Genomic DNA, 57,061 nt, shown 5'->3' on the forward strand with positions numbered 1-57,061 from the left:
CGGGGCAGGTTAAACCCTTGAACGGGAAGGCCTGCTATCCGCCATCCTTGTTGGCCACGCTTATGTGCGAAATGACCAACCATCCAGTGACCGACCAGAGATACAAAGATCCTGAGCGAACATCCCCAGAAAACCCAAGCTATTCCTCCAAGTCCGAAGAGAGCAAGGGCAAGAGGAACTTGCTGAAGCATCCAAGTTCTCTCCATGACTGAGTACATTCTGCTAAAGTGGACACGGTCCTCCAAGATAAACTGTGGAGGTCTTTCAAGTTTGAATTCACAGCACAGTTGCCACCATGCATCCCTAATAAAATGCGTGTCATGAGAGGGGTGCGGAGGACAATCCTTTTGCCGTTGGTGCCAGTCCCGCATGTCATGGGTTTTTATCATGCCTATCGGGCCAGCCATGCCGACCAAAGTTCCTAGCCATACTAGCAAAAATTCGATTGCTTTAGTGGTTTCGAAGCTGCGGTGTATAAGCAAACGATGCATGCCAACAGAATGTCCGGCGCAAATTGTCACTGCTGTGAGGATTAAGAAAACAGTAAACGCGTCAATTGCGGGGAAGAAGACCATGCCCGTAAGGCCCAAAACACCGTGAAACAATAGCCAGACTGCTTTGCTCGGAACAACGTGGATCTTACCGCAAGTTGCAGACGTGACACTTGAAGACAGATACCGTTCAGTTGAAACCAGCGAGTTCATAGTGCGCAAACTTCTCCATTGCGTGTAAGCCCTGATAACGCTCTCCCTTGGCGTGCTATCGCAGTGCGACCGAAAGCAAAATCGGAAAGAGCTGTTGCCAAAGAAAAAGGGGCGCCCGCAGGCACCCCTCCGTAACGTGAATTTGGGATAGGCTTAGCCCAGCAGCTCTTTTACCTTGGCCACTGTGCCCTCAGCCGTGATGCCGAAGCGTTCGAACAGCTCGCCTGCTGGTGCAGACGCACCGAAGCGGTCCATGCCGACGAAACCGGCTTTCTTCTCCTGGCCGCGCTCGCCCAGCAGCCAGCGGTCCCAGCCGCCGGCGCGCATGGCGGCCTCAATACCCACACGCACCGGGCCTGCGGGCAGGACCTTGCGGCGGTAGGCTTCGTCCTGCTGCGCAAACAGCTCCATGCAGGGCATGGAGACGACGCGGGTGCCGATGCCTTCCGCTTCCAGCTTGGCCTTGGCTTCCATCGCGACGGATACCTCGGAGCCGGTGGCGATCAGGATTACCTGACGCTTACCCTCGGCCTCGGCCAGCACATAGGCGCCTTTTTCGACCATGTTGGTCAGCTTGTGTTCGGTCCGCACGGTCGGCAGGTTCTGACGGGTGAGCGTCATCACCGACGGGGTGTCCTTGGACGTCAGGGCGATTTCCCAGGCCTCGGCGGTTTCCACGGTGTCGGCGGGGCGGAACACATAGGTGTTCGGGGTCGCGCGGCAGATTGCCAAATGCTCCACCGGCTGGTGGGTCGGGCCGTCTTCGCCGACGCCGATCGAGTCGTGGGTCATCACAAACACGGTTGGGATCTTCGACAGAGCGGCCAGACGCATCGCCGGGCGGGCATAGTCGGTGAAGCAGAAGAAGGTGCCGCCGTAAGCCCGCACGCCGCCGTGCAGCACCATGCCGTTCATCGCCGCAGCCATGCCGTGCTCGCGGATGCCCCAATAGACATAGCGGCCCTTGCGGTTGTCGGTGTCAAAGGTGCCGAGATCACCGGTCTTGGTGTTGTTGGAACCGGTGAGGTCAGCCGAGCCGCCCACGGTTTCCGGCATCAAGGGGTTGATGACGGCCAGCGCCATTTCCGAGGACTTGCGGGTGGCAACCGATGGCTGCTCTTCGCTCACCTGCTTTTTCAGCGCCTTGATGGCGGCGGACAGTTTCTTGGGCGCGTCCAGCGCATAGGCGCGGTTGAAACGGTCCTGCTTTTGCGACGACAGCTCAGCAAAACGGGTTTCCCAGGCTTCACGCTCGGATTTGCCGCGCGCACCGATTTCTTCCCACTGGGACTTAATCTCGCTCGGCACCTCAAACGCGCCGCCGGTCCATCCATAGGCGTCTTTTGCCGCCTTCAACTGGTCCGCGTCGGTCAGGGCACCGTGGCCCTTGGAGGTGTCCTGCGCGGCGTGGCCTAAGGCGATATGGGTCTTGCAGGCGATCATCGACGGTTTCTTGGACTTCTTGGCGGCCTCGATGGCCTCGTTGATGGCCTTGGGGTCGTGGCCGTCGATTTCCAGCACCTGCCAGCCCGAGGCCTTGAAGCGCTGCACCTGGTTGGTACGGTCGCTGAGTTCAACAGTGCCGTCGATGGTGATGTTGTTGTTGTCCCAGAACACAATCAGCTTGCCCAACTGGTGGCGGCCGGCAAGGCCGATGGCCTCCTGGCTGATACCTTCCATCAGGCAGCCGTCGCCGGCGATGACATAGGTGTGGTGATCCACGACCTTCTTGCCGTAATGTGCGCGCTGCATTTCTTCTGCCATGGCAAAGCCGACGGCGTTGGAGATGCCTTGGCCCAACGGGCCGGTGGTGGTTTCAACCGCGTCCAGCAGGAAGTTTTCCGGATGGCCCGCAGTCAGCGCGCCGGTCTGGCGGAAATTCTTGATCTGATCCAGGGTCACCTGGCGGTCGCCGGTAAGATACAGCAGCGAATAGATCAGCATCGAGCCGTGGCCCGCCGACAGGATGAACCGGTCGCGGTCCGGCCACTGCGGGTTGGATGCATCGAATTTGAGGTGCTTTTCGAACAGCACGGTCGCTACATCGGCCATGCCGATCGGCATTCCGGTGTGGCCGGAATTGGCGGCGGCGACGGCGTCCAGTGCCAGCGCGCGAATGGCGGCGGCCTTGTTCCAATGGTCGGGATTGGCGGTGCGCAGGGCTGTCAGGTCCACTTGGATCGTCCTTTGGCGTTAACAGGCAATTGCTGCGCTCAATAACAGCGATGCCGCAAAGATCAAGCATGGTTGCGCCTATGTCTGCTATGTTGCGCGAAGTTGGCGCGGCAAGTGGTTGAAAGACAAGGGGGGGTGTTTTATCCCTGAAAGGGAAGAACTGGCCCATGTCGGCGGCAGATGCGCGATTCGCGCGGGCGCCGGAATGAATATGGCACTGATGTGGACGGGTGAGGGACAGGCATGAACCAGATTGAAGAATTGCAAGGCCGCATCCAGGCGGCGCTGGAACGTATCGGCACCGGCACGGCTGCGCTGCAAGAGGCGCGCGAAGCGGATAAGGTCAAGGCCGCAGAGGTTGCTGCCGAGGCCGCTAAGGCGGCGGAAGCGGCTGCTGCCGGGGCTGCGACGGCTGAGATTGAACAGGCGCTGGAAGAAGAAAAGCTCGCCAATGCCCAGCTTGAAGAGCGGGTGAAGGTGCTGCGCGCACGGCTGCAGGAAGCCGGAAACCAGGCTCCCGCCGCAAATGAAGATATTGCGGCGATGGAAGCCGAGCTGCAGTTGTTGCGCAACGAAGCTGGCGATCCGGCGGAAAAGGAAGCCCTGCGCGGTGAAGTTGCGCGCCTTAAGGGCGAGCTGGAGGCCGCGGCAAATACCGCCGCCAGTGACAAGGAAGCGCTGGAAGACCAGCTGTCTGAGGCCCAGGCTGCCAATGACAGCCTGAAGGCCCAGCTGGAGGAGGCGTCGGCTGCTGCGGCAGCACCGGCGGAAGCGGCCCCGGCCCAGGACAGGGGCGCCGAGATTGAACGCCAGAATGACACCCTGCTGCGGCTTGATACCGAACTGCAGCAGTTGCGCCAGGCCAACGAGGAACTGCGGGCCTCCAACACCGCGCTGCGCGATGCAAATGCCCAAAGCCTGGGCGATGCCGGGTTGATCAACACCGCCATGGAAGCCGAGATCGTGGGCTTGCGCGCGGCGCAAGCCAGCGACCAGGCCCAGGTTAACGCGGTGCTGGCCAAGCTGGAACCGCTCTTGGCCAATGCCCGCAACCTGCCGGAAGGGGAGGAAGTCTGATGCCCGAAGTAACGATAATGATCGGCGGCCGCGGCTTTGAGGTGTCCTGCCAGGAGGGTGAGGAAAGCTATCTGCATTCTGCTGCCAAGATGCTGGACGACGAGGCGCAGGTGCTGTCGGACCAGATCGGCCGGATGCCCGAGGCGCGGATGCTGCTGATGGCCGGGTTGATGCTGGCCGACAAAACGGCGGCGGTTGAGGACCGGATCAAGGAAGTCGAGGCCGTCCTGGCTGAGCGTGACCAGGAGCTGGCGGATCTTCGCGCCATGCCTGCACCGGAACCGGAGCGGATCGAAGTCCCGATCGTGCCGCCGCAGGTCGCCGAGAGCCTGGCCGAACTGGCCGCCCGGACCGAAGCGCTGGCACAGGAAATCGAAGAAAAAGCCCAACCGGCAGGCTAAGAGCCCGCAGGCTGGGAACCGGCAGGCCAGGAACTGGCGCGCGCCTGTGCAGAGGCGGAGGAAAGCGGCAAAATATTGTTCGTTTTCCGGCCTTTGCCGGACCCGCCGGAAACACTGTTTTTCATGTAATCAGGCCGCCCGATGCTCGTCTGCGGCGGGTGTTTGCGGTAGCTTCACCGCAGGGGAAGAAGTCCTGACGCAGTGGAGCAGCACAGAATGTACGAAGCATTGATCCTGGGAGTCTTGTTGCTGGCCGGCGCCTCGGCAAGTGCTTATGACTTTGACCTGCCGCTGCCGGAAGAAGAGCAGCCCGATACAGAACCCACGGAAAATTCCGACCGCCTGCAGCTTGGCGATGAGGCGGACAGCATTGATGCCGGCAGCGGCAATGACCAGGTGCGTGCCGGTGGCGGCGATGATACGGTCTCCGGCGGCCTGGGGCTGGACATCCTGCAAGGTGAGGGCGGCGCAGATCTTCTGTCTGGTGGCGAATTCCACGACATTCTGCTGGGCGGTGCGGGCGCGGATGTGCTGGACGGCGAAGGCGGCAAGGATATCCTGTTCGGCGGCACCGGCGACGACACGCTGATCGGCGGGGATTGGGATGATGTGCTGGCAGGCGGGGAAGGTTCGGACGACTTGTCCGGCGGGCGTGGCAACGACAATCTCTTTGGCGTCAGTGTTGACCCGGAGCCGGACGCCGGGACGCTGAAATCCCTGCGCGACGGCAAGGTGCTGGCAGAGAATATTTTTGCCCTGTCCGCGGATGATGAGGCTGACACGCTGGACGGCGGAGATGGCAACGACTTCCTGGCCTTGGGGGCAGGGGATACCGCCATTGGCGGCAGCGGCAAGGATGTGTTTGAGCTGCACCGTGATCCGGATGCAAACGGCGTAATCACGATTAAGGACTTTGAGGCCGGCACCGATACCGTTCGGGTCGCTGGCGGCAATACCGGCGGTTTCAGCATCCAGCGGGAGGAAGACAGCGGCGATGCGCTTGTCCTGGAGAACGGCAAACTGGTTGCAAGGCTGCTGGGGGCCGGCGACAGTTTTGCCTTGGAAAACCTGGGCTTTTTGGGCAATGCATCCGCGAATGCAGGCTGACCCGGCCTGAATAGCCACCGGTTTCGCGGCTGTGATTGCAGACCTGATTTCACTGTTTCTCTATGGGGAACAAACCGTTTACGGCAATTTTTAGGCAAAATAACAACAAAATCTGGACCAATTTGAAGAATTCCCGTAGCTGAGTTGTGATGTATTTCTGCTTTCTACTTTTGGGGGACTAAATGATTGGCGCACTTGTTCTAAGCACATTGGCAGTTGCCGGCCTGGCGATCAGCTTTGATGACGGCGATGATAACGCGCCCGAGCCGGATCCCATTGACGAAAACCCTGAACCTGTTCTGCCGGGGACCCTTCCTACGGATGGGCCGGACGATCTGATCCTGGGGGATGAAGACGATGTTCTGGACGCAGGAACCGGGGCCGACCGGGTGCAGTCCGGGGGCGGCAATGATCAGATCTCGGGCGGCGAGGGCAAAGACACAGTTCTGGCAGGCGACGGCAGCGACACGGTGTCCGGCGGCGCGTTTCATGATCTGATCTACGGTGGCAACGGCAATGACCTCCTGTCCGGCGACGGCGGCCTCGACACGATTTTCGGTGAAGGCGGCAACGATACGCTGGACGGCGGCGACTGGAACGACTCGCTGGTTGGCGGCCTGGGCTATGACAGTCTGACAGGCGGCATCGGAAACGACGTGCTGATTGCCGGCGCCGGAAAAGACGTGGCCTATGGCGGCGAAGGCAATGACACCATCTCCGGCGGCGAATTTCACGACATTGCCTACGGCGGTGCCGGAAATGACTCGATTTCCGGCGATGGCGGCATCGACGTTCTGTTCGGCGACGGCGGCGACGATACGCTGGACGGCGGTACCTGGGATGACGACCTGATCGGCGGCGACGGCGCGGATGTTTTGAATGGCGGCGCCGGCAATGATGCCTTGAGCGGGGTAAACCTGACGCGGGACCTGACACCGGAAGAGATTGCCAGCCTGCGCGACCAGGATGAGGGTGCAACGCTTGAGGGCGTCGGCTTCTCCAACGCGGCAGATGGCGCGGATACGCTGGATGGCGGTGCCGGCAATGACTTCCTGCTGATGGGCGCCGGCGATACCGGAACCGGCGGCGAAGGTCAGGATAACTTCGGCCTGTATATGTCGCAGGACGCAACCGGTGTCATCACCATCACCGATTACACGCCGGGCGAAGACGTGGTCCAGCTGGTTTTTGACAATGGCAGCGAAACCGTGAATGCCGACGACTACAGCGTTGAAAACGATGCGGAAACAGGCGATGCGCTAATCCTGCAGCAGGGCGAGATTGTGGCCCGGTTGCAGGGGGCCGGCGATACCTTTACCGCCGATGACCTGGTGCTGATCGACGCAGCGTAAAACCCCGCATCCGTCACGAAACAAAAAAGGCCTGCCGCAACAGAATGCGGCAGGCCTTTGTGATGAAAAGAGCCTTCAGCTTTTAACCGTTGGCTTCGCGGATCTTGTCGGCAGCATCCTTGTCAAAAGCGATGCTGTTCTGTTCGAACATGCCATCCAGCTCGCCTGACAGGGTCATCTCGGTGATGATGTCGCAACCGCCGACGAATTCGCCCTTGATGTAAAGCTGCGGAATGGTCGGCCAGTCGGAGTATTCCTTGATGCCGGAGCGGATGTCCTCATCCGCCAGCACGTTCACATCGGTGTAGTCAACGCCGATGTAGTTCAGAACCCCAGCCACGCGAGAGGAGAAGCCGCACTGGGGCATTTCCTTGGTGCCCTTCATGAACAGCACCACGTCGCTGGCTTTGACGGTTTCGTCGATGCGGTTTTTTACGTCGGTCATTGGTTCATGTCCTTTTCGTCGTGCCGTCGTGGGTGGACCGGCAGAAAGTCGTTGAGCGCGAGATATGCCACAATTGGCAGCAATAAAAGGGCCGCGGCCGGAGAAACTTGATTTCCCGCAAATTCAAGCAGCCAGCCCAGGCGGATTACTCTGGTGCTTTTGTCGTCAGGGCCAGGGCGTGCAACTCACCATCGGGGCCGTCCATCTTGCCTTTCAGCGCGGCATAGACGGCGCGCTGCTGCTGGACGCGGTTCTTGCCGCGGAAGCTTTCGTCGACGACCATGGCGGACATATGCACCCCGTCGGTGCCGGCCACTTGGATTTCAGCGTCGGGGAAGCTCTCGCGCAGCAGTTCTTCGATTTCATGGGCTTGCATGGGCATCCGGGGAAGTCCTTTGTCTTGTTTGGTAAAAATGTAGGTTGGTGCCGGGGGCTGTGCAAGCGGGATTAACCGCGGTCTTGTGCAAAGGGCGCGATTGTCTCGACGAATTCCGGCACTGCCGCCAGGGCGTCCTGTACGGCCTCTTCCTCAAATTCCCAGATGGAGGAAGCCTCATCCGGGCACATTGCGGCAGTCAGTTCGTTGCAACGGTTGCGCAAGTCCTGGGGCAGCAGCAGCGCAGCGGCCTCCTGCAGCACCAGAAGCGCTTCGTGGATGGGCCGCAGCACCCGCAGGGCGTGGGTCATATGGGTCAGCAGGTCCGGGTCATCCTGCCAGGTTTCGCCGTCAAACAGCACTTGCGTAACCCTCTGGCCGGCCCCGGCGCAAGAATAGGCGACGCAGCCGCCAAAGCCGCAGGCAGCCAGGCTGGAGTGAATGCTGCATCGGAAATCCGGAGCGAGGTTGGGGCAGGGGGTATCTGTCTGTTTCAGCAGGCCAAAGTCCTCATGCGCCTCAAACGGATAGGCCACACAGCACAGACCTGCGCAGCGGCTGCAATCCTCTGTCAGCTCAGGAAGGGTCATGGGCCGGTCCCCGGTTCAAAACAAAGGGCGGGACGGCTGTGCCACCCCACCCTAAGCATCAGTCTGCTGCGGCGCCGGATCAAAGGCGCCGCGTGTTTCCATCAGGCGACAGCAGCGGCAAAGCTGGAGCGGAAGATGTCCTTCAGCTCGGCCAGCGGCGCCTCGGATCCGCCGATCTTGACCATGTCGCCGCCGAACTTGCCGACAGTAACCAATGGCACACCGGCCTGGCCGGCGGCCAGCATCAGCGCCTCGGCCTGATCAAAGTTGCAGGCGATCAGGTAGCGCGCCTGGTCTTCGCCGAAGACAGTCTGGGTGTCGCCCGCGTCAATCTGCACGCCGACGCCGGCTTCCTCGGCCAACTCGAACGCCGCCAGCGCCAAGCCGCCGTCGCCAAGGTCGGTGCAGGCTTTGATGAAATCGCGATTGGCGCGGATGAACTCGCCGTTGCGCTTCTCAGCCTCCAGATCTACCGCCGGGGCGTCGCCGTCCTCGCGGTTAAAGACCTCGGCCAGCAGCGCCGACTGGCCCAGGTGGCCAATGGTTTCCCCCACCAGCAGGGCGACATGGCCGTCGCGCGCTTCGCCGGTGATCGGCTCTTCGCCCGCGGCAATCAGGCCGACGGCGCCGATGGTTGGGGTCGGCAGGATGCCCTTGCCGTCGGTCTCATTGTACAGCGACACGTTGCCGGAGACGATCGGCATATCGAGCGCCGCAACCGCCTCGCCGATGCCTTTGATGGCGCCGACAAACTGGCCCATGATCTCGGGCTTTTCGGGGTTGCCGAAGTTGAGGTTATCCGTTGTTGCCAAGGGCTTGGCGCCCACAGCTGTCAGGTTGCGATAGGCCTCGGCCACCGCCTGTTTGCCGCCCTCATAGGGGTTCGCCATCACGTAGCGCGGGGTCACGTCCGAGGTGAAGGCCAGCTTCTTATCCGTGCCATGCACCCGGACAATGCCGGAACCGGCGCCGGGCCGGCGGGCGGTATCGCCCATCACGGTGGTGTCGTATTGTTCGTAGACCCACTGCTTGCCCGCGTAGTTGGGCGAGTTGAGCAGCGCCTTGAGGCCATCAATCGGGTCAATGGTGGGAACGTCGGCGTCGGCCAGCGGTTCAGCCGCCGGGGTCGGGACCCAGGGGCGGTCGTATTCCGGCGCGGTGGAGGCCAGTTTGGACAGTACCAGATCCGCCTTCACGTCACCGTTGTGCAGGATCAGGAAACGGTCTTCTGCAATGGTCTCGCCGACGATGGCAAAGTCCAGGTCCCATTTCTCGAACACCGCACGCGCTTCGGCTTCCAGCGACGGCTTCAGCACCATCAGCATGCGTTCCTGAGATTCCGACAGCATCATCTCATAGGCTGTCATGTTCTCTTCGCGCTGCGGCACGTCTTCCAGGTTCAGTTTGACGCCCAGCTTGCCCTTGTCGCCCATTTCCACGGCCGAGCAGGTGAGGCCCGCCGCACCCATGTCCTGAATCGAGATCACCGCGCCGGTCTGCATCAGCTCCAGCGTGGCCTCCATCAGGCGCTTTTCAGTGAACGGGTCGCCAACCTGAACGGTAGGGCGTTTTTCCTCGATGGTGTCGTCGAATTCTGCCGAGGCCATGGTGGCACCGCCGACGCCGTCACGGCCGGTCTTGGCGCCCAGGTACACAACCGGCATGCCAACACCCGACGCGGCGGAGTAGAAGATGGCGTCGGTCTTCGCCAGGCCCGCAGCAAAGGCGTTCACCAGGCAGTTGCCGTTATAGGCGGGGTGAAAGCGGACCTCACCGCCCGCGCAAGGCACCCCAAAGCAGTTGCCATAGCCGCCGATGCCCTCAACCACGCCGTTGACCAGCTGACGGGTCTTGTGGTGGGACGGCTCGCCAAAGGACAGCGAGTTCATCGAGGCGATGGGCCGCGCGCCCATGGTGAAGACGTCGCGCAAGATGCCGCCAACCCCGGTTGCCGCGCCCTGATAGGGTTCGATGTAGGAGGGGTGGTTGTGGCTTTCCATCTTGAAAACAACGGCATCGCCGTCGCCGATATCGACGATGCCGGCGTTCTCGCCGGGGCCGCAGATCACTTGCGGGCCGTCGGTCGGCAGGGTGCGCAGCCATTTCTTGGAAGACTTGTAAGAGCAGTGCTCGTTCCACATCGCCGAGAAGATGCCCAGCTCGGTGAACGTCGGCTCGCGCCCGATGATTTCCAGGATCAGATCGTATTCGTCGGGCTTCAGCCCGTGATTGGCAATCAGTTCAGGCGTGATGGCGGGTTCCTGCATCCGTAAACGTCCCCAATGGCTGCGATTGCGCGCCTTTTAGGGCAAGGAGGGGCGCGGGGGAAGCGGAATTAGACGAATTCCGGCCAGATGCCGGCCAAGGCGTCTTTGCGCCGCAGCGGCTGGCCTGCTGAACAGGGTTAAGCTTTAGTCTTTTCAAAGCGGTAGAATTGCGGGCGCGGAGCCGGACGGGCGCTGAAATTACAAGCATGACGAAAGTCCGCACTGGTTGGAAAAAGAAAGGAAAAGACTTTGTTTTTTTCGTGCTGCTATCCAAGGGCATGTCCGGACCCAATGGCGGGCCGCCGCAAGCTGTCAGGATCAGGGCACGCTTATCCAGACCGCCTGTCGATCAATACCCCTTTGGGACCAATGTGTTACGGCCAAAAAAAAGGCCGAGCACTAAGCTCGGCCGAAGTCCAACAGGGAGGTATGAAGGGGGGCGAAGCCGCCGCCTCCATGAGCTTCATTTAGGGCGCCGGGCCTGCCCCTTCAAGGGGATTAATGCCAAAGATGGGTCAATGCTGGTATGCGGAAATTGCATGGCTTGGGGTGCTGCACCGGTTCAAACAATTCAAAACGGGCCACGCCGCTGCATTGCAGCGCGAATTTAGCCCGTTGATGCGCTGGCGCGGTTCAGAGTTTGCCCAGCTCTTTCATGTGTTTCCGGTGCGCCATGATTTCGGATTGCACAAAGTCGCGGAACGCGCCGACCCGCTGCGAATGGCGCAGTTCTTCGGGATAGGCGAGGTAGACCGGAACGCTGTGCTGATCCTCTTCCGGCAGCACCTCGACCAGTTGCGGGAATTCCTCGGTCACATAATCCGGCAGGATACCAACACCCAGATTGTGCAGCACGCCCTGCAGCACGCCGAAGTAATTGTTCACCGTCAGCAGCGATCCCGGGTTATGCGCCATCAGCATTTTGCCCAGCACCGCGGCTGAGCCCACTTGGGCGGACCGCTGGTTCTGGCAGATCAGCCGGTGCTGGGAAATATCTTCAACGGTTTCCAAGGTGCCGCGCTGTTCCAGATAAGACGGCGAGGCATAAAGCCCCATCCGCACCGTCATCAGCCGTTTGCGCACCAGATCTGCCTGGCTCGGCTCCTTCATGCGGATGGCCACATCAGCCTCGCGCATCGGCAGGTCCAGCACACGTTCCTCCAGCATCAGGTCGATCTTCAGATTGGGGTATTGTTCATACAGTTTGGTCAGCCGCGGCGCCAGCCACAGGGTACCGAACCCGACAGTTGTAGTGACACGCAGTTCGCCGAACACTTCCTCCTCGCTGTCGCGGATGCGGGCAGAGGCGGCTTCAAGCCGGGTGGACATGGATTGGGTGGCGTCAAACAGCAGCTCACCCTGTTCGGTAAGAATCAGTCCGCGCGCATGGCGGTGGAAAAGCGTCGCATTCAGGCTTTCCTCCAGTGCCCGGATCTGGCGGCTGACCGCCGATTGCGACAGATTCAGCCTGTCACCGGCATGGGTCAGGCTGCCCGCATCGGCCACCGCGTGAAATATTCTGAGCTTATCCCAATCCATATGCGTTACTTTCTGTGCGTTTGGGGCCGACTGTATGAAATCTTAGTTATGTATCAGTTTCGCTGACGCAAGCGAGCAAAAACGAAAAAAAAGCAGCTATTCAGGTCAGTAATTATGACCTATTCTTGGGGTCAGAAAGTGCAAGCTAATCCCGGTTGAGGAGGCCACGATGAGCACGCCGAAAATCTCACTTAATGACAAATACGACCTGACGAAATCGCCGGTGCTGCTGAATGGCACCCAGGCGCTGGTGCGGCTGATGCTGATGCAAAAGCACCGCGACCAGGCGGCAGGTCTCAATACCGCCGGGCTTGTCACCGGCTACCGCGGTTCGCCCTTGGGGGCGGTCGATTTGCAAATGAGCAAGGCCGAAAAGCATCTGAAGGCAGCGGATGTCACCTTTCAGTACGGGCTGAACGAAGACCTGGCCGTGACCGCCCTGTGGGGTTCGCAGCAGGCCGAGGTCCGCGGCGAAGGCAAATACGACGGTGTCTTTGGCCTGTGGTACGGCAAGGGGCCGGGTGTTGACCGCTCGGGCGATGCGATCCGCCATGCCAATATGGCCGGCTCGTCAAAACACGGCGGCGTGCTGTTGGCGATGGGCGATGACCACACCGGCGAAAGCTCCACCGTGCTGCACCAGTCGGAATGGTCGCTGCTGGACTGCTACCTGCCGATCGTCAGCCCGGCGGGTGTTCAGGAAATCCTGGACTACGGCATCTATGGCTATGCGTTGTCGCGATTCTCGGGCCTGTGGACCGGCCTCAAAACCATGAAAGACACGATTGAGGTCACCTCGGTTGTGGATGCAAACCCGGACCGGATGCAGCTGGTCACGCCGGAATTCGATATGCCGGCCGACGGGCTGAACATCCGCCTGGACGACGACCGCTTCCGCCAGGAAGACCGGATTATCGACTACAAGCGCTTTGCGGCAGAGGCCTTCAGCCACGCCAACAAGATGGACAAGCGCATGTGGGGCAAGCCCGGCGCCAAGATCGGCTTTGTGGCCGCCGGCAAGAACTGGCTTGATCTGGTGCATGCGCTGAAGCTGCTGAACATCGACGAAAACATGGCCGAACGGCTGGGGCTGACCACCTATAAGGTGGGTCAAACCTGGCCGATGGACATGAAGGGTTTCCACGATTGGGCCGAAGGGCTGGATCTGATCGTTGTGGTCGAGGAAAAGCGCAAGCTGATCGAGATCCAGATCAAGGAAGCGATCTTTGACGACCGCCAGGGCCGCCGGGTCTATGGCTGGTACAAGGGCGGCGCCGGCAGCATGCACCGCGAGGAGCTGTTCCCGACCCGCTATGCGCTGGATCCGATCATGATCGCCGAAAAACTGGGCGGCATCCTGATTGAGGAAGGCCGCGAGACCGAGGCCATCCGTGCCGGCCTCGAAAACCTGTCAGAGGCCCGCCGCGCCGACAACGCCGAGGAAATCGCAACCCGCTTGCCCTACTTCTGTTCCGGCTGCCCGCATAACTCGTCAACCAAACTGCCGGACGGTTCCCGCGCCTATGCTGGCATCGGCTGCCACTTTATGGTGCAGTGGATGGACCGCGAGACCACCGGTTTCACCCATATGGGCGGCGAAGGTGTCAACTGGGTGGGCGAGGCGCCGTTCTCCAACCGCAAGCATGTGTTTCAGAACCTGGGCGACGGCACCTATAACCACTCCGGCGTACAGGCGATCCGGGCCGCATTGGCCGAAGGCACCAACATCACCTACAAGATCCTCTATAATGACGCGGTGGCGATGACCGGTGGCCAGCAGGCCGAAGGCGGGCTGACCGCGCAGCAGATCGCGCATGAGCTGACCGCGATGGGCGTCAAGACCATCGCGGTGGTCTATGACGAAAAAGAGGATGTGGACGCGTCCCTGTTCCCGGCGGGCATGCGGATGCATGAACGCGCCGAAATGATGAAGATCCAGCGCGAGTTCGAACAGGTCGAGGGCGTTTCCGCCATCATCTACATCCAGACCTGCGCCGCCGAAAAACGCCGCCGCCGCAAGAAGGGCCAGTTCCCGGACCCGGACCAGCGGGTGTTTATCAACACCGACGTCTGCGAAGGCTGCGGCGATTGCGGGGTGCAGTCGAACTGCGTCTCCATCGTGCCCAAGGACACCGAACTGGGCCGCAAACGGGCGATTGACCAGTCGTCGTGCAACAAGGACTTCTCCTGCGTCAACGGCTTCTGCCCGTCCTTCGTGACAGTCGAGGGCGCTAAGATCCGCAAGGAGGCGACGGCCGACATCGACCTGCCGCATCTGCCAAAGCCGGAACTGCCGGCCATTGACGGCACCCACAACGTGGTAATCACCGGCGTCGGCGGAACTGGCGTTGTGACCATCGGCGCCATTCTGGCGCAAGCCGCACAGATTGACGGCAAGGGTGCCGGGCTGATGGAAATGGCCGGCCTAGCCCAAAAAGGCGGCGCAGTGCATATCCACTGCCGGATTGCCAATTCACCCGATGATATCTCGGCGATCCGCGTCGCCACCGGCGAGGCGCATGCGCTGATCGGCGGTGACCTGGTGGTGAGTGCGGGGGCCAAGACCCTTGGCCTAACCTCTACCGGCCGGACCGGCGCAGTGGTGAACAGCCATGAAATCATCACCGGCGAGTTCACCAAGAACACCGAGTTCAAGGTGCCTTCGGACCGGTTGGAAGTGGCGCTGCAGGCCCGCCTGCGCGACCGGGTCGATTTGTTCGACGCGTCCGAACTGGCCCGCGCCACCATGGGGGATTCGATCTTCTCCAACATGATGGTGTTCGGCGGTGCCTGGCAGCGCGGCCTGGTGCCTGTCAGCCATGAAGCGGTCGAGCAGGCCATCACGCTGAACGGCGCTGCTGTTGAGCGCAACCTGCGCGCCTTTGACATCGGCCGCTGGGCGGTGCTGCACCCTGAAGACGCAGCCCGTCTGAGCCAGCCGGACGCATCAGAAAAGCCGAAAACCCTCGAGGAGAAGATCGCTTTCCGTGCCGATCATCTGGTCGCATATCAGGGCAAAGGTCTGGCCAAGCGTTATGCCAAGCTTCTGGAGGGCGTCAACGATCCCGCGCTGAAAGAGGCGGTGGCAAAGGGCTATCACAAGCTGTTGTCCTATAAGGACGAATACGAAGTCGCCCGCCTGCTGCTCGACAGCCGCGCCAAGGCGGAGGCGGAGTTTGAAGGCGATCTCAAGCTGTCCTATCACCTGGCACCGCCGATGCTGGGCGGCACCGATGCGGACGGGCGTCCGAAAAAGCGCAAGTTCAGTGCAAGCATGGAGCACGGGTTCCGCCTGCTGGCCAAGCTGAGATCCTTGCGCGGCACACCGCTCGACATCTTCGGCTACACCGAGGAACGCAAGATGGAGCGCGCCCTGATCAAGCAATATGAAGCGGACATGATGGAGTGGCTGCCGAAAGCGGCGCCGGACATCATGGAGCCTCTGCTGGCATTGGCTGAATTGCCGCTCTCGATTCGCGGTTTTGGTCCGGTGAAGATGGCAAATGAGCAGAAAGCCGCGAAGCGCCGTGAGGAGCTGCTGGCAGCCCTGCGCCAGGGCGGCGTGCCGCTGAAACAGGCGGCAGAGTAACCAGGGGCAGGGCGGGGACACTCCCGCCCGCTCCGGACCATCCGCAGGATGGTCCTTCCCGGTTGGGCCCGGCGCCGCGCTGACGCGCGGCGTTTGCCGTTCCGCCGCTTCTTTCTGGTCCTGAATACCCCGGGGTCCGGGGCAGCGCCCCGGTCTGGCTTTGCAGCAACGATACTTGCGGCGTTCTGGCGCCAATGGCCAAAGACACAAAAGCACTTATGGATTTCTTTCGCAAAGCGACGTATGAGCTTTCTTCAGTACCGCTCAAATCCTACGGGTACGGGGTTGAGTTCGAAGAGAAACACCACGCGTGAGAAGGCGACATGGCTGTAGGCATCTTTGATTCAGGACTGGGCGGGCTGACCGTCCTTGACGCCGTGCAGAAACGTCTGCCGGATTTGGATTTCCTTTATTACGGCGACAACGCCCGCGCGCCCTACGGTGTGCGCGATGCCGAGGATGTCTATCAGCTGACCAGGGCTGCGGTCGAAGATATGTGGAGCAAAGGCTGCGATCTGGTGATCCTGGCCTGCAACACGGCCTCTGCGGCGGCGCTGCGCCGGATGCAGGAGGGCGGGCTGCCCAAGGGTAAACGGGTGCTGGGGGTTTTTGTCCCTCTCATTGAAGCGCTGACAGAGCGGCAGTGGGGCGACAACTCGCCACCGCGCGAAGTCGAAGTGAAACACGTTGCGCTGTTTGCCACGCCTGCAACTGTCGCCAGCCGCGCCTTCCAGCGGGAATTGGCGTTCCGCGCCATCGGCGTCGATGTCGAGGCCCAGGCCTGCGGTGGTGTGGTGGACGCAATCGAGGACGGCGACATGATCCTCGCCGAGGCCCTGGTGCGCTCCCATGTGGATGCCCTGAAACGTAAAATGCCGCATCCGCAAGCTGCCATTCTGGGCTGCACCCATTACCCGCTGATGGAGCAGACTTTCCAGGCGGCATTGGGGCCGGGGGTCAAAGTGTTCAGCCAGGGCAATCTGGTTGCGGACAGTCTGGCGGATTACCTGGCACGGCATCCCGACATGCACGGTACTGGTGCCGGCGGTTTCTTCACCACCGGAAACCCGGGCCGTGTCAGCGACCGGGCGACCCAGTTTCTCCGACGGGAAATCACCTTTCAGGCCGCCTGAGACCAGACCGTTCGGAACCTTGTTCCAGGTCAAAGTGCACGGGCGCATTTCCACCTAATTCTCTCCGCAGATGGCTGCGGAACGGCATATCACATCGAAAGACGAGGTCTGACATGACCCATAAAGTGGCTATTCTTGGCGCTTCCGGCTACACTGGCGCCGAACTGGTGCGGCTGATCGCCCAGCATCCGAACATCGAAATTGCGGCGCTCTCTGCCGACCGCAAGGCCGGCATGACGATGGCGGAAGTTTTCCCGCATCTGCGCCATTTGAAACTGCCGGTACTGTGCAAGATCGGCGAGATTGACTTCTCCGGCATAGATCTGTGCTTCTGCGCTCTGCCGCATAAGACCAGCCAGGAAGTGATTGCGGCACTGCCCGCAAACCTGAAGATCGTGGATCTGTCGGCTGACTTCCGGCTACGTGATCCAGCGGAGTATGAGAAATGGTACGGTAATCCCCATTCCGCGTTGGAACAGCAGAAAGAGGCTGTCTATGGCCTGACCGAGTTCTACCGGGATGAGATCAAGTCCGCGCGTCTGGTGGCCGGCACCGGCTGCAACGCAGCCACCGGTCAGTTTGCCCTGCGCCCGTTGATTTCGGCTGGGGTCATTGATCTGGACGACATTATTCTGGATCTGAAATGCGCCGTCTCAGGCGCCGGCCGGTCGCTTAAGGAAAATCTGCTGCACGCAGAGCTGAGCGAGGGCTATAACGCCTATGCCATCGGCAGCACCCACCGGCATCTGGGCGAATTCGATCAGGAGTTCAGCAAGATCGCGGGCCGCCCCGTAAAGGTGCAATTCACCCCGCATCTGCTGCCGGTCAACCGGGGCATTCTGGCGACCGTCTATGTAAAAGGTGACGCGCGGACGATCCATGAGACCTTTGCCAAGGCTTACGCAGATGAGCCCTTTATCGAACTGCTGCCCTTTGGCGAGGCCCCCAGCACCCACCATGTGCGCGGCTCCAACTTCTGCCATATCGGTGTGGCACAGGACCGGATCGAAGGCCGGACCATTGTGATCGCCACACTGGATAACCTGACAAAAGGTAGCAGCGGCCAAGCCTTGCAGAACGCAAACCTGATGTTAGGTGAGACTGAGACCGAAGGTCTGATGATGGCGCCGCTGTTCCCCTGATCCGGGGGGCGGCGCAGGCAGGGACCTTGAAATGAGGACACCATGAAGAACCTGAAGAAACAGCGCCGGATCCAGGTCATTGCCGTTGCCGCAGTGGCTTTGGTGGTTGCAACCGCCCTGATCGGCTATGCCATGCGTGACGGGATCAACTATTTCCGCTCGCCCAGCCAGGTGGCCGAGGCGCCGCCGAAACCCTCCGAAGTGTTCCGCATCGGCGGGCTGGTTGAGGAAGGCACGCTGCAGCGCGGCCAGGGTGAAACCGTGCGCTTTGCGGTCACTGATGGCGGCGCGACGGTGCAGGTCGCCTATACCGGTGTGCTGCCGGATCTGTTTGAAGAGAACCAGGGCATGGTCGGCACCGGGCGTTACGTGAATGGCGTCTTTGAAGCCTCTGAGATTCTGGCGAAACATGACGAGACCTATATGCCCAAGGAAGTCATGGATGCGCTGAAGGCGCAGGGGGTCTATCAGGAGCCTGAAACCTGAGACCGGTCTCTGACCAAATGGCTCCCGCCCCAAATGCGCCTCCCTTCGGGGAGGCGTTTTGCGTTGGGCCGGGCGCCGCTCGGTGCGCGGCGCGGCAGCGTTCCTGAGGCGGTGTTGCGCAGTATGCGTACGCCGCTGTCAGGAGTTCTTTTCGTATTTTCACGATGATTGCCTCACCAGAAAAGGGTGAGGTTCGATGCAGAGTGTAAAGGAAATCGCCGCTGAGATTGTGGCGCGGGAAGGCGGCTTTGTGAATGATCCGGATGACCCCGGCGGCGTCACCAAATACGGTGTGACCATTGGAACCCTGCGGCGGCTGGGGCTGGATGTGACCGGCGACGGGGATGTGGACGCCGGGGATGTGAAGGCGCTGACCCGCGCGCAGGCCGTGGCCATTTTCATCCGCCACTATTTCGAAGCGCCCCGTATCGCCAGCCTGCCGGAGTGCCTCCAGGCCACGGTCTTTGATATGTATGTGAATGCCGGCAGCAACGCGGTGCGCATCCTGCAGCGATTGCTGCGCGATATGGGGTACAGGGTTGCGGTGGACGGCACAATCGGACCGCAGACGGCAGGCGCCGCCGCTGATGCTGCCACCGTTGATGCGACGGGCCTGCGCGACGCCTATGGCATCGCGAGGCGCAATTATTATTTCCGTCTAGCGGACCGTCGGCCGGCCAGCCGGAAATATGCCCGCACCCGTGCCGGCGGCAAAGGCGGCTGGATCAAACGGGCCGAGGAATTCATCTCGCCGAACTACCATCTGAACCAGCAGGCCTTTCAGGAAAGGATCGCGGCATGGGGATGATCTCAGACATTCTGGGGCTTGTTTTTGGCAGCCAGCGTAATGTCTTGCGGGAAACTGCCGAAGTCTTTCGCGAAAACGCCGAAGCCGGCGCCGGTCGCGCACATGAGGTGCAGATTGCAGCGCTTGGCCAGTTTGGCACCGAATTTCAGCAGCCCGCGAAAGGCTGGTTTGACCGCCTTATGGATGGGGTGAACCGGTTGCCGCGCCCTCTGCTGGCGCTGGGGACGCTGGCGCTGATGGTGTCTGCGCTGAGCGACCCGGTGTGGTTCGCCGCCCGGATGCAGGGGCTCGCGCTGGTGCCGGAACCGTTGTGGTGGCTGCTGGGCGTTATTGTCTCCTTTTATTTCGGGGCGCGGCATCAGGTGAAGGCACAGGAGTTTCAGCACGGTCTGGCGGCCAGCATGGCCCGGGTTCCCCAGGCCGTCGAAAACATCGCCGCGCTGAACAGGCTGCGGGCCGCTTCACCCGCGGCGGCCTCCACCGGAACTGACGCCGCAGCGCGGCTTCAGGCCACGGGCGCAGAGGAGAATCCGGCGCTGGAAGCCTGGAAAGCCCGTCGCGGCTGATCACATTTTAGCGGCTGCGGCGGCATGGCGCGGCGAATGCCATTGGCGCCCGCAACAGACAGGCGTATAGGAAAATACATGATTACAGAGCTTGGCCACTTCGCCCTTATCCTCGCCTTCATGATTGCCATCGTGCAGGCCGTTATCCCCTTGATCGGCGCGCATAAGCGCTGGCCCGGCTGGATGGCCGTGGCGGAACCAGCGGCACAGGCGCAGTTCCTGTTCACCGCCTTTGCCTTTGGGGCGCTGACCTGGGCGTTCATCACCTCTGATTTCTCGCTGAAGCTGGTGACGCTGAACAGCCATTCGGCCAAGCCGATGCTGTACAAGATCTCCGGCACTTGGGGAAACCACGAGGGATCGATGCTGCTGTGGGTGCTGATCGTTGCCCTGTTCGGGGCCATGGCCTCGGTGTTCGGCGGCGGGCTGCCGCCGACGCTGAAGGCGCGGGTTCTGGCGGTGCAGGCAGCGATTGGCGTGGCGTTTTATGCCTTTATCCTGTTCACGTCGAACCCGTTCCTGCGACTGGCGGTGCCGCCGTTTGACGGGCAGGATCTGAACCCGCTGCTGCAGGATCCGGGCCTCGCCTTCCATCCACCGTTTCTCTACCTTGGCTATGTCGGGCTGAGCATGGCGTTTTCCTTTGCCGTGGCCGCCCTGATCGAAGGCCGCATTGATGCCGCCTGGGGCCGCTGGGTGCGGCCCTGGACGCTGGCGGCCTGGATCTTCCTGACCATCGGTATCGGGCTGGGCTCCTGGTGGGCCTATTACGAGCTGGGCTGGGGCGGCTTCTGGTTCTGGGACCCGGTTGAGAATGCCTCGTTCATGCCCTGGCTGCTGGCGGCTGCGCTGCTGCATTCCGCCATCGTGGTGGAGAAACGAGAGGCACTGAAGAGTTGGACCATCCTGCTGGCAATCCTGGCCTTTGGGTTCTCGCTGATCGGGACATTTATCGTGCGCTCGGGTATCATCACCAGCGTGCACGCCTTTGCCAATGACCCGGAACGCGGCGTCTTCATTCTGTTCATCCTGGCCTTTTTCACCGGCGGCGCGCTGACGCTGTTTGCGGCCCGCGCACAGGCGATGGAGGCCAAGGGCGTCTTTGGCATGGTCAGCCGCGAAAGCGCGCTGGTGGCCAATAACATCCTGCTGGCGGTCAGCTGCTTTGTGGTCTTCTTCGGCACTGTCTGGCCGATCCTCGCGGATATGCTGCTGGACCGCAAGCTGAGCGTCGGCCCGCCGTTCTTCAATTCTGCCTTCACCCCCTTCATGATCGCGCTGGGGCTGATCATGCCGGTTGGCGCCATGCTGCCGTGGAAACGCGGCCGGATCGGGCGCACCGCTTCGCAGCTGCGCTATGTTTTTGTTCTTGCGGTGTCGCTGGGCGTGCTGGCCTGGGCGATGCAGACAGGCAAGTCCGCGCTGGGGCCGGTCGGGCTGTTCCTCGGATCCTGGATGGTGTTCGGGGCGCTGGCCGACCTGTGGCTGCGCAGTGGCAAATCGGGCCGACTGCAACGGATGCTGCGGCTGCCGCGCGCCGATTGGGGCAAGGCCGTGGCCCATGGCGGGCTGGGCATTACAATCTTTGCCATCGCCGGCCTGACGGCCTGGGAGCAGGAGGATATCCGCGTGGCCCGCATCGGCGAACCCTTTGACGTCGGTGCCTTTACCCTGATGCTGACGGATGTCAGCCGCGAACAGGGGCCGAACTATTTCACAACCAAAGGCCGGGTCGAGGTGACGCGCAACGGCCAGCCCGAAGCGGTGATGTTCCCGGAAAAGCGCGACTATCCGGTCAGCCGGATGCCAACCACCGAGGCTGCGATTGATTACCGTGTCACCCGTGACCTTTATGTGGTGCTGGGCGATCAGCAGGCCGATGGCAGCTGGACCATGCGCACCTATATCAAACCCCTTGCCAACTGGATCTGGGGCGGCTCGATCCTGATGGCGCTTGGCGGGCTGCTGAGCCTTAGCGACCGGCGCTTCCGCGTCGCCGCCGGTGCGCGCAAATCACCCGGAGCAGGAGTGCCGGCAGAATGATGCTGCGAATAATGATCCTGGCCGTGGCCGCGTTGCTGACCGTCTCGGTGCTTGCACCGGCGCCTGCACTGGCGGTGGAGCCGGATGAGGTCCTGTCAGACCCAGCGCTGGAAAGCCGTGCGCGGGAGCTGTCCAAGGACCTGCGTTGTCTGGTTTGCCGCAATGAAAGCATTGATGAATCCAATGCCGAACTGGCCCGTGATCTGCGTGTCCTTGTACGCGAGCGGCTGGTGGCGGGTGACAGCGACGACGAGGCGATGAGTTTTATCGTCGACCGTTATGGCGAGTATGTGCTGCTGCGCCCCACCACCGGCGGCGCCAACTGGCTGTTGTGGGCTGCTGGCCCGCTGATGCTGCTGGCCGCCCTTGTGATCGCCGTCTTTTATGTGCGGGGACGCGCCCGCGCGCCCAAGGCCGCCGAGCAGGGGCTGAGCGCTGACGAGCAGGAGCGGCTGCGGAAAATCCTGAAGGATTGACGCCGGGTCCGGCTTTCCGGCAGGCGGGCTTTCCGTCACCATACCGGCAAACGGCCAGGCACACGCGTTTCTGGCCCCTGAACGCAAGTTACGTGAGGCACTCCGATGGACTATAAGGAAATCCTGTTTTCTCTGCAGGACGGGTTGGCGGTTGTCACCCTGAACCGCGAAGCGCGCAAGAACGCGCTTAACAGCCGGATGCGGTCAGAGATCACCCATGCGATGCGCATGGCGTCTTCCGAGGCCCGCGCTGTGGTGCTGACCGGGGCAGGCGATGCGTTCTGCTCGGGCCAGGATCTGAGCGACGCAGGCAGCAATGGCGGCCAGTTGGATCTGGAGCGCACGCTGCGCGACGAATACCTGCCGATGCTGCAGGCGATTTATGACTGCCCGGTGCCGGTTGTGGCAGCCGTCAATGGCGCCGCTGCCGGGGCGGGCGCCAATCTGGCGCTGGCCGCGGATGTGGTGATCGCCACTGAAAGCGCGTTTTTCATGCAGGCTTTCAGCAAGATAGGCCTGATCCCCGATGCCGGCGGCACCTGGTTTCTGCCGCGGCAGATCGGCCTGGCAAAATCGATGGGGGCAGCGCTGTTTGCCGACCGCGTCAGCGCCCGGCAGGCCTGCGACTGGGGGATGATCTGGGAAGCGGTGCCGGACGCCGAGTTCGATGCCCATTGGCGCGCCCGCGCGGATTATCTGGCCAGCGGCCCCAGCAAAGCCTTTGCCGCCACCAAATCCGCCCTGCGCGAAAGTTTTGGGCGCACTTTGGCAGAGCAGCTGTCGGAAGAAGCGCATCTGCAGGGCCAATGCGGCAAGACCCGGGATTTCCTGGAAGGGGTGACTGCCTTCATGGAAAAACGCCCCGCGAAATTCGAGGGGCGCTGAAGGGGCTGGGGGACCTGGGGCGTTCGGCCCCGGTCCGCTCCTTACTCGATTATCCGAACCTGGACTGAATTCTCTGAAACCAGCCCGCCAGCACCTTGCAGCCGGGCAAAAACCTCGCCATTGGCCAGCAACAGCGCGTCCTGCGTGTCGCTGGTTTCGTCCTGTTCGGATGCAACGGTGATTTCGGGCGCTGGTCCAACCCCATCGTGATAGTAGACGATCATGTCGTGATCGCGGTCATAGTCGGTCAAAACCACAGGCTCATCCCCGGCTTCGATCCAATCACCCAGGGCCAGATCATCATAACCTTCGCCCAGGGTTACGGTATCGCCTCTGCCTGCGACAACGTTGTCGTCGCCGAACCCAGCCCGGATAACATCGGGGGCCTCGTCTATATCCTGGCTGACGTCGTATTCCAGTATGATGCGGGCGTCCGGGTCGTCGTTGGCGGCCCATTCTCTGCCGGCTTCCAATACATTGTCCGGATCAAAGGCGCTGGTCGACACAATGAAGTCGTTGCCTGCATCCCCAATCAAGGTGTCGCTGCCCTTGCCGTCAATGATCGTGTCATGGTCGGAGCCACCCCGCAGGAAGTCGTCGCCTTCACCGCCAACCAGCAGATCCTGTCCGTCCTGGCCGAATAGCCGGTCATCCCCGCCATTGCCAGCCAGAATGTCGTGACCGTCTTTGGCAAAGATCGTGTCATCCTTGGATGCACCGGAAAGGTCGTCGTTGCCCTTGGTTGCATCTGCGGACGTGTCGGCGGCAGGTTCTGAATCGTCATCCGAGTCCAGAACTGCAAATGTGCCCGCGGCTAGGGACAAGCCAAGCAAAACCAGTAGTTCCATTCCGTGAATCCCGTTTTTCTTTAGCGCGCAGCCTGGAGCATTCCGCTTGCATGCCATTCCGCCAAAGCGTGAAATTTGTTAAAAATAAATATTTAATTGAGGATTATTAGTCAATATTTTCAGGGTATTGTGCGATTTATGCAAAAAATTGGGCAGAATCTCCAGCATTGTCGCCCCTCACGGAAGAATTCTACTGACAAGCAGGCGGTGCCAGGCCGGGATCAAACCTTGTCAGCCGCCAGTTCAGAAACAGTTCAGAAAAAACGCCCCGCAAAATGCGGGGCGTTTGGACGTTCATTGCAACTGGCGGTCAGCGCTTTTCGATGTCAATGTAATCGCGCATGGTCTCGCCCAGGTACAGCTGGCGCGGGCGGCCGATCTTGTTCTGAGGGTCAGCGATCATCTCTTTCCACTGCGAGATCCAGCCGACAGTGCGCGACAGCGCAAAGATCGGGGTGAACATCGACGTCGGGAAGCCCATCGCCTCAAGAATGATACCCGAGTAGAAATCGACGTTGGGGAACAGTTTCTTCTCGATGAAGTAGGGGTCGTTCAGCGCGGTCTGCTCCAGCTCTTTGGCAACCTGCAGCAGCGGGTTGTCCTCGACGCCGAGCAGATCCAGAACCTCGTCCGCGGATTGCTTCAGCACGGTCGCACGCGGGTCGGTGTTCTTATAGACGCGGTGGCCGAAACCCATCAGGCGGAACGGATCGTTCTTGTCCTTGGCGCGTGCGATATATTCAGGGATACGGTCGACCGAGCCGATTTCCTTGAGCATTTCCAGGCAGGCCTGGTTGGCGCCGCCGTGGGCCGGGCCCCAGAGGCAGGCAATGCCGGCCGCGATACAGGCAAACGGGTTTGCGCCCGAGGAAGAGGCCAGACGCACAGTGGAGGTTGAAGCGTTCTGTTCGTGATCCGCGTGCAGGGTCAGGATGCGGTCCATCGCCCGGCTCAGAATCGGGTTCACATGGTATTCCTCAGCCGGAACCGAGAAGCACATGTGCAGGAAGTTGGCTGCGTAATCCAGATCGTTCTTCGGATACACAAACGGCTGGCCGATCGAGTATTTATAGGCCATCGCGGCAATGGTCGGCAGTTTGGCGATCAGACGCACGGCGGCAACTTCGCGCTGCCACGGATCGGTGACGTCCAGTGAGTCGTGGTAGAAGGCCGACATCGCGCCGACCACGCCAACCAGCGTCGCCATCGGATGCGCATCGCGGCGGAAGCCTCGGAAGAAGTTGTGCATCTGCTCATGCACCATGGTGTGACGGGTCACACGGGTCTCGAAATCCTCCAGCTGGGTGACGGTCGGCAGTTCGCCGTAAAGCAGCAGATAGCAAACCTCCAGATAATGGGATTTCGATGCCAGCTGGTCGATCGGGTAGCCGCGGTGCAGCAGTTCGCCCTTGTCGCCGTCAATATAGGTGATGGTGCTGTCGCAGCTGGCGGTCGAGGTGAAGCCCGGGTCATAGGTGAACACACCTGCCTTCGCGTAGAGCTTGCGGATGTCGAGAACATCGGGCCCGGCCGTTGGCGAGAAAATGGGCAGCTCGTAGGTTTCGCCATTCAGGCTGAGCGTGGCAGATTTCTGTGTCTCGGTCATGGATGTCCCTTCCTGTTACAGGCACGAGAGCGGCCGTGCAGGCGTCTTCATGCGGGGCAGCGCCTGCGCGGAGTCGCGCAGGGGTTGTGTTATCAAAACAGGCTTACCCGGGAGTTAAGGACCGGTCTCAGCCTGTTGCGTCTTGGAGCCGGGCAATGGTTTCATCGCGGCCCAGAATCAGCATCATATCGAACACCGAAGGCGTTACCGCCCGGCCCGCCAGTGCTGCCCGCAAAGGGCCTGCCAGCTTGCCGAACTTGGTATCATGGGCTTCTGCAAATGCGTTCAGAAGCGCCTCCAGATCGTCACGGACCCAGCTAGCATTTTGCAGCTGCGGCGTCAATTCACCCAGTATACCATCGGATACAGAAGATAGCGCCTTTTCCGCCTTCGCATCCCGGTCAATTGGCCGTGAGGTAAGGATAAAATGCGCTTTTTCAAGCAGTTCAGGGAAGGTACGCGCCCGGTCCTTGAGGCAATACATCGCAGCCTCCAAACCCTGTGACTGCGCGTCATTCAGGGCAGTTTCTCCGGCTGCGTCCAGATAAGCGCTGATTTCATGCCGCAGTGCGGCGTCGTCGCTAACGGCGATATGCTGACCGCTGAGATTCTCCAGCTTCTTGGTGTCGAACCGGGCCGGGCTTTTGCCGATACCGTCAAAGTTAAACCACGCCTTGGCCTGATAGTCCGTAAAAAATTCGTCATCGCCATGCGACCAGCCCAAACGGGCCAGATAGTTGCGCATGCCGGCCGCCGGATAGCCCATCGCCTGGTATTCCTGCGCGCCCAAGGCACCATGACGTTTGGACAGTTTTTTGCCGTCCGGCCCGTGGATCAGCGGGATATGCGCCCAGACCGGCACGTCCCAGCCCATCGCCTCATAGATCATCATCTGGCGGGCGGCGTTGTTCAGGTGGTCGTCGCCGCGGATCACATGGGTGACGCCCATATCGTGGTCGTCGACTACAACCGCCAGCATGTAAACCGGGGTGCCGTCCGAGCGCAGCAGGATCATGTCATCAAGCTGATCATTCCTGATGGTGACGTCGCCCTGAACCTCATCTTTGATAACGGTAACGCCGCTTTGCGGCGCTTTGATGCGGATCACAAAAGGTGCATCCGGGTGGCTGGACGCATCGGCGTCGCGCCAAGGTGAACGGTAGAGGGTGGATTTGCCTTCGGCCTTGGCTTGTTCACGGAAGGCGGCAATTTCATCCTGGCTGGCAAAACACTTATAGGCTTTGCCTTCGGCCAGCAGCTGTTTCGCCACTTCGGCGTGGCGCGCAGCACCTTCAAACTGGCTGATCACCTCGCCGTCATGGTCCAGGCCCAGCCATTCCATTCCCTGCAGGATGGCGGCGGTTGCCTCGGGGGTGGAGCGTTCGCGGTCGGTATCCTCGATCCGCAGCAGGAACTTGCCGCCGCGGCCGCGGGCATACAGCCAGTTGAACAGCGCAGTGCGGGCGCCGCCAATATGCAGAAAGCCGGTGGGAGACGGCGCGAAACGGGTGACAACCGGTTGGGTCATGAGCAGGATTTACCTTTTGGAAACCATGTGAGGTTTAGAGTTTCAGCCTGTCTACCGGGCCAGAAGGCGGGGGGCAAGCATGCGGCCGACCACAGCCATCGCAGACCTGCTGCAGGCGCAGCGGGGACATCTGTTCCCCTGGACCCCGGTGTTTCTAGGGGCTGGGATCGGAGCCTATTTTTCTTTGAAGTTTGAGCCAGGCGCCGCCGCGTTTGCCGGGCTGGCGATCTGTGCGCTGCTGATGGCAGCCGGTGCTATGTCCCGGCGGCCGCTGGCATTTTTGCTGTGGGCGCCGGCACTTGCAGCGGCGGGGCTGTGCCTGGCCGGGGCACGGGCGCACCGGGTGTCGGCTCCGGTCCTGGATTTCCGCTATTACGGGGCGGTGGAGGGACGTGTCGTGGCTGTCGACCGCTCGCCGACCGACGCCCTGCGGCTGACCCTGGATCAGGTTCGGCTGGACCGGGTGGCGGCGGAAGATACGCCGGCCCGTGTCCGCATATCATTGAAAGCGCTGGAACAGGTGCCGCCGCCCGGCGCCAGGGTCATGACCACCGCGCATTTGCTGCCGCCGCAGGGACCTGCCGAGCCCGGCGGGTTCGATTTCCGCCGCCATGCCTGGTTCAAGCAGCTGGGCGGTTTGGGATACACAAGGGTTCCGGTGCTGCTGGCAAAGGCGCCCGGCCAAGGTCTGCCAGTGGACCGCCTGCGCCGGAATATGGCGCAGGGCTTGCAAGACCGTATAGCAGGAGAGACGGGCGGGTTTGCAGCCGCAATTACCACCGGCGACCGCAGCGGCGTGGGGCAACAGACGCTGACTGCCCTGCGGCAAAGCAACCTGGCGCATCTGCTGGCGATCTCGGGATTGCATATGGGGCTGCTCACCGGATTTGTCTTTGCTGCGCTGAGAGTTGCGTTCAATCTGATACCTGTCCTGGCCCTGCGCTGGCCGGTCAAGAAACTGGCAGCGCTTGCGGCGCTGATTGCCGGCGCGGGGTATCTTGCCTTATCAGGCGGCAATGTGGCGACAGAGCGGGCCTTTGTCATGGTGGCGGTGATGTTCGGGGCTGTGCTGCTGAACCGGCGTGCGATTACCCTGCGCGCGGTGGCGGTTGCCGCATGGATAGTGCTGCTGCGGCGGCCGGAAAGCCTGCTGAGCCCTGGTTTCCAGATGAGTTTTGCCGCGACGGCAGCACTGGTTGCGGTCTTTGCAGTGCTTCGGGACAGGGAAATTCCGCTGGGGCCGCGATGGCTGCGGCCGGTTCTGGCGCTGGTGATTTCCTCTGCGGTGGCCGGCGCGGCAACAGCCCCCTTTGCTGCGGCGCATTTCAACACGGTGCCGCATTACGGGCTGCTGGCGAACCTGTTGTCGGTGCCGGTCATGGGGTCGGTCGTCATACCGGCTGCGGTTCTGGCGCTGTGCCTGGCGCCGTTCGGCCTGGAAATGATCGGGCTGACAGTTATGCGATGGGGGCTGGACTGGATCCTGGCAGTTGCGCAGGCCGTCTCGGAATTTGAAGGGGCGCTGTCGCATGTGCCTGCGCCCAGCCACTGGGTGCTGCCGCTGTTTGCTGCGGGCATGTTGTTTGCGGTGATCTGGCAAGGGCGGCTGAGGCTGGCAGGGCTGCTGCCGGCAGCATGCGCGCTGCTGATGTGGAGCGCGGCAGAGCGTCCTGTTGTCCTGATTGCGGATTCCGGCGGGCTGATTGGCGTGATGGCGCCGCAAGGCCGGGCCTTGTCCCGGGCCAAAGGGCAGGGGTTTACTGCGAAAATCTGGCTGGAGAATGATGGCGACCCGGCAGGACAGATCGCCGCCGCAGCGCGCTGGAGGGGTGAAACAGAGGCTTTGCCGATTTGGCAAGGGCTGGGATTCCGGCTGGTACATGCGCCTGGGAAACGTAAGCTCGCGCAGGCAAATGCCTGTAAAAAGGGAGATATCATCGTTTCCACGGTCACGGTGCAAATGCCGGAAAACTGTCTACTTCTGACACCGGCAGTGATGCGTCAAACAGGCAGCATCGCCGTGACCGCAACAGGCGGCTTACAGACATCCCGCAGTGTGTCGGGACAGCGGCTGTGGACAGGATGGCGGCCGGAGGGGGCTGAAATCAGCCGCCTCCGGAGGATTCTTGGCCAGGAAAACCCTTAATAAGTGCGGATCAGCCCAACCAGCTGGCCCTGGATCTGCACCTGATCTTCCGGGTAGCGCCGGGTTTCATAGGCCGGGTTGGCGGCTTCCAGCGCGATCATGCTGCCCTGGCGCTGGTAGCGTTTCAGCGTGGCCTCGTGCCCCTCGACCAGTGCAACAACGATATCGCCGTTATCTGCAGTACCGGTTTCACGGATCACCACGATGTCGCCGTCATTGATGCCGGCCTCGATCATCGAGTCACCCTTTACCTCCAGCGCGAAATGCTGGCCGTTTGGTGCGATCATGCCGCCCGGAACCGCCACCTGGTGTGACACTTGGCTGATCGCCTCTATTGGCACACCTGCGGCGATGCGGCCCATAACGGGCAATTCCACCGCAGCCAGGCGCATTGGGTCTGCGGCGGCAGGGGCAGGCGCCGCGGGCTGCGCTTGGCCGCCGTCGATCACCTTTGGTGCAAAGCCTTGCGGGTCCGGCCCGCCGCCCAGGCTTTCCGGCAGGCGGATAATCTCAATCGCGCGGGCACGGTGCGGCAGGCGGCGGATGAAGCCGCGTTCTTCCAGTGCAGTGATCAGCCGGTGAATGCCTGATTTCGATCTTAGGTCCAGTTCGACCTTCATTTCATCGAAACTGGGCGGCACACCGTCACGCTGCAGGCGTTTGTGAATGAATTCCAGCAGTTGCAGTTGCTTTTTTGTGAGCATCGCCGCTCCCTCCGCGCCTCGGGTTTTCTTTTGTTCTACGCATGTTCCCGTTTTGTGTCAATATCGCAGTCCCTGGCGTGGTGCAGAAGAGAACGCGCCTGGGGCGCGTGCCTCCGGCGGGAGTATTTTTGCAAAGGTGAAGGGGAGTTAGATCGGCAAGTATTGCACAGTATCGCCTATCCTGCGCGCGCCGTCCTTGGGCGGGCGGACCAGCAGGGCGTTGGCCTCAGCCAGAATGGTGAGCAGGGAGCTGTCCTGGTTGTCAAACGCTTGCAGCTGGCCGTTTTGCACATTTGCGCGCATGTAATGCTCGCGCGGGCCATTGGCCGTCAGGGGGGCGCAAAGGGTGGCCGTCAGCAGCTGTTCCTGCGCCGGTGCAGGCAACCCCAGCATGGATCGCACCATCGGGGCCAGAAACACGTGGCCGCAGACCATGGCCGATACTGGGTTGCCGGGCAGGCCAACCATAGCAGCGCCATTCATCCGGCCGGCCATCAGCGGTTTGCCGGGGCGCATCGCAACCTTGTAGAAACTGCGCTCCATCCCAAGATCCTGCGCCACCTTGCCGACCAGATCATGATCGCCAACCGAGGCGCCGCCGATGGTGACAACCAGATCAGCGCCCTCGGCCAGTTCAAAGGCTGTGCGCAGCGAGCTTTCGGTGTCACGGGCGATGGGCAGGATGCGGGCACGGGCGCCAATGTCTTCGAGCATCGCTTTGAGGCCAAAGGTGTTGGAGGCGATGATCTGGTCCGGTCCAGGCGTGCCGCCGGGCATCACCAATTCGTCGCCAGTGGAGATCAGGGCAATCTCCGGGCGGCGGGTGACGGGTATCGCGGGGATGTTCATAGCGGCCAGCAAAGCAATGTCAGCCGGTGTCAGGCGCTTGGGGGCCGTGACGGTCTGGCCATCGGTGAAATCACCGCCGCGGGGACGGATGTTATGGTTGCTGCCGGGGGCGCCGGTGATGGTGATAAGGTCCCCGTTGCGGGTTGTATCTTCTTGTATAACAACGAAACTTGCGCCTTCAGGCACCGGTGCACCGGTAAAGATACGCACGGCCTGGCCCGCGCCCGCGCGGCCCTGAAATGCGTGACCGGCGGCGGCTTCGCCGATCACCTTGAACATGGCGTGCAGCTCGACCTCAGCGGCGTTCACAGCGTAACCGTCCATTGCGGAGGCGGAGAACGGCGGCTGATCACGGCGCGCTTGCAGATCGGCCGACAGCACCCGGCCTGCAGCCTGTGCCAGCGGCACCTGTTTGGTTTCAAGCTGTTGAACAAGCGATAAAAGATGCGCGCGGGCTTCGCTGACCGGAATCATTTACGCCTCGTACTTACCTGATTTTCCGCCATCTTTCAGCGTCACGCGGATACCGCCGATCTGCATCGCCTTGTCCACGGCCTTGGCCATATCATAGACGGTGAGCGCGGCAGTGGAGACGGCGGTGAGCGCCTCCATCTCAACCCCGGTCTGGCCGGTAGTCTTGACCGTCGCCTCAACCCGCACGCCGGGCAGGTCCGGGTCCAGCGTCAGCTCTACCGCAACCTTGGTGACCGGCAGCGGATGGCAGAGCGGGATCAGATCCGGCGTCTTCTTGGCGCCCATGATGCCCGCCAGGCGGGCCACGGACAGAACATCGCCCTTCTTGGCACGGCCTTCGGCAATGATATCAAAGGTTTCCCGAGCCATGGTAATGTGGCCCTCAGCGGTGGCGATGCGCGAAGTTACCGCCTTGTCCGAAACATCAACCATATGGGCGTCGCCCTTGGTGTCGAAATGGGTGAGGCTCATTGCGGTCCTCCTTTACATCATACCTGGCATCAAGGGATTGGCGAGCAGCGCACGGGTGGCACCGGCGACATCGTCCTGCCGCATCAGGCTTTCGCCGATCAGGAAAGTGCGCGCACCATAACGGGCCATGTCGCTGAGGTCCTCAGGCGAGGACAACCCGCTTTCGCAAACGATGGTGCGGTCGGCTGGCACCATGCGCGACAGTTCCCGGGTGGTGTCCAGCGTGGTCTCGAAGGTCTTGAGGTTGCGGTTGTTGATGCCCATCAGCGGCGATTTCAGGTTGCAGGCGCGTTCCAGCTCCTCGGCGTCATGCACTTCCAGGAGCACATCCATACCCCAGTCAAAGGCGCTTTGCTCCAGTTCCTGCGCTTGCGCGTCCGAGATGGAGGCGAGGATGATCAGGATGCAGTCCGCCCCAAGTGCGCGGGCCTCGGCCACCTGATAGGTGTCGTACATGAAATCCTTGCGCAGCGCGGGCAGCGAACAGGCGGCGCGGGCCTGGGTCAGGAACTCCTTGGCGCCTTGGAAGCTGGGGGTGTCGGTCAGGACGGACAGGCAGGTTGCGCCGCCGTCCTCATAAGCCTTGGCCAGTGCCGCCGGTTCAAAATCAGGGCGGATCAGGCCCTTGGAGGGGCTGGCCTTCTTGATCTCGGCAATCAGACCGTAACCGCTGCGGTTGGCCTGCATCAGGCTGTCGGCAAAGCCGCGCACCGGGGAGGCTTCGCGCGCCTCGGCCTCGACCGCCTCCAGCGGTTTGGCGGCCTTGTCTGCGGCGACTTCCTCAAGCTTGTAGGCCTTGATCTTGTCGAGCACGTTTTTGGTCATGCCAGTTTCACTCATGCCTGGGCCTCCGTTGCTGCGTTCCAGTCTATGGCAGTTTCACCGCGGGCGGCGAGCCAATTGTTTACTTGTGAAAAGGGCCGGGACCCGAAGAAGCCGCGCCGCGCCGACAAGGGCGAGGGATGGGCGGTTTTCAGGATCAGGTGATCGCCCGGTTTGATATGTTTTTCAAGCTTTTGTGCAGCATTTCCCCAGAGAATGTACACGGTCGGGCGCGCGGAGGTCAGTTCCAGCACCTGATGCACCAGATGGTGCCAGCCAAAGTGCTTGTGGCCGTTTGCCTCGCCTGCGGGAACTGACAGTGCTGTGTTCAGCAGCAGCACGCCTTGACGCGCCCAGCCGCGCAGGTCTGCATTCGGACGGGTGACACCAAGATCATCCTCCAATTCCTTGTAGATATTGGACAATGAGCGGGGAAGGGGGCGGACGTCCGGCTCTGCTGAGAAGGCGAGCCCATGGGCGTGGCCCGGCGTCGGATAGGGATCCTGGCCCAAGATCACAACGCGGGTGTTTTCCGGTTGGGTTAGCGCCAGCGCAGCGAACCGCTGGCGAGCGGGCGGCAGGATGGTCCGGGGATCTTCAGAAATTGCGGCTGATATCCCGGGCCATTGGTTGGTGAAAAAGGGCAGGCTGGACCAGGCGCCCAGCCCTGGCGGAAGATCGGTCATGCGGCTGAGGTGATCCGCGCCAGTGCCTCGACCTTGGATTTGGCCGCGCCGCTGTCGATGGACTCGGCCGCGCGCGCGACACCTTCCTTGAGGTCGGCAGCCTTACCCGCGACAACCAGCGCAGCGGCGGCATTCAGCAGTACCGCATCCCGGTAGGCAGAGGGCGTGCCTTGCAGCAGCACCCGGAAGGCCATTGCGTTTTCTTCAGGGCTGCCGCCGATAATCTTGTCAAAACCGTGCACCGGCAGGCCTGCGTCCTCGGGGTGGAGTTCGACATCGCGGATGCTGCCATCCTCCTCCAAAGCGGAGACCCAGCTGACGCCGGTAATTGTCAGCTCATCCGTGCCGTCGGAGCCATGCACCAGCCAGGCGCGCTCGGACCCCAGGGCTTTCAGCGTTTCCGCCATCGGCCGGATCATCGCGCGGCTGAAGGCGCCGGTCAGCTGGCGTTTCACGCCGGCCGGGTTGGTCAGCGGGCCAAGGATGTTAAAGATAGTGCGGGTGCCAAGCTCGGACCGGGTGGGCATGACATGCGCCACCGCCGGGTGATGCATAGGCGCCATCATGAAGCCGATACCGGCCTCATTTATCGCCTTTTCAACCACTTGCGGGCCGACCATCACGTTAATGCCCATCTGGGACTGCATGTCGGCAGTGCCGGATTTGGAGCTGAGGTTGCGGTTACCGTGTTTGGCAACCACCACGCCTGCGCCGGCCGCCACAAAGGCAGTGGCGGTGGAGATGTTGAGAGTGTTCTTGCCGTCACCGCCGGTGCCGACGATGTCCATGGCACCTGCCGGAGCTTTCACCGGATTGCATTTCGAGCGCATCACGGCGGCGGCAGCTGCGTATTCATCCACGCTTTCGCCGCGGGTGCGCATCGCCATCAGCAAGCCGCCGATCTGGCTGGGCGTGGCCTCACCCTCAAACAGCAAGGTGAAAGCGGTTTCAGCCTCATCGCGGGTCAGCGACCGTTCCGCCGCGGCGCCGATAAGCGGTTTCAGGCGGTCGCTCATGCGGACACCTGCATCACGTCGAGAAAGTTTTTCAGCAGCGCGTGGCCGTGCTCAGACGCAATCGATTCCGGGTGGAACTGCACACCGTGAATCGGCAGCTCCTTATGCTGCAGGCCCATGATAGTGCCGTCTTCCAGTTCAGCGGTGATTTCCAGGCAATCCGGCAGGCTGTCGCGCTCAACCACCAGAGAATGGTAGCGGGTTGCGTCAAAAGGCGTTGGCAAGCCTTTGAAAACACCGGTATCCTTGTGGTGCATCTTACCCATCTTACCGTGCACGATCTCGTGGCAGCGGATCACCTTGCCGCCAAACACCTGGCCGATGGTCTGGTGGCCCAGGCAGACACCCAGCAAGGGGGTGCCGGTTTCAGCTGCGGCTTCGGTCAGCGCCAGGCAGATGCCGGCCTGATCCGGGTCGCAGGGACCGGGCGACAGCAGAATGCCTGAGGGCTTCATTGCCATGGCTTCCTGCACGTTGATGGCGTCGTTGCGGCGGACTTCCATTTCCGCGCCCAGCTCACCCAGATAATGGACGAGGTTGTAGGTAAAGGAATCGTAGTTGTCTATCAGCAGCAGCATCGTAGCGGGCTCTTTTAAGGGTGGCGGGCCGGGGCCGCGCCGCAGTATAGTGGTCGAAACATACATGTTCAGGGATACGGGGCAGCGTCAAGGGCAGGATAGGCGAATGCCGGAGTGAACAGAAACAGGGTTCGCTCAGGCACGCTGGTAAGGCACGGCACCGAAAACGGATTGAGAGGCAAAACAGGCATGCGTGGATTTCTGGGCGGCGTGAGTGTTGGGGCATTGCTGGCCGCGGGCGGGCTGGCGATGCTGTCTTTGTCGGTGCCCTTGCCGGACAGCAGTGTTGATACCGCAGCGGTGCCGGCACCTGCCGCACATGATCCTGGCGATGCGCCGCAGATGCCAAACGGCGGCGCGGACGCCGCCACGGACGCCGCCGGAGCGCCCGCCAGCAGCCAGGGACGTGATGCAGATCTTGTTGAGGCACAGCCGGCCGCGCCGGCCGAAACCGGTGGCAGCGATGACCTGAACGCGCTTGCAGGGGCGGATACCGCGCCGGCCGGCAAACCTGAGGTCGGGCAGTCAGCGGCGCTTATCGCTTCCGGCGATCCGGAAACGGCGGCAGCACCCGGTTTGGCAAAGGGGCCAGATGCGCCTCTGCCGCAGGCCGTTCAGCCGGCGGCGCCGCCGGCCCCGGGCGCTGAGGCTGCCGTAATAGCCGCCACTGAACCAGCACCGGAACCCGCGCCCGAGGCGCCCGGCAATGCACAAGAGGATACGGCAGAGTCTGCGCAGCCTGAGGCCAAGGCGGTTCCGGTTGAGACACCGGAGTCCGCTGCTGTTCTGGCGCCGGATATCGGCAGCGCGCCGCAGGCAATCACGCTGCCGGTAATCGGTGCGGCACCGGTTCTGCCAGAGGCTGGCAGCGACAGAGGTGAGAGTATTTCTGACAGCGAAACTGTTCCGGAATCTGCGGTTGCAGGGCAAGAGGCTTTGGCACCAAGCATCGGCACACCTGTTGTTCCGCTGACTGACCGGGACAAGCCGCAGGACGCCGGGTTTACCACTGCGGGGGTATCCGGCCAGCCGCCGTTTACCGCCTATGCCGAACCTTTTGACAATCCGGAAGACCGGCCGCTGATGTCGATTGTACTGATCGACGACGAGGGGGCGGTCGGGGCCGAGGCGTTGGCGGAATTCCCCTATCCGTTGAGTTTTGCCATTGATCCGGAAGACCCGCAGGCTGCATCCAAGATGGCCGCGCGCAGGGCGGCGGGGTTCGAGGTTCTGATGCTGGCGGATCTGCCGCGATCTGCGTCGCCGCAGGACGCGGAGACCGCGCTGGAGGTTTGGCGCGGCAAACTGCCGGAAGCCATGGCGATCCTCGAAGGGATCGGGACCGGGGTGCAGGGCAACCGGGCGCTGGCGGATCAGGTTGCAGCAGTTGCGGCCTCGGCCGGCTATGGGCTGGTGACCCAGGACAGCGGGTTGAACACGGTGCAGAAACTGGCGCTGCGCGACGGCGTGCCGGCCGGTGTTGTGTTCCGCGACTTTGACGGCGCCGGTCAAAACCCGCGGTCGATCCGGCGGTTTCTGGATCAGGCGGCGTTCCGGGCCGGGCAGGAAGGCGCGGTGATCATGCTGGGACGGTTGCGCCCGGATACGATTTCAGCGCTGCTGATCTGGGGCCTGCAGGACCGGGCTGCCCGGATTGCACTGGCGCCGGTCTCGGCCAGTTTGGAAGCAAACCTGCCGGCTAAGTGAAAACGGCGCCCAAGGCGGGCGCCGTGCCTTCGGCGAGGGTATTTTGAACCAGAAAGAAGCCGCAGCGCAGTCCTGCACTGCAAGTCCTAGCGGTTGCCGTTGCCGGTAAAACGGGCAGCGTCCGCTGCCGCGCGGCGGATGGCATTGGATTTATGGACGGTCTCCATGTACTCCGCCTCTGGGTCGCTGTCATAGACCACGCCGCCGCCGGCCTGGATATAGAGGGTCTGATCCTTGACGATGGCGGTACGCAGCGCGATGCACATATCCATGTCGCCGCCTGCCGAGAAATAGCCGACACCGCCGCCGTAGACGCCGCGTTTCTCCGGCTCCAGCTCGTCAATGATTTCCATCGCCCGCACCTTGGGGGCGCCGGAGACGGTGCCTGCGGGCATCCCGGCAAAGAAGGCGTCGAGCGCATCCTTGTCCTCTGCCAGCTCACCCACGACGTTTGAGACGATGTGCATTACATGGCTGTAACGCTCGATGATGAATTTCTCGGTCGGACGCACGGTGCCGATTTTGGCGACCCGGCCGGTGTCATTGCGCCCCAAATCCAGCAGCATCAGATGCTCGGCCAGTTCTTTTTTGTCGGCCAGCAGGTCTGCTTCCAGCGCTTTGTCCTCTTCGGGCGTGGCGCCGCGGGGGCGGGTGCCTGCGATCGGGCGGATGGTGACCTCTTGTCCAAACACGCGGACCAGGATTTCCGGGCTGGCGCCCACCACCTGAAAGCCGCCGAAGTTGAAGTAGAACATGAACGGCGACGGGTTGGTGCGGCGCAGGCTGCGGTAGAGCGCGAAAGGCGGCTGGCGGAAGGCTTGCGTCCAGCGCTGTGCCGGCACCACCTGAAAGATGTCGCCTGCACGGATGTAGTCCTTGGCCTTCTCCACCGCGGCCATGTAGCCGTCCTTGGTGAAGTTCGACACGGGCGGTGCGACCTCATCCGCGTCACCCAGATCGCGGCTTTCGGCAGGCATGGCACGTTCCAGATCGCGCACCGCGTCCATCACCCGCTCGGCGGCTTGGGCATAGGCGGCCTTGGCGGTCTGGCCGTCGCTGGACCAGACCGGCGACACCACGGTGACCTCGCCCTTGACCCCGTCCAGGACGGCAATCACCGAGGGGCGCAGCATCAGCGCGTCGGGCAGGCCGAGCGGGTCGGGGTTCACATCCGGCAGGTGCTCAACCAGGCGGATCATGTCATAGCCAAGGTAGCCGAACAGGCCGGCCGCAGCCTGCGGCAGATCGTCTGGCAGGTCGATCCTGCTTTCGGCAATCAACGCCCGCAGGTTGTCCATCGGGTTGCCGTTCTGCGGGGTGAAGTCATCCGCATCAAACCGGGCCGAACGGTTGAGGCTGGACTGCTCCCCATGGCAGCGCCAGACCAGATCCGGTTTCATGCCGATGATCGAATAGCGCCCGCGCACCTCGCCGCCGGTGACGGATTCCAGCATGAAGGCATCCTTTTGGGCGCCGGTCAGCTTGAGCATCAGCGACACCGGCGTGTCGAGGTCGGCGGCAAGGCGGGTATAGACGACCTGGTTCTTACCGGCCTCATACGCCGTGGAGAATGTGTCGAAATCGGGGGTCAGAGCCATGGGTGCTTGCCTTGATTACTGGAAGTTTGCCTGCGCTGCATTCAGCGCCTGCTGGTCGACACGGGGTTCGGCGCGGGCCTGGACGTCCTGCACAAAGGCCTGGAACAGCTCTTGTGCCAGCGCCTGGTCCAGCTGCGCCTGCAAAGCCTGGGTGAGCAGGTTCATGTCTTCGCTGGCTTCTGGCGGCAGGATACCGTCAAGGCGGACGGCCACGGCTGACTCCGCATCCTGCACCAGGCGGAAGTTTCCGACCTCCATTTCGAACACCTGGGTGACCAGGTCCGCCGGTACTGTGTCGATGTAGGCGGTGCGGGTCAGGCCAGTCTCGGTTTTGACCTCTGCGCCTTCGGCAAAGCTGCCAGCGGTTTTAGCCTGGGCCAGCAGCGCCTCGCCCTGCTCACGCAGCGCGGTGGTCAGGCGGTCGGCCTGCCATGCGGCGAGGACCTTGTCCTTGGCATCGGCAAAGGGTTCCGGACGTTCCGGCAGAACCTCGTCCAGGCGCAGGGCGAACAGGCTGCCATCGTCCAGAAAGTCCACAGCCGGGAAGTCCTCGGCGGTGACGGCGGCGGCGGCGGTGCGGAAGCCTTCATAAGCGGCGATGCCATCGCTGGTATTGTCTGTCCAATGGATCTGAACCAGCTCCAGCCCGCTTTCGGTTGCCAGCTCTTCGAGCGTAGCACCACCGGCCAGAAGGTCGTCGATGTCTTCGGCCTGGGCCTCTACCAGACGGCGGGTGCGGTCTGAGGCCAGTTCCTCGCGCAGCTCCGGCGTCGCCTGTTCAAAGGTGGTGATCTGTGCCTCCAAGCGGCCGTTCACACGGTACAGTGCCGGGCCAAGATCCGAGGGCAGGGGGCCGGCCACATCGCCGACCTGGGCGGCAAACACATCGGTGCCTGCGGCGCCGAGAGCGCCCATGGTCACGTCGCCCATGTCAATGTCCTGCAGGGTCAGGCCGCGAGCATCAACCAGGCTTTCGAACGTCGCACCGCCGGTTTCCAGCTGTGCCTTGGCGCTGGCAGCAGCATCGTCATCGGCAAACACCAGGCGTTCCACCAGACGGCGCTCGGGCACTTGGTACTGGCTGGAGCGGTCATTGAACAGCTGGCGCAGGGCGGCCTCGTCGATCTCCACTTCATCCAGCAGCATCGAGGGGCGCAGCGCGGCGTAGGTGATCACCTTGGTTTCCGGCAGCATGAACTGGTCCTGTGCGGCCTCGTAGAAGGTTTGCAGTTCGGCATCCGCAGGAACCTGGGCGGTCAGGGCAATGTCAGCGGCATTGATCTGCACATAGGAAAAGCTGCGGCGCGCGCCGATGAAACCGGTCAGGGTTTCGGTCAGGATCCCCGGCATTTCAGTGCCGGACAGAACCGCGTTCTGGACGATGGTGCGGGCGGCTTCGCGGCGCAGATCGTCCTCGAATTCCTTTTCAGACAGGCCTGCGTTGCGAAGGGCAAAACTATAGGCTTCGCGGTCGAAGGCACCGTTCACGCCCTGGAAGGCATCAATGGCGCCCAGTTCTTCGATCAGGTTTTCGTCACCGATCGACAGGCCCAGGCCCTTCGCCTCGTGATCGAGCGCGGCCAGCGAGATCAGGCGGCCAAGAACCACCCGGTCCAGACCAAAGGCGCTGAGCTGCGCCATGGAGATGGCCTGGCCGGTTTGCGCCTGCAGGCCGCGCTGCTCGCGCTGCAATTCGCGCACATAGGTGCCGATGCTGACTTCCTCGTCGCCGACACTGGCAACCGAGGAGGCGGAGCTGGTGAAATTTACCGCGCCAAATCCGGCAAGGCCGACGATCAGCATCCCCATCAGGATCCAGACAAAGGTTTTGGATAGCTTTTTCATGCCTGCGGCCATGATGCCCTCTTTATTGTTCTGCCGTGCAAGGGGTCGCCTTGCAGCGGGAAATGCCGCTGACTGAATACGCGGCTGCCCGCAGAGGGGCAAGATGGTTGCGGATCAAACTGCTGCGTGATCAGGGATTAAAGGCGGCCAGCCGGTCAAACAGCGTCTGGATGCTTGTCCGGTCCACATTGGCAAAGGCGATGCGGAACTGGCGCGCGCCGGCCGGATCATCTTCGGGCATGAACATGGAGCCCGGCAGCATAAGAACAGAAGCCTCTGACACCAGCCGTTTGGCGACCTCCCCGGACGGCAGGTCGAACGGATGCGCGACATAAGCAAAATAGGCGCCGCAACCGAGCAGCTTCCAGCCCTTGGCGGCCAGAACCGGAAACCCGTCTTCGATTGCTGCGCGGCGGTCAAGGATTTCCTGCCGCTCTCCGGCCAGCCAGTCCTGCAGGTTTTCAATCCCCCAAAGAGCGCCAGCCTGGCCAAGCTGCGAAGGGCAGATGGTGACGGTGTCTAGAAACTTCTCCATTTCGAACATCTTATCCGGCGAAGCAGCAACAGCGCCGACCCGGTGGCCGGTCAGCCGGTAAGCCTTGGAGAAGGAATAGAGGTGGATCAGGGTCCGGTCCCAGCCGTCCTGCTGGAACAGCCCATGCGGGGCGCCTTCGCGGCTGTCAAAATCGCGGTAGGTTTCGTCCACGATCAGGGCAATGCCCCTGGCGCGGGCCAGATCAAAGAAAGCCTGCACCAGCCCGGAAGGGTACTCCACGCCGCAGGGATTGTTCGGAGTGACCAGCACAATGGCGCGGGTGCGTGGGCTGATCAGCGCCTCAGCCGCGGCAAGCTCTGGCAGCATTCCGCCGCCAACCGGGAGCGGCACGGCAGTGACGCCGGCCATGTCCAGCCACATCTTGTGGTTGAAGTACCAGGGCACGGGGATGATCACCTCATCCCCCTCGCCGCAGAGCGCGGCAATCGCAGCGGCAAAGGCCTGGTTACAGCCGGAGGTGATGCCAACCTGCTCTGCCCGCACGTCTGCCTGGTAGTGGCCGGAGATCTGCCGCGCCAGCGCCCTGCGCAATGGGTCATTGCCCAGAACGGGCCCGTATAAATGCGCCTCAACGTCATTGAGCGCAGCATCCGCGAGTGCCTGGCGCAGACCTTGGGGCGGCGCTTCTGCCGGCGCGGCCTGGCTGACATTCAGCAGCGGGCGCTCTGGCGGGAATTCAACCCCGGCCACCCAGCGGCGCGATTCGACGATGGGCGAGACAAAGGTGGCATGGGTGCGGGGAAGGGGCATGAAAGGCTCCGGGCGGCAGCAGATAATGTCAGGTGCGCCGGACCGGGCGCCGGCACATGTCTGGCACGGCGGCATGGACAGCTCAAGCGGTAACGGCTGGTGCCGCCATGGCCAAAGAAAAAGGCGCGCTGTAACGCGCGCCTTTAAATTCTTTCTGTCCGGGCGGGATCAATCCTTGCCGCGATAGGGCTCCACATATTGCAGCGCCATGTCCCAGGGGAAGAAAATCCAGGTGTCCTGGCTGACTTCGGTGATGAAAGTGTCCACCATCGGCCGCCCCTTGGGCTTGGCATAGACGGTGGCAAAATGCGCCTTGGGGTACAGCTGGCGCACCAGATCCAGGGTTTTGCCGCTGTCGACCAGATCGTCGATGATCAGGATCCCTTCGCCATCGCCCATCAGACCGGCATCCGGGGCCTTCAGCACTTCGGCCTCACCCTGGGACTGGTGATGGTAGGACCGCACCGAGATGGTATCCACGGTGCGGATGTCCAGCTCGCGGCTGACAATCATCGCCGGCGCCATGCCGCCGCGGGTGATCGCCACGACTGCGCGCCATGCGCCTTCATCAGGGCCTTGCCCGTCCAGCCGCCAGGCCAGGGCGCGGCTGTCGCGGTGGATCTGGTCCCAGCTGATGTGAAAGCCCTTTTCGTGCGGCAGACGATCGGTCATGTTATTTGCTCCCCGCAAAGTCGCGTCAGCTTGCCGGAGCCCGGACAGCGGTCCGGGCGTCCATGTTTTCAGTTACTTGGAGATGTCCGGCGCATCCACCGCCTTCATGCCCACCACGTGATAGCCGGCATCCACATGCAGGTTCTCGCCAGTCACGCCCGAGCTGAGGTCGGACAGAAGGTAAAGCGCGGATTTGCCGACGTCATCAGTGGTCACGTTGCGGCGCAGCGGTGAATTGTACTCGTTCCACTTCATAATGTAGCGGAAATCACCGATGCCCGAGGCGGCCAGGGTCTTGATCGGGCCGGCCGAGATTGCATTGACGCGGATGCCGTCCTTGCCCAGATCCTCGGCCAGGTATTTGACCGAAGCCTCCAGCGCCGCCTTGGCTACACCCATCACATTATAGTGCGGCATCACCTGCTCGGCACCGTAATAGGTCAGGGTCAGCAGCGAGCCACCCTCGCTCATCATCTTCTCAGCACGGTTTGCCACCGCGGTGAACGAGAATACCGAGATGTCCATGGTCATCTGGAAATTGCTGCGGCTGGTGTCGACATAGCGGCCGCGCAGCTCGTTCTTGTCGGAAAAGCCGATGGCGTGGACAACAAAGTCCAGCTTGCCCCATTTGGCCTCAAGCCCGGCGAACAAGGCGTCAATGGACGCTTCGTCCGAGACGTCGCACGGCAGCACGATATCGCTGCCCAGCTGCGCCGCCAGCGGGGCGACCCGCTTTTTCAGTGCGTCGCCCTGATATGAAAAGGCAAGCTCGGCGCCGGCATCGGCGCAGGCCTTGGCAATCCCCCAAGCGATGGATTTGTCATTGGCCAGGCCCATGATGAGGCCGCGCTTGCCGGCCATCAGGTGATTAGACATGCAGGTTCTCCGCCTGTGATCTGTGAATTAGAGGGTGTTTAGTATGCCGCGCGGGCCGCTTCAAGGGTGCACGCCCTTGTCGCGGCGCCGGAAGCTGCATAGGTTGCTGCCAAATCCGCAAAGAGGTGCCCGATGACCGACCGTACAGGTATATTTGCAGGTGACGATCCGTTTGCCATCGCCCGGTCCTGGCTGGGAGAGGCGGAACAGGCCGAACCCAACGATCCCAACGCCATTGCCCTCGCCACGGTGGATGAGACCGGGTTGCCGAACAGCCGCATGGTTCTGCTTAAGGAAATCGAAGACGGCGCCTTTGTGTTCTACACCAATTACGAGAGCGCCAAGGCGCAGGAGCTGGATCAGGCCGGCAAGGCTGCCTTTGTGGTGCATTGGAAATCGTTGCGCCGCCAGATCCGGGTGCGCGGCACGATCACCCGCGAAGACGGGCCGCAGGCGGATGAATACTACAAGTCCCGCTCGCTCAAAAGCCGGCTGGGGGCCTGGGCCTCAAAGCAATCACAGCCGCTGGACAGCCGCGGCACGCTGATGGCCGAGGTGGCAAAGGTCACAGCCATGAAGGGTCCGAACCCGGACCGTCCGCCGTTCTGGGGCGGTTTCCGCCTGGTGCCGGTTGAGATAGAATTTTGGGCAGATGGCGCATTCCGGCTGCATGACCGGTTTCGCTGGCGCCGCAAGAATGCAGCTGCAGAATGGGAAATCCTGCGGCTTAATCCATGAGCGGAAATGGCAAAGGCTTACCTAGGGTCAAGAGTAATTTCATGACAATTTCTAGACTTTTTAGCTTGAAATCCAAGGTCAGAATCGCGCATCAGGGCACCATCAAAATAAAAAAAACGCGGTAGGGAAAAGTACGTGGCAGAAGATCTGAGCAGCTTGCAGCAAATCCAGGGGCTGGTGAAGTGGTTCGATCCCGCCAAAGGATACGGATTTGTCGTATCTGACGAGGGCGGCGCGGACATTCTGCTCCACGTGAATGTATTGCGTAATTTCGGCCAAAGCTCTGTCGCGGACGGCGCCAGGATCGAGATTGTCACCCATCAGACCGACCGCGGTGTCCAGGCCGTTGAAGTGATCTCCATTCAGCCGCCCGAACGTGATGATACTCCGGTGCTAAGCGATTTTGCCGAACTGGACATGACCAGCCTGCAGAACGAACCGCTGGAGCCTGCCCGGGTCAAATGGTTCGACAAGGGCAAAGGGTTCGGCTTTGCCAATGTCTTTGGCCGCGGCGAGGATATTTTCCTGCATGTCGAAGTGCTGCGGCAGTCCGGGCTGGCGGATCTGCAGCCGGGGGAAGCCTTGGCAATGCGGGTGATCGACGGCAAACGCGGCCGCATGGCGGTAGAAGTGCTGGCCTGGGAGGCTGCGATGCTCCCCGGCGACGAGGACTGAGATTGTGATGCGGCGCCTGCTTCACTGGAGCTTGGGCGCCTGCATGACTTTTATCGCCGGCACCGCGCTGGCGTCTGACTGCCAGCTTGCACAGGCCGATCTTCGCGGCGACTGGGGGCAGGCGGGATTTACCGTTGAAATTGCCGCTACAGAGGCGGAGCGGGCCCAAGGGCTGATGTTCCGCGAAGACCTGCCGCGCGGGGCAGGGATGCTGTTTGTCTATGACAGCCCGCAGCCTGCGGCGTTCTGGATGAAGAATACTCTGATCCCGCTCGATATCATTTTTCTGAATGAACACGGACTGGTGACCTCGGTTCACGAGAACGCCGTGCCTGGCGATCTGACCCCGATTCCGGGGGGGGACGCTGTCTTTGCAGTGCTGGAAATCAACGGCGGGCTTGCCCGCAAATACGGTATCGCGGCAGGCTCGCAGATGCGCCATGAAATTTTTTCCCTCAGCGGCGCAGTTTGGCCCTGTTAGGGGTTTCCAAATCAGTTTGGCAGAGATAGGAAGGCGCACGGTCCGGGGCGTGGCGCAGTCTGGTAGCGCACCTGTTTTGGGTACAGGGGGTCGTGAGTTCGAATCTCGCCGCCCCGACCATACTTCTTCAATAAGTTGCAGCGAATCTTTGCCGGGTAAAACCCGGGGCAAAGATTCGCTTCCCGTATTTGGTGAACTGAAACTGCGCAGTTCAATCGGGGGTGCTATTGCTTTCTTAACGCACTGTTAAGACACCCTTAACCAATTGCCGCTGAGCCGCATCAAAAAGTTAATCGGAGGCTGGCTGTCCGAAGGCCCGTGGCAGGAAGCCACAAAAAATCGCTTCTAAGCTGTGCACCCTGTTTTCAGCCAGTGCAGCTGCATGGTTTTACACAGCCATCACCTCTGGCCGGTACGGCCGCTGTCCTTCTGCAAGGCAGCAAGTCACTCACCCGTCAAAGGAAATCCGAACAGGCAGCAGCGCAGTCCGAAGACATTGAACGGGACAGGGCCTGTGGATGAATCAACGCCCCGCCGCAGACCCTGCAATCCGCGGAAACCGTCAACAGCAAAGATAGTTGCCAAAGTGTAAATTTGCCGTTGACCCTTAGTGTCCGAATACGCCAAATTGTGGACACCGGTTGCGACGGCACTAGATCTGGTGGGTGACAGAGCCGAAGCAACAACGCTGAAAACAACAGACAGCCCTGTGAGAATGGCCGGCGAGGGCCGCAAGCGCGCTATATGCGGCGTGCGACGGGTGTTTGTGTTTTCCGTGACCGGATCTGACTGGCGCTTGGGGGCGCCGCGGCAAATAGACGACGAATGCTTGAAAAGGGGCTGAGCATGAAGATCGAACGGAAGTTCACCAAACCCGGACAGGATGCCTATGCTGATCTGGCCTTTCTCTCGGCCACATCGGAGATCCGCAATCCGGACGGGACCATTGTTTTCCGGCTCGACAACATCGAAATTCCCGCATCCTGGAGCCAGGTCGCCAGCGACGTCATCGCCCAGAAGTATTTCCGCAAGGCCGGCGTGCCGTCGCGGCTGAAGAAAGTCCGCGAAAAAGGCGTTCCTGAGTTCCTGTGGCGCTCGGTCCCTGCGGACGGCGCAGTGCTGGGCGGGGAAACCTCCTCCAAGCAAGTGTTCGACCGTCTGGCCGGCGCCTGGGCCTATTGGGGCTGGAAGGGCGGCTACTTCTCCTCCGAGGAGGACGCCCGCGCCTTTTACGACGAGATGCGCTATATGCTGGCAACCCAGCGTTCCGCCCCCAATTCCCCCCAATGGTTCAACACCGGCCTGCATTGGGCCTATGGCATCGACGGCCCGGCCCAGGGCCATCACTACGTCGATTACAAGACCGGCAAGCTGACCAAGTCCGACAGCGCCTATGAGCATCCCCAGCCGCACGCCTGTTTCATCCAGTCGGTCTCGGATGATCTGGTCAAGGACGGTGGCATCATGGATCTGTGGGTGCGCGAGGCGCGCCTGTTCAAATACGGTTCCGGCACCGGCACCAATTTCAGCCATCTGCGTGCCGAAGGCGAGCCGCTGTCCGGCGGCGGCAAGTCTTCGGGCCTGATGGGGTTCCTAAAAATCGGCGACCGCGCGGCGGGCGCCATCAAATCAGGCGGCACAACCCGTCGAGCAGCAAAAATGGTGATCGTGGACGCGGATCACCCGGACATCGAGCAGTTCATCGAATGGAAGGTGCTGGAGGAGCAAAAGGTTGCCTCCATCGTCGCCGGGTCCAAGATGCACGAAAAGATGCTGAACGGCATTTTCGAGGCGATCCGCAGCTGGGACGGCGGTGAAGCGGATGCTTATGACCCGGCAGTCAACACCGGGCTGAAGGTCGCGATCCGCGAGGCCAAAAAGGTGGCGATCCCGGAAACCTACGTCAAGCGGGTGCTGGATTACGCCAAGCAGGGCCATACCTCGATCGAGTTCCCGACTTATGACACCGACTGGGACTCCGAGGCCTACAGCTCTGTCTCCGGGCAGAACTCCAACAACTCGATCCGGGTGACAAACGCCTTCCTGCACGCGGTTGAAAAAGACGCCGACTGGCAGCTGATCAACCGCACCGACGGCAAGGTCGCCAAAGTGGTGAAGGCCCGCGAGTTGTGGGAGAAGGTCGGCCATGCGGCCTGGGCCTGCGCCGATCCGGGCATCCAGTTTCACGACACCGTGAATGAGTGGCACACCTGCCCGGAAGACGGTGAGATTCGCGGCTCAAACCCTTGTTCGGAATACATGTTCCTGGACGACACCGCCTGCAACCTGGCGTCACTGAACCTGCTGACCTTCCTGAAGGACGGGCTGTTCCAGGCGGATGACTTCATGCATTCCTGCCGCCTGTGGACGCTGACACTGGAAATCTCGGTGATGATGGCGCAGTTCCCGTCCAAGGAAATCGCGCAGCGCTCCTATGATTTCCGCACGCTGGGTCTGGGCTATGCCAATATCGGCGGCCTTTTGATGAACATGGGCTACAGCTATGACTCGGATGAGGGCAGGGCGCTTTGCGGTGCGTTGACCGCGCTGATGACCGGCGTGTCCTACGCCACCTCGGCCGAGATCGCCGCGGAATTGGGGCCGTTCCCGGGGTATGCAAAAAACACAGACCACATGCTGCGTGTGATCCGCAATCACCGCAACGCTGCAATGGGCAACGCGGACGGCTACGAGGCACTGTCGGTCACCCCGGTGCCGCTGGATATTTCCAACTGCCCGGACGCGCTGCTGGCTGATCTGGCCGCCAGCGCCTGGGACGAGGCGCTGGAGCTGGGCGAAAAGCACGGTTACCGCAACGCCCAGACCACAGTCATTGCACCCACCGGCACGATCGGCCTGGTGATGGATTGCGATACGACGGGCATCGAGCCTGACTTCGCCCTGGTGAAGTTCAAGAAGCTGGCCGGCGGCGGCTACTTCAAAATCATCAACCGTTCGGTTCCTTCTGCACTGGAGGGTTTGGGCTACAGCTCTGCCCAGATTGAAGAAATCGCATCCTACGCAGTTGGCCATGGCTCTATCGGTAACGCGCCGGGCATCAACCACACCTCGCTGGCTGGCCACGGCTTTGGCCCCAATGAGCTGGCCAAGGTGGACGCGGCACTGGAATCGGCCTTTGACATCCGGTTTGTGTTCAACCAGTGGACCTTGGGCGAAGATTTCTGCACCGGTGTGCTGGGCATCCCTGCGCCCAAGCTGAATGATCCGACCTTTGACCTGCTGCGCCACCTGGGCTTTACCAAGGCGGACATTGACGCGGCCAACGACCACGTCTGCGGCACCATGACCCTGGAAGGCGCGCCGCATCTGCAGCAAGAACACTATGCGATCTTTGACTGCGCCAACCCCTGCGGTAAAAAAGGCAAGCGTTTCCTGAACGTTGACAGCCACATCTACATGATGGCAGCCGCCCAAAGCTTTATCTCCGGCGCAATTTCCAAAACCATCAATATGCCGAATTCGGCCACCATCGAGGACTGCCAGAAGGCCTATGAGCTGAGCTGGAGCCTGGGGGTTAAGGCCAATGCGCTTTACCGTGACGGCTCCAAGCTGAGCCAGCCGCTGGCGGCGGCACTGGTTGAGGATGACGACGACGCGGCAGAAGTTCTGGAGAGCGGCGCGCCGCAGGAGAAGGCAGCGGTTCTTGCCGAAAAAATCGTCGAGAAAGTGATCATCAAGGAGGTGCTGAAATCGCACCGCACCAAGATGCCGCAGCGGCGCAAGGGATATACCCAAAAGGCAGTTGTCGGCGGTCACAAGGTTTATCTGCGGACCGGCGAATACGAGGACGGCAACCTGGGCGAGATCTTCATCGACATGCACAAGGAAGGCGCAGGCTTCCGGGCGATGATGAACAATTTCGCCATCGCGGTGTCGGTCGGCCTGCAATACGGCGTGCCGCTGGAGGAGTTTGTCGACGCCTTCACCTTCACCAAGTTTGAGCCCGCCGGCATGGTCCAGGGCAATGACTCGATCAAGAACGCCACCTCGATCCTTGATTACGTGTTCCGCGAACTGGCCGTCAGCTATCTGGACCGTACCGATCTGGCGCATGTGAAGCCCGAGGGCGCAAGCTTTGACGACCTGGGCCGCGGCGAAGAAGAAGGCGTGTCGAACCTGAGCGAGCTGAGTGAAAACGCAGCCTCGCGGTCGCTGGAGGTGCTAAAGCAGATCTCTTCGACCGGCTATTTGCGCAAACGGCTGCCGCAGGAACTGGTGGTCCTGCAAGGCGGCCAGACCGAAGTATCGGCACTGGGAACTGGAACTGATCCGGTTGCCGCGTTGCAATCGCTGGTGCCAGAGACCGGTGATGCGCCTGTGCAGCCCGGCGGCGGAATGGATGCGCGCGTCAAGGCAAAAATGCAGGGCTACGAGGGCGAGGCCTGCGGCGAATGCGGCAACTACACGCTGGTCCGCAACGGCACCTGTATGAAGTGCAACACCTGCGGCGGAACCTCCGGCTGCAGCTGAAGAACACCGTCTGCGTCTCTGATTTTCCCTCGGTGGCGCAGACGGATACTGGAAGCGGTGATACTGCTTCCAGCGCTATCAGGAATGGGTGCGCCCGTTCTGAACACCGGGAAGGCCCAGGTAAGAAAACTTTCGGGCAGTCAATGAAGGAGCCTGACCGGTGATAACTGGCTTCCTCTGTTTTCAGGGGAAGCCATTTTCTTGACTGCGGGCGGGCTGTTTACTGTATCGGTAGACCTCATAATGAGAATTATGTTAAATTGACACTCATCAACAGACCACCGTAGCGTAGATTAAACATATAATTCTCAACCCCTTGCCGGACGCAGTAAACCTTCCTGCGCGACGCTGGCGATTAGCTGGCCGTCTTCCGTGTAAATAGATCCACGATTGAAGCCACGGCCGCTGCCGGTGAACGGTGCATCCATTGTGTAAAGATGCCAGTTCTCGAATTGAACCGGTGCATGAAACCACATTGCATGGTCCAGGCTTGCGGTCATGGCGCCGGGTTTGTGAAACGTCAGCCCATGCGGCCGCATCGACGATCCGAGCAAGCCAAAGTCAGACGCATAAGCCATCAGGATATGCTGCAGCTCAGGACCGGCGCCTTTGGCTGCCTCCATTCTGATCCACATATGATTGATATCAGATGTGTTTTCCGGCTCCAACGGATCCCGCGGCGCAACTTCGCGGATCTCGAATGGCCGCGGCCTAGTGAATTCATCGCGTTTGGCCGGATCCACCCGGAATGCATTGCGCAGGAGGATTTTGTCACGCGGCTCCAGCGCGGCCGGCGTTGGAACATCCGGCATTTGGTGCTGATGCTCCCAGCCATGTTCCGGTGCATGAAAGGATGACGCCAGATTCAGGATTTGCTTGCCGTTCTGCATTGCCACAACCCGCCGGGTGGTGAAACTGCGGCCGTCCCGTGCTGGGTCAACTTCGTAAATGACCGGTCTCGATGGGTCGCCCGGGCGAATGAAATACGCGTGAAGAGAATGACATAAGCGTCCGGAAACAGTTGCATATGCTGCCGTCAGCGCCTGTGCGATCACTTGGCCGCCATAGATGCGGGTCGGTGTTTCGCCGCCGGAACCGGATCCGCGGTAGAGATTTGTATCAAGCTCTTCCAGATCCAGCAGATCAAGGAGAACTTTGGCAGTATCCGGCATGTGCAGCGCTTTCATTGGTCTTTTCTGATGCAGAACGCTTATCTTAGCTGGAACTGCGGCAGTTGGAAATCACTCGGCTATGGCGCCATGGATCAGCGCCTTGAGTTCCGGCCGTGCCGGGTATGAACTGGAAGGCGCCAGCTGGGTCAAAAACACCACCGACACATCAAGCTGCCGGTCCAGCCAAAAGAACGTTGACGCGATGCCGCCCCAGCTGAAGTCGCCAACTGATCCGGGGCACCGCGCCCGTGCCGGGTTCAGAACAACAGCGCCGCCTAGGCCAAAACCCATGCCCTCCATCGGCTGTTCGGCAAAGCTTTGCGGGCCCATTGAGGCAATGTCACCTGTAAGGTGGTTTTGCATCATGAAATCAGCGGTTTGCGAGTTGATGATAATGCCGCTTTGACTGCGGCCGCGGCGCCGGAGCATTTCGGTGAATTTCATGTAATCATCAATTGTGCCGATCAATCCACCGCCGCCGGAGTGCATTTCAGCCTGCCAGAACGGAGAGTGCGGGAAACTATCTGTCAAGCGCAGACTGTCGGCGCCGGTCTCTGCGGAATTCAGCGCCATGGCGTCACCCGCCAACGGCGTATAGAGAGAGGCAAACCGGCTCCCTGCCCCGCTGGGCGGTTGGAACCCGGTCTCAGTCATTTCCAACGGTTCAAAGATTTCTTCTTGCAAGAACCGGCCCAGAGATTTGCCTGAAACAACCTCTGCTACGCGGCCCAGCACATCAGTCGCAACGGAATATTCCCAACGGGTTCCGGGTTGGAAGGCCAACGGCAGCCCGGCAAGCCGGGTCACCATCGGGGCAAGTGATCCGTGGTCGGGCTTGAACAGCAAATCTTCCTTGGCCATGGCTTCCGGCAGAACACCTGGGTTGAACGGGTAACTCAGCCCGCTGGTGTGGGTCAGCAGCTGGTGCAGTGTCGGAGCAGCGCAGGGTTTGGTCTGGCTGATCTGGGTGGCTCCGGGTACTAGCGCCTGCATGTCAATGAATTCCGGAAGGAAATCGCTGACAGGCGCATCCAGATGGAACAGCCCTTGTTCCAGCAGAGACATCACAGCCACAGACGTCACTGGCTTGGTCATCGAATAGAGGCGCACCAGCGTGTCACGGGTGAATGGCAGGTTCTCCTCGATGTTGCGCAGGCCGGCCGCGTGGAAATACTGTTCCTCGCCGCGGCGGCGGATCAAAAGGGCGCTTCCCGGATATTTCCCTTCATCCACATAGCGTTGCTGCCAGCGCCTGATGCGTTCCAGCCGGTCTGATCTCATCGCTGTGCCCTCGTACTGCTCTGCCTCTTCCATCCGGACTGTATACTGCCGTTCTAAAGGAGACGAGCCGGCAGACGTTGCATTTCAGGCATCGGGGCGCAGGTGCCGGAATACAGAAGAATGAAATTCAAAGGCCCCGATGACTGTGCTGACTGGAAATAGAAACGCTCAATTTGGAAATGGGCTGGAATTGAGTGCCGCGCAAACGCTTGCGGCGGCGGGTTCAGTAAATTCCAAAATTCGAATTTTTCCAATTTATACGCGTTTGCGTGTTCGCATTTGCAATAAATTTGTCTTAGAAGTTCAAAGGGAAGGACGAAAAGGAAACGGATCCGATGACGAGCATTCTGGTATTGAACGGCCCCAACCTTAACCTGCTTGGCACCCGGCAGCCGGAGGTCTATGGCTCGGTCACCCTGGCGATGGCCGAGCAGGCCTGCGCCGATCATGGTCAGAAACTCGGGGTCACGGTCAGCTGCTTCCAGTCGAACCATGAAGGGGCGTTGATTGATGCTATTCATGCGGCCAAGGGGCAGCATCAGGGGATCATCCTGAACGCCGGCGCCTATACGCACACGTCTGTTGCCCTGATGGATGCGTTGATTTCCGTAGAGATCCCGGCCGTTGAAGTGCATCTCTCCAATATTCATGCACGCGAGCCGTTCCGGCACACCTCTTATATCGCCAAGGCGGCGCTGGGGCAGATTTGCGGTTTTGGCGTACAGGGATATCTGTTGGCGCTGGATGCGTTGAAGGCACATTTGGAAATGGCTGCAACAGCATGAAGGTAAAGGATTACCTGAATTTCATTTGCGGCGCTCAAAGCCTGGAAGATCTGTGGCACGGGCATGTCCGGCAAATGTCCAGGTTCGGGTTCGACCGGCTGATCTACGGATACACCCGTTACAAGACGGAAACGTCGCTGGGGGATCCGGATGATTTTGTTATCCTGTCCAACCACAACAGTGAGTATTTGAACGGTTTCCTGCATAAGGGGCTGTACTTCCATGCGCCGATGCTTCGCTGGGCCTTGGACAATGAAGGCGCCGGCAGCTGGCGCATTGTGCAGGACATGATTGCCGGCGGGACGCTTGGGCCCGAAGCCCAAAGAGTGCATGAGTTCAATCAGAAGCTCGACATGAATGCCGGTTATACCGTCAGTTTCTACTCTGCTTCTCCCCGCTACAAGGGCGCCATATCGCTGGCTGCAAAGCGGGGCATGTCTCAGGATGCGGTAGATGCGCTGTGGCAGAAGTCGGGCGATGACATCGTGCTTATGAATAATGTCGCCCATCTGAAAATCCTCACCCTGCCCTACATGGCACCTAACCGCAGCCTTACCAAACGGCAGCGGGAGGTTCTGCAATGGGTTGGCGATGGCAAAACCACTCAGGACATTGCACTTCTGATGGAACTTACACCCGCGACGATTGAAAAACACCTGCGCCTTGCCAGGGAATCGCTTTCTGTCGAGACAACCGCCCAGGCTGTTTTGAAGGCGGCGTTGCACAATCAGATGTATGTCATGGATGCCTAGGCAGCCGCTTGACTGCAGATGACCGGGCCGTGCTGCCGCCGCGGTGGCGTCAATTTCAGATTTCGCCCCGCCGTCTTTGATCGCTTGCAAGCGGCGGAAATTCAACCGGTTTTTCAATCCCGCCCGGCCTGAACTAAGCCGTAAGAGGTATGGAATTCTATACTACCGTTATAGGTTGATTTTCTGCATGTTGCCCCTGTTCCGTGAGTGGTGGCTTTAGCCTAGGAACTAATGGGTAACGACCCTTGTGATTTCAAGGCTCTCCTACCTGGTCAGGGACAGACGCGTATTGTTCTGCGTCTGTTCCGGATACAGAGGGGCCTCGCCCATCCCCATCAGTGGGGTCCCTCACATCCCTTTTGCGGTCTCCGTTCCTTCATAAATGCAAAGATCCGGTCAACCGCTGGGCAACGCATTCAGTTTGTGCGGGCCGATGCGCACAAAAAAACCGGCAGGGAAATCCCTGCCGGTTCTTGAATTAAAGCGTAAAACTGAACAGCCCGAATTGGCCCGGATCAGCCCTGTGCGGCTTTGGCGACTTCGGCTGCAAAGTCTTCTTTTTCGACTTCGATGCCTTCACCGACTTCAACGCGGGCAAAACCGGTGATAGTTGCGCCTGCTTCTTTGGCTGCGGCTTCCACGGTCAGGTCCGGGTTCACAACGAACTGCTGGTTCAGCAGGGTCGATTCCGCGACGAATTTCTTCATCCGGCCAACGATCATCTTTTCAATCACCTGCTCCGGCTTGCCGGATTCGCGGGCGATGTCCATCTGAACTTGCTTTTCCTTCTCAACCACAGCGGCGTCCATGTCTGCTTCGGACAGCGCGGCGGGGTTGGCAGCTGCAATGTGCATTGCAATCTGCTTGCCGATCGCGGCGTCGCCGCCGTTCATGGCAACCAGAACACCGATTTTGCCCATGCCTGCGGTGGCGGCGTTGTGCACATAGGACACAACGGTTTCGCCTTCCAGCGCGGCCATGCGGCGGACCGACATGTTTTCGCCAATGGTGGCGATCTTGTCGGTGATGGTGTCAGCAACGGTCTTGCCGCCCATGTCAGCCGCTTTCAGCGCTTCGACGTCCGAAACACCCAGGGCAGCCTTGGCGATACCGCCGACCATTGCCTGGAATTCAGCGTTCTTGCCAACAAAGTCGGTTTCCGAGTTCACTTCGACGGCAACACCTTTGTTGCCTTCGACGATCACGGCAACCAGGCCTTCTGCGGCGGTACGGCCGGATTTCTTGGCAGCCTTGGCCAGGCCTTTGGTGCGCAGCCAGTCAACCGCGGCTTCCATGTCGCCGTTGTTTTCGACCAGGGCTTTCTTCGCGTCCATCATGCCTGCGCCGGTGGATTCGCGCAGTTCTTTCACCATAGCAGCAGTGATTGCCATCTTAGGCTCTCCTCAATTCAAAAACAGATTTGGGGCAGGTGATACCCTGCCCCGCATGTCAGTTCCGTGACGGGACGGATCAGGCGTCAGCAGCAGCGGCTTCTTCAGCCACGGCTTCTTCGGCCGGCGCTTCTTCGAGCGCGCCCAGATCAACGCCTGCGGCACCCAGCTGAGCGGACATGCCGTCAAGTGCTGCGCGGGCAACCAGGTCGCAGTACAGCGAGATGGCGCGCGATGCGTCGTCGTTGCCCGGAATGATGAAGTCCACGCCATCGGGGGAGCAGTTGGTGTCGACAATAGCCACAACCGGAATGCCCAGTTTCTTGGCTTCGGCGATGGCCAGCGCTTCTTTTTTCACGTCGATGACGAACAGCAGGTCCGGCACGCCGCCCATATCACGGATACCGCCCAGAGACGCTTCGAGCTTCTCCTGGTCGCGTTCCATGCCCAGACGCTCTTTCTTGGTCAGGCCTTCGGCGCCGCCCGCCATTTTCTCGTCGATTTCCTTCAGGCGGTTGATCGACTGGGAAACGGTTTTCCAGTTGGTCAGAGTGCCGCCGAGCCAGCGGTGGTTCATGAAGTACTGAGCCGACTTTTCAGCCGCTTCGGCAATCGGGCCGGCTGCCTGGCGCTTAGTGCCGACGAACAGGACGCGGCCGCCTTTGGCAACGGTGTCACGGACAACCTGCAGCGCCTGGTCCAGCATCGGAACAGTCTGGGTCAGGTCCATGATGTGGATGCCGTTGCGCGAACCGTAGATGAACGGTGCCATGCGCGGGTTCCAGCGCTGAGTCTGGTGGCCGAAGTGTACGCCAGCTTCAAGCAGCTGACGCATGGTGAACTCAGGAAGAGCCATGCTATTATATCCTTTCCGGTTTCAATCCTCGGCGGGGGTTCAGAGCAAATGCTCCAACCGGGGGTCCGTCAGGGATGTCTCCCCTGATCAGGCCAAACCCCGCCTGCGGGTTCGTAGGCGCGCTCATAGAGCAGAAATTGTCAGCTGACAATAGCGGATCCGGAAGAAACCGGTTCCCGCCTGATTTTTCAACCCTTCAAAGCGCTCAGGTGGCCGTCTTTTACCAGTTGCCCTGCGGCCGCAGCCAGCGCTTTGCGGTCCACAAAATCCGCAACCTTCAAAGGCTGGTGGTAAATCAGCTCCACCTGGCCCTGCCGCGGCGCTGCCAGGATCTTAAGAAGATGCGGTCCGAAATCCATATCTCCCCACCAGCCATAAAACCGCGCCGGGGCGCCACTGGGCGCGCGGTAGCGCACCGAAACAGGCTGGATATGCAGATCTTTGCGCAGTTTCTCAGAAAAGAACGCAGCAAAGAGCGTTGTTTTAAAGGGCAAAACCCGCAAACCATCGGTAGAGGTGCCTTCGGGAAAAAACAGCAGCTTATGGCCGGCCAGCAGGCGCTGTTCAAACATGTCGGCCTGTTCCCTGGCTTTCTTGGGATTGCGTTCGATAAAGACGGTGCCGGTGGCCCGCGCAAGCCAGCCGATCCCCGGCCAATTGGCAACCTCCGCCTTGGAGACAAAGTAGATCCGCTTGCGCGCATTGAGGGCAAAAATGTCCAGCCAGGAGGCATGATTGGCCACCACGGCCCCATTTTGACGCATCAGCGTTCCGCGGGTTTTGAAGCGGATCCCCAGAATGCGAAAGGCATTGCGGCAGACAAACTGCGTGATGAACGGCGTGGCCGGCCGCTGCAAGCCGAATACCGGCCGTTCAATCAGCCGCAGGGCCAGCAAAACCAGCAGCCCGCCAAAAACCAGCACCGCCAGCGGCAACCCGCGCAGCAGCACCAGAAACCAGCCCAAGGCGCTGATCCGCACCGGATCCGGCGCCTCTTCACTTTGCCAGCTGACGCTCATTTCCGGCCCTTGCCTCCGGCATAAATCCTGCGCTGGCGGTCGTTCATTTGCGCGGTGTCCAGGATCAAGCACACATCGGTGGTGTTGAAGGCCTGATCGACAAAGGCGCCGTCGCCGACATATCCGCCCAGCCGCAGATATGCTTTGATCAGCGCAGGGGTTTCCACCATCGCATGTTTGCGGTTCAGATCACTTGCGGGTACCAAGTTCATGGATTGAAACGCTTTTGACCGCACACGCAGCTCGGGCGGCGCCAGATGATTGTGGTGCAGCATAGCCAGCGGATTGGCCAGCGCAGCGGTATCAGTGCCGTGAAAACTTGCGACCCCGAAAAGAACCTCGATACCATGGGTCTCCACATAGTCTGCCAGCCCGGACCAAAGGTGGAACATCGCCATGCCGCCGCGGTAATCCGCATGCAGGCAAGAGCGTCCCAGCTCCAGCAGCTTGCGGCCGGACGACCGCAGCACGGTCAGGTCATATTCATCCTCGGAATAAAACTGCCCGGCTTTCGCGGCCTGGTCATC

Annotated in this window: 49 protein-coding genes, 1 tRNA gene and 1 pseudogene (2 of these 51 running past the window's edge); 23 read left to right on the top strand and 28 right to left on the bottom strand. The window is 61.1% G+C overall.

The annotated features are described in order from the left end of the window. Both K3724_RS09195 and tkt read right to left on the bottom strand, forming a co-directional pair. Positions 1-704, bottom strand: the 5' portion of a protein-coding gene (locus K3724_RS09195; RefSeq protein WP_259992044.1) for an acyl-CoA desaturase. 196 nt of this gene lie to the left of the window's left edge; the window shows 704 of its 900 coding nt (coding positions 1-704); the start codon lies at positions 702-704; its stop codon lies off the left edge, out of view. A 153-nt stretch (positions 705-857) separates the two neighbouring features. Next, positions 858-2,879 carry a transketolase gene (gene tkt / locus K3724_RS09200; protein WP_259992046.1) on the bottom strand — a complete coding sequence of 674 codons (2,022 nt, stop codon included), beginning with the start codon at positions 2,877-2,879 and terminating at the stop codon, positions 858-860. A gap of 243 nt (positions 2,880-3,122) precedes the next feature. Here tkt and K3724_RS09205 point away from each other — a divergent pair, with 243 nt between their 5' ends. The 4 genes from K3724_RS09205 (at position 3,123) to K3724_RS09220 (ending at position 6,816) form a co-directional block, all read left to right on the top strand. Continuing rightward, positions 3,123-3,956 (top strand): colicin transporter, encoded by an 834-nt coding sequence (locus K3724_RS09205; RefSeq protein ID WP_259992048.1) that lies wholly within the window; start codon positions 3,123-3,125, stop codon positions 3,954-3,956. Beyond that, positions 3,956-4,357, top strand: coding sequence for a cell division protein ZapA (locus K3724_RS09210; RefSeq protein ID WP_259992050.1), 402 nt, complete (start codon positions 3,956-3,958; stop codon positions 4,355-4,357). Before K3724_RS09205 ends, K3724_RS09210 begins: the two co-directional genes overlap by 1 nt. Positions 4,358-4,573: 216 nt before the next feature. After that, positions 4,574-5,464: a calcium-binding protein gene (locus K3724_RS09215; RefSeq protein ID WP_259992052.1), complete on the top strand. Its 891-nt coding sequence runs from the start codon at positions 4,574-4,576 to the stop codon at positions 5,462-5,464. A 182-nt stretch (positions 5,465-5,646) separates the two neighbouring features. Then, complete coding sequence (locus K3724_RS09220) at positions 5,647-6,816, top strand: calcium-binding protein (RefSeq protein ID WP_259992053.1); 1,170 nt, start codon at positions 5,647-5,649, stop codon at positions 6,814-6,816. 82 nt (positions 6,817-6,898) lie between these two features. Here the strand turns inward: K3724_RS09220 and grxD are convergent, their stop codons facing one another. From grxD to K3724_RS09245, 5 genes are all read right to left on the bottom strand, one after another. Then, positions 6,899-7,261, bottom strand: coding sequence for a Grx4 family monothiol glutaredoxin (gene grxD, locus K3724_RS09225; RefSeq protein WP_259992055.1), 363 nt, complete (start codon positions 7,259-7,261; stop codon positions 6,899-6,901). A gap of 145 nt (positions 7,262-7,406) precedes the next feature. Beyond that, positions 7,407-7,643, bottom strand: coding sequence for a BolA/IbaG family iron-sulfur metabolism protein (locus K3724_RS09230; RefSeq protein ID WP_019297755.1), 237 nt, complete (start codon positions 7,641-7,643; stop codon positions 7,407-7,409). 65 nt (positions 7,644-7,708) lie between these two features. Continuing rightward, positions 7,709-8,227, bottom strand: a complete 519-nt coding sequence (locus K3724_RS09235; protein WP_259992059.1) for a hypothetical protein — start codon at positions 8,225-8,227, stop codon at positions 7,709-7,711. 101 nt (positions 8,228-8,328) lie between these two features. After that, a complete protein-coding gene (purL, locus tag K3724_RS09240) occupies positions 8,329-10,494 on the bottom strand; it encodes a phosphoribosylformylglycinamidine synthase subunit PurL (protein ID WP_259992061.1) in 2,166 nt (721 codons plus the stop codon). Between the two features lie 633 nt (positions 10,495-11,127). Next, on the bottom strand, positions 11,128-12,033 hold the full coding sequence (locus K3724_RS09245; RefSeq protein WP_259992063.1) for a LysR family transcriptional regulator: 906 nt from the start codon (positions 12,031-12,033) through the stop codon (positions 11,128-11,130). Positions 12,034-12,202: 169 nt separating this feature from the next. On the opposite strand from K3724_RS09245, the gene K3724_RS09250 reads away from it, so the two are divergent. The 10 genes and pseudogenes from K3724_RS09250 to K3724_RS09295 all read left to right on the top strand — a co-directional run bounded on the left by K3724_RS09250 (position 12,203) and on the right by K3724_RS09295 (position 23,161). After that, positions 12,203-15,622, top strand: a complete 3,420-nt coding sequence (locus K3724_RS09250; protein ID WP_259992065.1) for an indolepyruvate ferredoxin oxidoreductase family protein — start codon at positions 12,203-12,205, stop codon at positions 15,620-15,622. Between the two features lie 182 nt (positions 15,623-15,804). Further along, positions 15,805-15,936, top strand: a pseudogene (locus K3724_RS09255) (acyltransferase); the annotation flags it as partial. Positions 15,937-15,945: 9 nt separating this feature from the next. Further along, positions 15,946-16,755 (top strand): glutamate racemase, encoded by an 810-nt coding sequence (gene murI / locus K3724_RS09260; RefSeq protein WP_259992067.1) that lies wholly within the window; start codon positions 15,946-15,948, stop codon positions 16,753-16,755. A gap of 113 nt (positions 16,756-16,868) precedes the next feature. Then, a complete protein-coding gene (argC, locus tag K3724_RS09265) occupies positions 16,869-17,897 on the top strand; it encodes an N-acetyl-gamma-glutamyl-phosphate reductase (RefSeq protein WP_259992069.1) in 1,029 nt (342 codons plus the stop codon). Positions 17,898-17,939: 42 nt separating this feature from the next. Next, a complete protein-coding gene (gene ccmE / locus K3724_RS09270; protein ID WP_259992070.1) occupies positions 17,940-18,383 on the top strand; it encodes a cytochrome c maturation protein CcmE in 444 nt (147 codons plus the stop codon). Between the two features lie 196 nt (positions 18,384-18,579). Further along, entirely contained in the window at positions 18,580-19,191 is a 612-nt protein-coding gene (locus K3724_RS09275; protein ID WP_259992072.1) for a holin-associated N-acetylmuramidase, read from the top strand. Further along, positions 19,182-19,757: a holin family protein gene (locus tag K3724_RS09280; protein ID WP_259992073.1), complete on the top strand. Its 576-nt coding sequence runs from the start codon at positions 19,182-19,184 to the stop codon at positions 19,755-19,757. Before K3724_RS09275 ends, K3724_RS09280 begins: the two co-directional genes overlap by 10 nt. Positions 19,758-19,835: 78 nt before the next feature. Continuing rightward, the gene (locus tag K3724_RS09285) at positions 19,836-21,800 is read left to right on the top strand and encodes a heme lyase CcmF/NrfE family subunit (protein WP_259992074.1); all 1,965 of its coding nucleotides are present in this window, start codon (positions 19,836-19,838) and stop codon (positions 21,798-21,800) included. Further along, the gene (locus tag K3724_RS09290) at positions 21,797-22,276 is read left to right on the top strand and encodes a cytochrome c-type biogenesis protein (protein WP_259992076.1); all 480 of its coding nucleotides are present in this window, start codon (positions 21,797-21,799) and stop codon (positions 22,274-22,276) included. Before K3724_RS09285 ends, K3724_RS09290 begins: the two co-directional genes overlap by 4 nt. Before the next feature lie 105 nt (positions 22,277-22,381). Next, positions 22,382-23,161, top strand: coding sequence for an enoyl-CoA hydratase-related protein (locus K3724_RS09295; RefSeq protein WP_259992078.1), 780 nt, complete (start codon positions 22,382-22,384; stop codon positions 23,159-23,161). Between the two features lie 41 nt (positions 23,162-23,202). On the opposite strand, the gene K3724_RS09300 is transcribed toward K3724_RS09295, so the two are convergent. The 3 genes from K3724_RS09300 to gltX all read right to left on the bottom strand — a co-directional run bounded on the left by K3724_RS09300 (position 23,203) and on the right by gltX (position 27,143). Next, positions 23,203-24,009 carry a calcium-binding protein gene (locus K3724_RS09300; RefSeq protein WP_259992079.1) on the bottom strand — a complete coding sequence of 269 codons (807 nt, stop codon included), beginning with the start codon at positions 24,007-24,009 and terminating at the stop codon, positions 23,203-23,205. A gap of 310 nt (positions 24,010-24,319) precedes the next feature. Continuing rightward, a complete protein-coding gene (locus K3724_RS09305) occupies positions 24,320-25,615 on the bottom strand; it encodes a citrate synthase (protein WP_027259026.1) in 1,296 nt (431 codons plus the stop codon). Positions 25,616-25,742: 127 nt separating this feature from the next. Further along, positions 25,743-27,143 carry a glutamate--tRNA ligase gene (gene gltX / locus K3724_RS09310; RefSeq protein ID WP_259992082.1) on the bottom strand — a complete coding sequence of 467 codons (1,401 nt, stop codon included), beginning with the start codon at positions 27,141-27,143 and terminating at the stop codon, positions 25,743-25,745. Between the two features lie 79 nt (positions 27,144-27,222). Between gltX and K3724_RS09315 the strand changes: the two genes are divergently transcribed. After that, positions 27,223-29,289: a ComEC/Rec2 family competence protein gene (locus tag K3724_RS09315; protein ID WP_259992084.1), complete on the top strand. Its 2,067-nt coding sequence runs from the start codon at positions 27,223-27,225 to the stop codon at positions 29,287-29,289. Here K3724_RS09315 and lexA read toward each other — a convergent pair. The 7 genes from lexA to K3724_RS09350 all read right to left on the bottom strand — a co-directional run bounded on the left by lexA (position 29,286) and on the right by K3724_RS09350 (position 34,889). Beyond that, the gene (gene lexA / locus K3724_RS09320; protein ID WP_259992086.1) at positions 29,286-29,993 is read right to left on the bottom strand and encodes a transcriptional repressor LexA; all 708 of its coding nucleotides are present in this window, start codon (positions 29,991-29,993) and stop codon (positions 29,286-29,288) included. The two genes, K3724_RS09315 and lexA, sit on opposite strands and share 4 nt — an antisense overlap. Before the next feature lie 147 nt (positions 29,994-30,140). Then, on the bottom strand, positions 30,141-31,316 hold the full coding sequence (gene glp, locus K3724_RS09325) for a gephyrin-like molybdotransferase Glp (protein ID WP_259992088.1): 1,176 nt from the start codon (positions 31,314-31,316) through the stop codon (positions 30,141-30,143). Next, positions 31,317-31,787 carry a cyclic pyranopterin monophosphate synthase MoaC gene (gene moaC, locus K3724_RS09330; RefSeq protein WP_134829911.1) on the bottom strand — a complete coding sequence of 157 codons (471 nt, stop codon included), beginning with the start codon at positions 31,785-31,787 and terminating at the stop codon, positions 31,317-31,319. 12 nt (positions 31,788-31,799) lie between these two features. Next, positions 31,800-32,612: an indole-3-glycerol phosphate synthase TrpC gene (gene trpC / locus K3724_RS09335; RefSeq protein WP_259992603.1), complete on the bottom strand. Its 813-nt coding sequence runs from the start codon at positions 32,610-32,612 to the stop codon at positions 31,800-31,802. 11 nt (positions 32,613-32,623) lie between these two features. Continuing rightward, complete coding sequence (locus tag K3724_RS09340; RefSeq protein WP_259992090.1) at positions 32,624-33,295, bottom strand: uracil-DNA glycosylase; 672 nt, start codon at positions 33,293-33,295, stop codon at positions 32,624-32,626. Further along, a complete protein-coding gene (gene trpD / locus K3724_RS09345) occupies positions 33,292-34,311 on the bottom strand; it encodes an anthranilate phosphoribosyltransferase (RefSeq protein WP_259992092.1) in 1,020 nt (339 codons plus the stop codon). The genes K3724_RS09340 and trpD overlap by 4 nt, the downstream gene beginning before the upstream one ends. Continuing rightward, positions 34,308-34,889 carry an aminodeoxychorismate/anthranilate synthase component II gene (locus K3724_RS09350; RefSeq protein WP_259992094.1) on the bottom strand — a complete coding sequence of 194 codons (582 nt, stop codon included), beginning with the start codon at positions 34,887-34,889 and terminating at the stop codon, positions 34,308-34,310. The genes trpD and K3724_RS09350 overlap by 4 nt, the downstream gene beginning before the upstream one ends. A 189-nt stretch (positions 34,890-35,078) precedes the next feature. On the opposite strand from K3724_RS09350, the gene K3724_RS09355 reads away from it, so the two are divergent. Beyond that, positions 35,079-36,596 carry a divergent polysaccharide deacetylase family protein gene (locus K3724_RS09355; RefSeq protein ID WP_259992096.1) on the top strand — a complete coding sequence of 506 codons (1,518 nt, stop codon included), beginning with the start codon at positions 35,079-35,081 and terminating at the stop codon, positions 36,594-36,596. A gap of 86 nt (positions 36,597-36,682) precedes the next feature. Here the strand turns inward: K3724_RS09355 and trpE are convergent, their stop codons facing one another. From trpE to fabI, 5 genes are all read right to left on the bottom strand, one after another. After that, entirely contained in the window at positions 36,683-38,194 is a 1,512-nt protein-coding gene (gene trpE / locus K3724_RS09360; RefSeq protein ID WP_259992098.1) for an anthranilate synthase component I, read from the bottom strand. A 15-nt stretch (positions 38,195-38,209) separates the two neighbouring features. Continuing rightward, positions 38,210-40,051 (bottom strand): peptidylprolyl isomerase, encoded by a 1,842-nt coding sequence (locus tag K3724_RS09365; RefSeq protein ID WP_259992101.1) that lies wholly within the window; start codon positions 40,049-40,051, stop codon positions 38,210-38,212. 118 nt (positions 40,052-40,169) lie between these two features. Beyond that, a complete protein-coding gene (locus K3724_RS09370; RefSeq protein WP_259992102.1) occupies positions 40,170-41,345 on the bottom strand; it encodes an aminotransferase in 1,176 nt (391 codons plus the stop codon). A 168-nt stretch (positions 41,346-41,513) separates the two neighbouring features. Next, positions 41,514-42,017, bottom strand: coding sequence for a xanthine phosphoribosyltransferase (gene gpt / locus K3724_RS09375; protein WP_259992104.1), 504 nt, complete (start codon positions 42,015-42,017; stop codon positions 41,514-41,516). Between the two features lie 72 nt (positions 42,018-42,089). Beyond that, the gene (fabI, locus tag K3724_RS09380; protein ID WP_129370933.1) at positions 42,090-42,893 is read right to left on the bottom strand and encodes an enoyl-ACP reductase FabI; all 804 of its coding nucleotides are present in this window, start codon (positions 42,891-42,893) and stop codon (positions 42,090-42,092) included. 132 nt (positions 42,894-43,025) lie between these two features. Between fabI and pdxH the strand changes: the two genes are divergently transcribed. The 5 genes from pdxH (at position 43,026) to K3724_RS09405 (ending at position 49,278) form a co-directional block, all read left to right on the top strand. Beyond that, a complete protein-coding gene (gene pdxH, locus K3724_RS09385) occupies positions 43,026-43,631 on the top strand; it encodes a pyridoxamine 5'-phosphate oxidase (protein WP_237454514.1) in 606 nt (201 codons plus the stop codon). A 135-nt stretch (positions 43,632-43,766) separates the two neighbouring features. Next, positions 43,767-44,306: a cold-shock protein gene (locus K3724_RS09390; protein WP_259992109.1), complete on the top strand. Its 540-nt coding sequence runs from the start codon at positions 43,767-43,769 to the stop codon at positions 44,304-44,306. A 43-nt stretch (positions 44,307-44,349) separates the two neighbouring features. Then, the gene (locus K3724_RS09395; RefSeq protein WP_259992111.1) at positions 44,350-44,787 is read left to right on the top strand and encodes a DUF192 domain-containing protein; all 438 of its coding nucleotides are present in this window, start codon (positions 44,350-44,352) and stop codon (positions 44,785-44,787) included. A gap of 43 nt (positions 44,788-44,830) precedes the next feature. Then, positions 44,831-44,907 (top strand) — tRNA-Pro (locus K3724_RS09400). 726 nt (positions 44,908-45,633) lie between these two features. Then, positions 45,634-49,278 carry a vitamin B12-dependent ribonucleotide reductase gene (locus K3724_RS09405; protein ID WP_259992113.1) on the top strand — a complete coding sequence of 1,215 codons (3,645 nt, stop codon included), beginning with the start codon at positions 45,634-45,636 and terminating at the stop codon, positions 49,276-49,278. Between the two features lie 308 nt (positions 49,279-49,586). Here the strand turns inward: K3724_RS09405 and K3724_RS09410 are convergent, their stop codons facing one another. Both K3724_RS09410 and K3724_RS09415 read right to left on the bottom strand, forming a co-directional pair. Then, positions 49,587-50,450 (bottom strand): acyl-CoA thioesterase II, encoded by an 864-nt coding sequence (locus tag K3724_RS09410; RefSeq protein WP_259992605.1) that lies wholly within the window; start codon positions 50,448-50,450, stop codon positions 49,587-49,589. A gap of 69 nt (positions 50,451-50,519) precedes the next feature. After that, positions 50,520-51,731 carry a serine hydrolase gene (locus K3724_RS09415; RefSeq protein WP_259992607.1) on the bottom strand — a complete coding sequence of 404 codons (1,212 nt, stop codon included), beginning with the start codon at positions 51,729-51,731 and terminating at the stop codon, positions 50,520-50,522. A gap of 335 nt (positions 51,732-52,066) precedes the next feature. On the opposite strand from K3724_RS09415, the gene aroQ reads away from it, so the two are divergent. After that, positions 52,067-52,516 carry a type II 3-dehydroquinate dehydratase gene (aroQ, locus tag K3724_RS09420; RefSeq protein WP_259992115.1) on the top strand — a complete coding sequence of 150 codons (450 nt, stop codon included), beginning with the start codon at positions 52,067-52,069 and terminating at the stop codon, positions 52,514-52,516. Beyond that, a complete protein-coding gene (locus K3724_RS09425) occupies positions 52,513-53,268 on the top strand; it encodes a LuxR family transcriptional regulator (protein ID WP_259992117.1) in 756 nt (251 codons plus the stop codon). The genes aroQ and K3724_RS09425 overlap by 4 nt, the downstream gene beginning before the upstream one ends. A gap of 515 nt (positions 53,269-53,783) precedes the next feature. Here K3724_RS09425 and tsf read toward each other — a convergent pair. The 4 genes from tsf to K3724_RS09445 all read right to left on the bottom strand — a co-directional run. After that, positions 53,784-54,659, bottom strand: a complete 876-nt coding sequence (tsf, locus tag K3724_RS09430) for a translation elongation factor Ts (RefSeq protein ID WP_259992119.1) — start codon at positions 54,657-54,659, stop codon at positions 53,784-53,786. Between the two features lie 79 nt (positions 54,660-54,738). Further along, the gene (rpsB, locus tag K3724_RS09435) at positions 54,739-55,515 is read right to left on the bottom strand and encodes a 30S ribosomal protein S2 (protein ID WP_259992121.1); all 777 of its coding nucleotides are present in this window, start codon (positions 55,513-55,515) and stop codon (positions 54,739-54,741) included. A gap of 188 nt (positions 55,516-55,703) precedes the next feature. Continuing rightward, entirely contained in the window at positions 55,704-56,534 is an 831-nt protein-coding gene (locus K3724_RS09440) for a 1-acyl-sn-glycerol-3-phosphate acyltransferase (protein WP_259992123.1), read from the bottom strand. Beyond that, positions 56,531-57,061 carry the 3' portion of a GNAT family N-acetyltransferase gene (locus K3724_RS09445; protein ID WP_259992125.1) on the bottom strand. It continues 231 nt past the right edge of the window, so the window shows 531 of its 762 coding nt (coding positions 232-762); its start codon lies off the right edge, out of view; it ends in the stop codon at positions 56,531-56,533. Before K3724_RS09445 ends, K3724_RS09440 begins: the two co-directional genes overlap by 4 nt.

Source organism: Leisingera sp. M658, assembly GCF_025144145.1.
Lineage (GTDB): Bacteria > Pseudomonadota > Alphaproteobacteria > Rhodobacterales > Rhodobacteraceae > Leisingera.

Excerpts from the sequence above, each read along its gene's own strand:
- K3724_RS09205 (WP_259992048.1), top strand. The coding sequence starts at position 3,123 with ATGAACCAGATTGAAGAATTGCAAGGCCGCATCCAGGCGGCGCTGGAA.
- K3724_RS09210 (WP_259992050.1), top strand. The coding sequence starts at position 3,956 with ATGCCCGAAGTAACGATAATGATCGGCGGCCGCGGCTTTGAGGTGTCC.
- K3724_RS09215 (WP_259992052.1), top strand. The coding sequence starts at position 4,574 with ATGTACGAAGCATTGATCCTGGGAGTCTTGTTGCTGGCCGGCGCCTCG.
- K3724_RS09220 (WP_259992053.1), top strand. The coding sequence starts at position 5,647 with ATGATTGGCGCACTTGTTCTAAGCACATTGGCAGTTGCCGGCCTGGCG.
- grxD (WP_259992055.1), bottom strand. The coding sequence starts at position 7,261 with ATGACCGACGTAAAAAACCGCATCGACGAAACCGTCAAAGCCAGCGAC.
- K3724_RS09230 (WP_019297755.1), bottom strand. The coding sequence starts at position 7,643 with ATGCCCATGCAAGCCCATGAAATCGAAGAACTGCTGCGCGAGAGCTTC.
- K3724_RS09235 (WP_259992059.1), bottom strand. The coding sequence starts at position 8,227 with ATGACCCTTCCTGAGCTGACAGAGGATTGCAGCCGCTGCGCAGGTCTG.
- purL (WP_259992061.1), bottom strand. The coding sequence starts at position 10,494 with ATGCAGGAACCCGCCATCACGCCTGAACTGATTGCCAATCACGGGCTG.
- K3724_RS09245 (WP_259992063.1), bottom strand. The coding sequence starts at position 12,033 with ATGGATTGGGATAAGCTCAGAATATTTCACGCGGTGGCCGATGCGGGC.
- K3724_RS09250 (WP_259992065.1), top strand. The coding sequence starts at position 12,203 with ATGAGCACGCCGAAAATCTCACTTAATGACAAATACGACCTGACGAAA.
- murI (WP_259992067.1), top strand. The coding sequence starts at position 15,946 with ATGGCTGTAGGCATCTTTGATTCAGGACTGGGCGGGCTGACCGTCCTT.
- argC (WP_259992069.1), top strand. The coding sequence starts at position 16,869 with ATGACCCATAAAGTGGCTATTCTTGGCGCTTCCGGCTACACTGGCGCC.
- ccmE (WP_259992070.1), top strand. The coding sequence starts at position 17,940 with ATGAAGAACCTGAAGAAACAGCGCCGGATCCAGGTCATTGCCGTTGCC.
- K3724_RS09275 (WP_259992072.1), top strand. The coding sequence starts at position 18,580 with ATGCAGAGTGTAAAGGAAATCGCCGCTGAGATTGTGGCGCGGGAAGGC.
- K3724_RS09280 (WP_259992073.1), top strand. The coding sequence starts at position 19,182 with ATGGGGATGATCTCAGACATTCTGGGGCTTGTTTTTGGCAGCCAGCGT.
- K3724_RS09285 (WP_259992074.1), top strand. The coding sequence starts at position 19,836 with ATGATTACAGAGCTTGGCCACTTCGCCCTTATCCTCGCCTTCATGATT.
- K3724_RS09290 (WP_259992076.1), top strand. The coding sequence starts at position 21,797 with ATGATGCTGCGAATAATGATCCTGGCCGTGGCCGCGTTGCTGACCGTC.
- K3724_RS09295 (WP_259992078.1), top strand. The coding sequence starts at position 22,382 with ATGGACTATAAGGAAATCCTGTTTTCTCTGCAGGACGGGTTGGCGGTT.
- K3724_RS09300 (WP_259992079.1), bottom strand. The coding sequence starts at position 24,009 with ATGGAACTACTGGTTTTGCTTGGCTTGTCCCTAGCCGCGGGCACATTT.
- K3724_RS09305 (WP_027259026.1), bottom strand. The coding sequence starts at position 25,615 with ATGACCGAGACACAGAAATCTGCCACGCTCAGCCTGAATGGCGAAACC.
- gltX (WP_259992082.1), bottom strand. The coding sequence starts at position 27,143 with ATGACCCAACCGGTTGTCACCCGTTTCGCGCCGTCTCCCACCGGCTTT.
- K3724_RS09315 (WP_259992084.1), top strand. The coding sequence starts at position 27,223 with ATGCGGCCGACCACAGCCATCGCAGACCTGCTGCAGGCGCAGCGGGGA.
- lexA (WP_259992086.1), bottom strand. The coding sequence starts at position 29,993 with ATGCTCACAAAAAAGCAACTGCAACTGCTGGAATTCATTCACAAACGC.
- glp (WP_259992088.1), bottom strand. The coding sequence starts at position 31,316 with ATGATTCCGGTCAGCGAAGCCCGCGCGCATCTTTTATCGCTTGTTCAA.
- moaC (WP_134829911.1), bottom strand. The coding sequence starts at position 31,787 with ATGAGCCTCACCCATTTCGACACCAAGGGCGACGCCCATATGGTTGAT.
- trpC (WP_259992603.1), bottom strand. The coding sequence starts at position 32,612 with ATGACCAAAAACGTGCTCGACAAGATCAAGGCCTACAAGCTTGAGGAA.
- K3724_RS09340 (WP_259992090.1), bottom strand. The coding sequence starts at position 33,295 with ATGACCGATCTTCCGCCAGGGCTGGGCGCCTGGTCCAGCCTGCCCTTT.
- trpD (WP_259992092.1), bottom strand. The coding sequence starts at position 34,311 with ATGAGCGACCGCCTGAAACCGCTTATCGGCGCCGCGGCGGAACGGTCG.
- K3724_RS09350 (WP_259992094.1), bottom strand. The coding sequence starts at position 34,889 with ATGCTGCTGCTGATAGACAACTACGATTCCTTTACCTACAACCTCGTC.
- K3724_RS09355 (WP_259992096.1), top strand. The coding sequence starts at position 35,079 with ATGCGTGGATTTCTGGGCGGCGTGAGTGTTGGGGCATTGCTGGCCGCG.
- trpE (WP_259992098.1), bottom strand. The coding sequence starts at position 38,194 with ATGGCTCTGACCCCCGATTTCGACACATTCTCCACGGCGTATGAGGCC.
- K3724_RS09365 (WP_259992101.1), bottom strand. The coding sequence starts at position 40,051 with ATGGCCGCAGGCATGAAAAAGCTATCCAAAACCTTTGTCTGGATCCTG.
- K3724_RS09370 (WP_259992102.1), bottom strand. The coding sequence starts at position 41,345 with ATGCCCCTTCCCCGCACCCATGCCACCTTTGTCTCGCCCATCGTCGAA.
- gpt (WP_259992104.1), bottom strand. The coding sequence starts at position 42,017 with ATGACCGATCGTCTGCCGCACGAAAAGGGCTTTCACATCAGCTGGGAC.
- fabI (WP_129370933.1), bottom strand. The coding sequence starts at position 42,893 with ATGTCTAATCACCTGATGGCCGGCAAGCGCGGCCTCATCATGGGCCTG.
- pdxH (WP_237454514.1), top strand. The coding sequence starts at position 43,026 with ATGACCGACCGTACAGGTATATTTGCAGGTGACGATCCGTTTGCCATC.
- K3724_RS09395 (WP_259992111.1), top strand. The coding sequence starts at position 44,350 with ATGACTTTTATCGCCGGCACCGCGCTGGCGTCTGACTGCCAGCTTGCA.
- K3724_RS09405 (WP_259992113.1), top strand. The coding sequence starts at position 45,634 with ATGAAGATCGAACGGAAGTTCACCAAACCCGGACAGGATGCCTATGCT.
- K3724_RS09410 (WP_259992605.1), bottom strand. The coding sequence starts at position 50,450 with ATGCCGGATACTGCCAAAGTTCTCCTTGATCTGCTGGATCTGGAAGAG.
- K3724_RS09415 (WP_259992607.1), bottom strand. The coding sequence starts at position 51,731 with ATGAGATCAGACCGGCTGGAACGCATCAGGCGCTGGCAGCAACGCTAT.
- aroQ (WP_259992115.1), top strand. The coding sequence starts at position 52,067 with ATGACGAGCATTCTGGTATTGAACGGCCCCAACCTTAACCTGCTTGGC.
- K3724_RS09425 (WP_259992117.1), top strand. The coding sequence starts at position 52,513 with ATGAAGGTAAAGGATTACCTGAATTTCATTTGCGGCGCTCAAAGCCTG.
- tsf (WP_259992119.1), bottom strand. The coding sequence starts at position 54,659 with ATGGCAATCACTGCTGCTATGGTGAAAGAACTGCGCGAATCCACCGGC.
- rpsB (WP_259992121.1), bottom strand. The coding sequence starts at position 55,515 with ATGGCTCTTCCTGAGTTCACCATGCGTCAGCTGCTTGAAGCTGGCGTA.
- K3724_RS09440 (WP_259992123.1), bottom strand. The coding sequence starts at position 56,534 with ATGAGCGTCAGCTGGCAAAGTGAAGAGGCGCCGGATCCGGTGCGGATC.